At 68.0% G+C, this 54,582-nt stretch carries 58 protein-coding genes and 1 pseudogene (2 of these 59 cut by a window edge); 35 read left to right on the top strand and 24 right to left on the bottom strand.

Going from position 1 to position 54,582, the window contains the following annotated elements:
• The 3 genes from ACZ6WN_RS28190 to ACZ6WN_RS28180 form a co-directional block, all read left to right on the top strand.
• Positions 1 to 240: the end of a DUF58 domain-containing protein gene (locus tag ACZ6WN_RS28190; RefSeq protein ID WP_465869497.1), read on the top strand. 708 nt of this gene lie to the left of the window's left edge; only the last 240 of its 948 coding nucleotides appear in the window; the start codon falls outside the window, past its left edge; the stop codon is at positions 238 to 240.
• A gap of 14 nt (positions 241 to 254) precedes the next feature.
• Positions 255 to 1,262 carry a VWA domain-containing protein gene (locus tag ACZ6WN_RS28185; protein ID WP_465869496.1) on the top strand — a complete coding sequence of 336 codons (1,008 nt, stop codon included), beginning with the start codon at positions 255 to 257 and terminating at the stop codon, positions 1,260 to 1,262.
• A gap of 237 nt (positions 1,263 to 1,499) precedes the next feature.
• Entirely contained in the window at positions 1,500 to 2,351 is an 852-nt protein-coding gene (locus tag ACZ6WN_RS28180; protein ID WP_465869495.1) for a S1C family serine protease, read from the top strand.
• A gap of 18 nt (positions 2,352 to 2,369) precedes the next feature.
• On the opposite strand, the gene ACZ6WN_RS28175 is transcribed toward ACZ6WN_RS28180, so the two are convergent.
• Positions 2,370 to 3,284, bottom strand: a complete 915-nt coding sequence (locus ACZ6WN_RS28175; protein WP_465869493.1) for an EamA family transporter — start codon at positions 3,282 to 3,284, stop codon at positions 2,370 to 2,372.
• A 75-nt stretch (positions 3,285 to 3,359) separates the two neighbouring features.
• Here ACZ6WN_RS28175 and ACZ6WN_RS28170 point away from each other — a divergent pair, with 75 nt between their 5' ends.
• Positions 3,360 to 4,232 (top strand): LysR family transcriptional regulator, encoded by an 873-nt coding sequence (locus ACZ6WN_RS28170; protein ID WP_465869491.1) that lies wholly within the window; start codon positions 3,360 to 3,362, stop codon positions 4,230 to 4,232.
• A gap of 25 nt (positions 4,233 to 4,257) precedes the next feature.
• On the opposite strand, the gene ACZ6WN_RS28165 is transcribed toward ACZ6WN_RS28170, so the two are convergent.
• Both ACZ6WN_RS28165 and ACZ6WN_RS28160 read right to left on the bottom strand, forming a co-directional pair.
• Positions 4,258 to 5,895, bottom strand: a complete 1,638-nt coding sequence (locus tag ACZ6WN_RS28165; RefSeq protein ID WP_465869489.1) for an alpha/beta hydrolase — start codon at positions 5,893 to 5,895, stop codon at positions 4,258 to 4,260.
• Positions 5,896 to 5,905: 10 nt separating this feature from the next.
• Positions 5,906 to 6,460 (bottom strand): LURP-one-related/scramblase family protein, encoded by a 555-nt coding sequence (locus tag ACZ6WN_RS28160; RefSeq protein WP_465869488.1) that lies wholly within the window; start codon positions 6,458 to 6,460, stop codon positions 5,906 to 5,908.
• 190 nt (positions 6,461 to 6,650) lie between these two features.
• Here ACZ6WN_RS28160 and ACZ6WN_RS28155 point away from each other — a divergent pair, with 190 nt between their 5' ends.
• The 3 genes from ACZ6WN_RS28155 to ACZ6WN_RS28145 are packed head-to-tail and all read left to right on the top strand — an operon-like array spanning position 6,651 to position 10,444.
• Positions 6,651 to 8,105, top strand: a complete 1,455-nt coding sequence (locus ACZ6WN_RS28155; RefSeq protein ID WP_465869487.1) for a basic amino acid/polyamine antiporter — start codon at positions 6,651 to 6,653, stop codon at positions 8,103 to 8,105.
• A 27-nt stretch (positions 8,106 to 8,132) separates the two neighbouring features.
• Positions 8,133 to 9,383: an arginine deiminase gene (locus ACZ6WN_RS28150; protein ID WP_465869486.1), complete on the top strand. Its 1,251-nt coding sequence runs from the start codon at positions 8,133 to 8,135 to the stop codon at positions 9,381 to 9,383.
• Between the two features lie 11 nt (positions 9,384 to 9,394).
• Positions 9,395 to 10,444, top strand: coding sequence for a lysylphosphatidylglycerol synthase domain-containing protein (locus ACZ6WN_RS28145; protein ID WP_465869485.1), 1,050 nt, complete (start codon positions 9,395 to 9,397; stop codon positions 10,442 to 10,444).
• 108 nt (positions 10,445 to 10,552) lie between these two features.
• Here ACZ6WN_RS28145 and ACZ6WN_RS28140 read toward each other — a convergent pair whose 3' ends face one another.
• The 6 genes from ACZ6WN_RS28140 to ACZ6WN_RS28115 are packed head-to-tail and all read right to left on the bottom strand — an operon-like array spanning position 10,553 to position 13,092.
• Positions 10,553 to 11,137 carry an Asp23/Gls24 family envelope stress response protein gene (locus tag ACZ6WN_RS28140; RefSeq protein WP_465869483.1) on the bottom strand — a complete coding sequence of 195 codons (585 nt, stop codon included), beginning with the start codon at positions 11,135 to 11,137 and terminating at the stop codon, positions 10,553 to 10,555.
• A complete protein-coding gene (locus tag ACZ6WN_RS28135) occupies positions 11,134 to 11,730 on the bottom strand; it encodes a DUF6286 domain-containing protein (RefSeq protein WP_465869482.1) in 597 nt (198 codons plus the stop codon). Before ACZ6WN_RS28135 ends, ACZ6WN_RS28140 begins: the two co-directional genes overlap by 4 nt.
• Positions 11,727 to 12,134, bottom strand: a complete 408-nt coding sequence (locus ACZ6WN_RS28130; protein ID WP_465869481.1) for an Asp23/Gls24 family envelope stress response protein — start codon at positions 12,132 to 12,134, stop codon at positions 11,727 to 11,729. Before ACZ6WN_RS28130 ends, ACZ6WN_RS28135 begins: the two co-directional genes overlap by 4 nt.
• Complete coding sequence (locus ACZ6WN_RS28125) at positions 12,127 to 12,303, bottom strand: DUF2273 domain-containing protein (RefSeq protein ID WP_141805347.1); 177 nt, start codon at positions 12,301 to 12,303, stop codon at positions 12,127 to 12,129. Before ACZ6WN_RS28125 ends, ACZ6WN_RS28130 begins: the two co-directional genes overlap by 8 nt.
• 13 nt (positions 12,304 to 12,316) lie before the next feature.
• The gene (locus tag ACZ6WN_RS28120; RefSeq protein ID WP_465869479.1) at positions 12,317 to 12,631 is read right to left on the bottom strand and encodes a hypothetical protein; all 315 of its coding nucleotides are present in this window, start codon (positions 12,629 to 12,631) and stop codon (positions 12,317 to 12,319) included.
• Between the two features lie 2 nt (positions 12,632 to 12,633).
• The gene (locus tag ACZ6WN_RS28115) at positions 12,634 to 13,092 is read right to left on the bottom strand and encodes an Asp23/Gls24 family envelope stress response protein (RefSeq protein ID WP_465869478.1); all 459 of its coding nucleotides are present in this window, start codon (positions 13,090 to 13,092) and stop codon (positions 12,634 to 12,636) included.
• Between the two features lie 176 nt (positions 13,093 to 13,268).
• On the opposite strand from ACZ6WN_RS28115, the gene ACZ6WN_RS28110 reads away from it, so the two are divergent.
• From ACZ6WN_RS28110 to ACZ6WN_RS28100, 3 genes are all read left to right on the top strand, one after another.
• Positions 13,269 to 13,838, top strand: a complete 570-nt coding sequence (locus tag ACZ6WN_RS28110) for an RNA polymerase sigma factor (RefSeq protein ID WP_465869477.1) — start codon at positions 13,269 to 13,271, stop codon at positions 13,836 to 13,838.
• Positions 13,829 to 14,302: a hypothetical protein gene (locus tag ACZ6WN_RS28105; protein WP_465869476.1), complete on the top strand. Its 474-nt coding sequence runs from the start codon at positions 13,829 to 13,831 to the stop codon at positions 14,300 to 14,302. Before ACZ6WN_RS28110 ends, ACZ6WN_RS28105 begins: the two co-directional genes overlap by 10 nt.
• A 163-nt stretch (positions 14,303 to 14,465) precedes the next feature.
• Positions 14,466 to 15,464, top strand: a complete 999-nt coding sequence (locus ACZ6WN_RS28100) for a trypsin-like peptidase domain-containing protein (RefSeq protein WP_465869475.1) — start codon at positions 14,466 to 14,468, stop codon at positions 15,462 to 15,464.
• 26 nt (positions 15,465 to 15,490) lie between these two features.
• Here the strand turns inward: ACZ6WN_RS28100 and ACZ6WN_RS28095 are convergent, their stop codons facing one another.
• Entirely contained in the window at positions 15,491 to 15,745 is a 255-nt protein-coding gene (locus tag ACZ6WN_RS28095) for a hypothetical protein (protein WP_465869474.1), read from the bottom strand.
• 53 nt (positions 15,746 to 15,798) lie between these two features.
• On the bottom strand, positions 15,799 to 18,681 hold the full coding sequence (locus tag ACZ6WN_RS28090) for a helix-turn-helix transcriptional regulator (RefSeq protein ID WP_465869473.1): 2,883 nt from the start codon (positions 18,679 to 18,681) through the stop codon (positions 15,799 to 15,801).
• Positions 18,682 to 18,808: 127 nt separating this feature from the next.
• Here ACZ6WN_RS28090 and ACZ6WN_RS28085 point away from each other — a divergent pair, with 127 nt between their 5' ends.
• Entirely contained in the window at positions 18,809 to 22,687 is a 3,879-nt protein-coding gene (locus tag ACZ6WN_RS28085; protein WP_465869472.1) for a S8 family serine peptidase, read from the top strand.
• 64 nt (positions 22,688 to 22,751) lie between these two features.
• Here ACZ6WN_RS28085 and ACZ6WN_RS28080 read toward each other — a convergent pair whose 3' ends face one another.
• From ACZ6WN_RS28080 to ACZ6WN_RS28070, 3 genes are all read right to left on the bottom strand, one after another.
• Positions 22,752 to 23,213, bottom strand: a complete 462-nt coding sequence (locus tag ACZ6WN_RS28080; protein WP_465869470.1) for a lecithin retinol acyltransferase family protein — start codon at positions 23,211 to 23,213, stop codon at positions 22,752 to 22,754.
• A 24-nt stretch (positions 23,214 to 23,237) separates the two neighbouring features.
• Positions 23,238 to 23,723, bottom strand: coding sequence for a GtrA family protein (locus ACZ6WN_RS28075; protein WP_465869468.1), 486 nt, complete (start codon positions 23,721 to 23,723; stop codon positions 23,238 to 23,240).
• Between the two features lie 131 nt (positions 23,724 to 23,854).
• Positions 23,855 to 24,592, bottom strand: coding sequence for a helix-turn-helix domain-containing protein (locus tag ACZ6WN_RS28070; protein WP_465869466.1), 738 nt, complete (start codon positions 24,590 to 24,592; stop codon positions 23,855 to 23,857).
• 206 nt (positions 24,593 to 24,798) lie between these two features.
• On the opposite strand from ACZ6WN_RS28070, the gene ACZ6WN_RS28065 reads away from it, so the two are divergent.
• The 3 genes from ACZ6WN_RS28065 (at position 24,799) to ACZ6WN_RS28055 (ending at position 28,060) form a co-directional block, all read left to right on the top strand.
• Positions 24,799 to 25,653, top strand: a complete 855-nt coding sequence (locus ACZ6WN_RS28065; RefSeq protein ID WP_465869464.1) for a formate/nitrite transporter family protein — start codon at positions 24,799 to 24,801, stop codon at positions 25,651 to 25,653.
• A 4-nt stretch (positions 25,654 to 25,657) separates the two neighbouring features.
• Complete coding sequence (gene cynS, locus ACZ6WN_RS28060; protein WP_465869462.1) at positions 25,658 to 26,110, top strand: cyanase; 453 nt, start codon at positions 25,658 to 25,660, stop codon at positions 26,108 to 26,110.
• A gap of 423 nt (positions 26,111 to 26,533) precedes the next feature.
• The gene (locus tag ACZ6WN_RS28055) at positions 26,534 to 28,060 is read left to right on the top strand and encodes an LPXTG cell wall anchor domain-containing protein (RefSeq protein ID WP_465869460.1); all 1,527 of its coding nucleotides are present in this window, start codon (positions 26,534 to 26,536) and stop codon (positions 28,058 to 28,060) included.
• A gap of 120 nt (positions 28,061 to 28,180) precedes the next feature.
• Here ACZ6WN_RS28055 and ACZ6WN_RS28050 read toward each other — a convergent pair whose 3' ends face one another.
• Both ACZ6WN_RS28050 and ACZ6WN_RS28045 read right to left on the bottom strand, forming a co-directional pair.
• Positions 28,181 to 29,650, bottom strand: a complete 1,470-nt coding sequence (locus ACZ6WN_RS28050) for a peptide MFS transporter (RefSeq protein ID WP_465869459.1) — start codon at positions 29,648 to 29,650, stop codon at positions 28,181 to 28,183.
• Positions 29,651 to 29,720: 70 nt separating this feature from the next.
• Positions 29,721 to 30,416: an SDR family NAD(P)-dependent oxidoreductase gene (locus ACZ6WN_RS28045; RefSeq protein ID WP_465869457.1), complete on the bottom strand. Its 696-nt coding sequence runs from the start codon at positions 30,414 to 30,416 to the stop codon at positions 29,721 to 29,723.
• A gap of 144 nt (positions 30,417 to 30,560) precedes the next feature.
• On the opposite strand from ACZ6WN_RS28045, the gene ACZ6WN_RS28040 reads away from it, so the two are divergent.
• Positions 30,561 to 31,412 (top strand): helix-turn-helix transcriptional regulator, encoded by an 852-nt coding sequence (locus tag ACZ6WN_RS28040; protein ID WP_465869455.1) that lies wholly within the window; start codon positions 30,561 to 30,563, stop codon positions 31,410 to 31,412.
• Between the two features lie 10 nt (positions 31,413 to 31,422).
• Here ACZ6WN_RS28040 and ACZ6WN_RS28035 read toward each other — a convergent pair whose 3' ends face one another.
• Positions 31,423 to 31,800, bottom strand: a complete 378-nt coding sequence (locus ACZ6WN_RS28035) for a winged helix-turn-helix transcriptional regulator (protein ID WP_465869454.1) — start codon at positions 31,798 to 31,800, stop codon at positions 31,423 to 31,425.
• Between the two features lie 86 nt (positions 31,801 to 31,886).
• Between ACZ6WN_RS28035 and ACZ6WN_RS28030 the strand changes: the two genes are divergently transcribed.
• Complete coding sequence (locus tag ACZ6WN_RS28030) at positions 31,887 to 32,771, top strand: NAD(P)-dependent oxidoreductase (RefSeq protein WP_465869453.1); 885 nt, start codon at positions 31,887 to 31,889, stop codon at positions 32,769 to 32,771.
• A gap of 23 nt (positions 32,772 to 32,794) precedes the next feature.
• On the opposite strand, the gene ACZ6WN_RS28025 is transcribed toward ACZ6WN_RS28030, so the two are convergent.
• Positions 32,795 to 33,205 (bottom strand): hypothetical protein, encoded by a 411-nt coding sequence (locus tag ACZ6WN_RS28025; RefSeq protein WP_465869452.1) that lies wholly within the window; start codon positions 33,203 to 33,205, stop codon positions 32,795 to 32,797.
• Between the two features lie 614 nt (positions 33,206 to 33,819).
• Here ACZ6WN_RS28025 and ACZ6WN_RS28020 point away from each other — a divergent pair.
• From ACZ6WN_RS28020 to ACZ6WN_RS28010, 3 genes and pseudogenes are all read left to right on the top strand, one after another.
• Positions 33,820 to 34,713 (top strand): DUF4062 domain-containing protein, encoded by an 894-nt coding sequence (locus ACZ6WN_RS28020; RefSeq protein WP_465869451.1) that lies wholly within the window; start codon positions 33,820 to 33,822, stop codon positions 34,711 to 34,713.
• A gap of 205 nt (positions 34,714 to 34,918) precedes the next feature.
• On the top strand, positions 34,919 to 36,253 hold the full coding sequence (locus ACZ6WN_RS28015) for a pentapeptide repeat-containing protein (protein WP_465869450.1): 1,335 nt from the start codon (positions 34,919 to 34,921) through the stop codon (positions 36,251 to 36,253).
• 398 nt (positions 36,254 to 36,651) lie between these two features.
• Positions 36,652 to 36,786 (top strand): annotated as a pseudogene (locus ACZ6WN_RS28010) (imine reductase family protein); the annotation flags it as partial.
• Between the two features lie 64 nt (positions 36,787 to 36,850).
• On the opposite strand, the gene ACZ6WN_RS28005 reads toward ACZ6WN_RS28010, so the two are convergent.
• Both ACZ6WN_RS28005 and ACZ6WN_RS28000 read right to left on the bottom strand, forming a co-directional pair.
• Positions 36,851 to 37,711: an alpha/beta fold hydrolase gene (locus ACZ6WN_RS28005; RefSeq protein ID WP_465869449.1), complete on the bottom strand. Its 861-nt coding sequence runs from the start codon at positions 37,709 to 37,711 to the stop codon at positions 36,851 to 36,853.
• Positions 37,712 to 37,769: 58 nt separating this feature from the next.
• A complete protein-coding gene (locus ACZ6WN_RS28000; RefSeq protein WP_465869447.1) occupies positions 37,770 to 38,459 on the bottom strand; it encodes a hypothetical protein in 690 nt (229 codons plus the stop codon).
• Between the two features lie 191 nt (positions 38,460 to 38,650).
• On the opposite strand from ACZ6WN_RS28000, the gene ACZ6WN_RS27995 reads away from it, so the two are divergent.
• From ACZ6WN_RS27995 to ACZ6WN_RS27985, 3 genes are read left to right on the top strand one after another with little or no spacing between them, the layout of a single operon-like run.
• The gene (locus tag ACZ6WN_RS27995; protein WP_465869446.1) at positions 38,651 to 39,796 is read left to right on the top strand and encodes a hypothetical protein; all 1,146 of its coding nucleotides are present in this window, start codon (positions 38,651 to 38,653) and stop codon (positions 39,794 to 39,796) included.
• A complete protein-coding gene (locus ACZ6WN_RS27990; protein ID WP_465869444.1) occupies positions 39,691 to 40,464 on the top strand; it encodes a DUF4291 domain-containing protein in 774 nt (257 codons plus the stop codon). Before ACZ6WN_RS27995 ends, ACZ6WN_RS27990 begins: the two co-directional genes overlap by 106 nt.
• Positions 40,461 to 40,991, top strand: a complete 531-nt coding sequence (locus ACZ6WN_RS27985; RefSeq protein ID WP_465869443.1) for a hypothetical protein — start codon at positions 40,461 to 40,463, stop codon at positions 40,989 to 40,991. The genes ACZ6WN_RS27990 and ACZ6WN_RS27985 overlap by 4 nt, the downstream gene beginning before the upstream one ends.
• A 17-nt stretch (positions 40,992 to 41,008) precedes the next feature.
• Here ACZ6WN_RS27985 and ACZ6WN_RS27980 read toward each other — a convergent pair whose 3' ends face one another.
• Complete coding sequence (locus ACZ6WN_RS27980) at positions 41,009 to 41,713, bottom strand: TetR/AcrR family transcriptional regulator (protein WP_465869441.1); 705 nt, start codon at positions 41,711 to 41,713, stop codon at positions 41,009 to 41,011.
• A 207-nt stretch (positions 41,714 to 41,920) separates the two neighbouring features.
• On the opposite strand from ACZ6WN_RS27980, the gene ACZ6WN_RS27975 reads away from it, so the two are divergent.
• From ACZ6WN_RS27975 to ACZ6WN_RS27935, 9 genes are all read left to right on the top strand, one after another.
• Positions 41,921 to 42,142 (top strand): hypothetical protein, encoded by a 222-nt coding sequence (locus ACZ6WN_RS27975; RefSeq protein ID WP_465869440.1) that lies wholly within the window; start codon positions 41,921 to 41,923, stop codon positions 42,140 to 42,142.
• 5 nt (positions 42,143 to 42,147) lie between these two features.
• Complete coding sequence (locus ACZ6WN_RS27970; protein ID WP_465869438.1) at positions 42,148 to 42,699, top strand: DUF6879 family protein; 552 nt, start codon at positions 42,148 to 42,150, stop codon at positions 42,697 to 42,699.
• Between the two features lie 48 nt (positions 42,700 to 42,747).
• The gene (locus ACZ6WN_RS27965) at positions 42,748 to 43,623 is read left to right on the top strand and encodes a helix-turn-helix domain-containing protein (protein ID WP_465869437.1); all 876 of its coding nucleotides are present in this window, start codon (positions 42,748 to 42,750) and stop codon (positions 43,621 to 43,623) included.
• A gap of 82 nt (positions 43,624 to 43,705) precedes the next feature.
• On the top strand, positions 43,706 to 44,284 hold the full coding sequence (locus tag ACZ6WN_RS27960) for a carboxymuconolactone decarboxylase family protein (protein WP_465869436.1): 579 nt from the start codon (positions 43,706 to 43,708) through the stop codon (positions 44,282 to 44,284).
• A gap of 121 nt (positions 44,285 to 44,405) precedes the next feature.
• A complete protein-coding gene (locus ACZ6WN_RS27955) occupies positions 44,406 to 44,555 on the top strand; it encodes a hypothetical protein (RefSeq protein WP_465869435.1) in 150 nt (49 codons plus the stop codon).
• Between the two features lie 179 nt (positions 44,556 to 44,734).
• Positions 44,735 to 45,622, top strand: coding sequence for a nucleotidyltransferase domain-containing protein (locus ACZ6WN_RS27950; RefSeq protein ID WP_465869434.1), 888 nt, complete (start codon positions 44,735 to 44,737; stop codon positions 45,620 to 45,622).
• Between the two features lie 2 nt (positions 45,623 to 45,624).
• Positions 45,625 to 46,254 carry a Cap15 family cyclic dinucleotide receptor domain-containing protein gene (locus ACZ6WN_RS27945; protein WP_465869432.1) on the top strand — a complete coding sequence of 210 codons (630 nt, stop codon included), beginning with the start codon at positions 45,625 to 45,627 and terminating at the stop codon, positions 46,252 to 46,254.
• Between the two features lie 74 nt (positions 46,255 to 46,328).
• Complete coding sequence (locus ACZ6WN_RS27940) at positions 46,329 to 48,062, top strand: DNA integrity scanning protein DisA nucleotide-binding domain protein (RefSeq protein WP_465869430.1); 1,734 nt, start codon at positions 46,329 to 46,331, stop codon at positions 48,060 to 48,062.
• 165 nt (positions 48,063 to 48,227) lie between these two features.
• Positions 48,228 to 48,884 (top strand): HAD family hydrolase, encoded by a 657-nt coding sequence (locus tag ACZ6WN_RS27935; protein ID WP_465869428.1) that lies wholly within the window; start codon positions 48,228 to 48,230, stop codon positions 48,882 to 48,884.
• A gap of 72 nt (positions 48,885 to 48,956) precedes the next feature.
• Here ACZ6WN_RS27935 and ACZ6WN_RS27930 read toward each other — a convergent pair whose 3' ends face one another.
• Positions 48,957 to 50,027, bottom strand: a complete 1,071-nt coding sequence (locus ACZ6WN_RS27930) for a saccharopine dehydrogenase family protein (protein ID WP_465869427.1) — start codon at positions 50,025 to 50,027, stop codon at positions 48,957 to 48,959.
• Between the two features lie 70 nt (positions 50,028 to 50,097).
• Here ACZ6WN_RS27930 and ACZ6WN_RS27925 point away from each other — a divergent pair, with 70 nt between their 5' ends.
• A complete protein-coding gene (locus ACZ6WN_RS27925) occupies positions 50,098 to 51,045 on the top strand; it encodes a GlxA family transcriptional regulator (RefSeq protein WP_465869426.1) in 948 nt (315 codons plus the stop codon).
• Positions 51,046 to 51,054: 9 nt separating this feature from the next.
• Here ACZ6WN_RS27925 and ACZ6WN_RS27920 read toward each other — a convergent pair whose 3' ends face one another.
• Positions 51,055 to 51,666: a TetR-like C-terminal domain-containing protein gene (locus ACZ6WN_RS27920; RefSeq protein ID WP_465869425.1), complete on the bottom strand. Its 612-nt coding sequence runs from the start codon at positions 51,664 to 51,666 to the stop codon at positions 51,055 to 51,057.
• Between the two features lie 59 nt (positions 51,667 to 51,725).
• On the opposite strand from ACZ6WN_RS27920, the gene ACZ6WN_RS27915 reads away from it, so the two are divergent.
• The 3 genes from ACZ6WN_RS27915 to ACZ6WN_RS27905 are packed head-to-tail and all read left to right on the top strand — an operon-like array spanning position 51,726 to position 53,756.
• Positions 51,726 to 52,211 (top strand): FBP domain-containing protein, encoded by a 486-nt coding sequence (locus ACZ6WN_RS27915; protein WP_465869424.1) that lies wholly within the window; start codon positions 51,726 to 51,728, stop codon positions 52,209 to 52,211.
• Positions 52,212 to 52,267: 56 nt separating this feature from the next.
• The gene (locus ACZ6WN_RS27910) at positions 52,268 to 52,954 is read left to right on the top strand and encodes a hypothetical protein (RefSeq protein WP_465869423.1); all 687 of its coding nucleotides are present in this window, start codon (positions 52,268 to 52,270) and stop codon (positions 52,952 to 52,954) included.
• Positions 52,941 to 53,756, top strand: a complete 816-nt coding sequence (locus ACZ6WN_RS27905) for a hypothetical protein (RefSeq protein WP_465869421.1) — start codon at positions 52,941 to 52,943, stop codon at positions 53,754 to 53,756. The genes ACZ6WN_RS27910 and ACZ6WN_RS27905 overlap by 14 nt, the downstream gene beginning before the upstream one ends.
• Before the next feature lie 39 nt (positions 53,757 to 53,795).
• On the opposite strand, the gene ACZ6WN_RS27900 is transcribed toward ACZ6WN_RS27905, so the two are convergent.
• Positions 53,796 to 54,582 carry the 3' portion of an L-serine ammonia-lyase gene (locus ACZ6WN_RS27900; RefSeq protein ID WP_465869420.1) on the bottom strand. 656 nt of this gene lie beyond the right edge of the window, so 787 of the gene's 1,443 nt are visible here — the last part of the coding sequence; the start codon falls outside the window, past its right edge; the stop codon is at positions 53,796 to 53,798.

Here is a 54,582-nt window from a genome sequence, read left to right as displayed (position 1 = left end):
ATCCTCGACCCGGAGAGCAACCGACAGCACGAGGCCGACACCTCCGACCCGCGCCTGCGTGCCGCGTACGCCCAGGCGATGAGATCGCTGCGCGAGCACAACGCCGAGGCCGTCCGGGTCGCCGGCGCGGACCACCTGCGGGTCTCGACCGACGACGACTGGGCACGCCTGCTCATCCGCATGCTGCGCCGCCGGGCACGCCACCCCCGGCCGCCCCGCTCACGCTCGGCCACCCACTGATCGGAAGGAGCTCGATGAGACTCACCCAGCCCCTGTTCCTGCTCGCGCTGATCCCCATCGCCCTGCTCGCCGTCGGCTATCTGGTGATGCAACGCCGCCGGATCAAGTACGCCCTCAGGTTCGCCACCGCGCCCATGCTCGAGCGCCTCGTCCCCCACCGCCCCCGCTGGCGCCGCCACCTGGCCGCCGGGCTGGTCGTCGGTGCGTTGGCGCTGCTGGCGGTGGCCACCACCCAGCCCCAGGTCCGGGCGCAGGTGCCGTACGAACGCGCCACGATCCTGGTCGCCATCGACACCTCCGCCTCGATGACGGCCGAGGACATGCCGCCCAACCGCCTCGAGGCAGCCAAGGCAGCCGCCGTCAGCTTCATCGACCAGCTGCCGGCCCGCTACAACGTGGGGCTCGTCAGCTTCTCCAGCAGCGCGCGCGTGGTCACCAGCCCGACCACCGACCACGCCCTGGTCGCCCGCAGCATCGAGGGTCTCGGACCGCCCGACGGCGGCACCGCCATCGGGGAGGCCGTCTACTCCTCGATCAACGACCTGCGCCAGATCCTGGAGGAAGCCGGGCTCGGTCCGTCCGCCTCGCCCTCACCCAACAGCTCCGACGGCTCCGAGGAGTCCGACACCCAGGAAGGGTCGCCGGCCCACCTCGTACTGCTCTCCGACGGTGGCAACTCCGCCGGACGGAGCCCGCTCGCCGCGGCCGAGGCCGCCCGCGAAGCCGGACTGCCCACCTCGACCATCGCCTACGGAACCGAAGGAGCCAGCGCCGCCCTGCCCGGCGGACAGTCGGTCGAGGTCCGCGAGGACACGCTGCGCGAGCTCGCCGACACCACCGGCGGCCAGTTCTACCGCGCCTCCAGCGCCGACGAGCTGCGCGAGGTCTACGACGACATCGGCACCCTCGTCGGCTACCACGTCGAATTCCGCGAGATCACCGTCTGGGTCGTCATCGGCGCCATGGTCCTCGCCTTCGTCGCCGCTGCGCTCTCCCTGCGCTGGTTCGCCCGGCTCATCTAGGCACCCCGAAGTCCAGGACAGGAAGGCACTCTCATGAACGACACCGCAGCGCCCGGGTCCGGTCTCGGCCGCCCCACCGGTCCCCAACGGTGGACGATCTCCGCGCCGCCCGCCCGTGCCCTCCGCCCGCTCCAGCCCGCACCACCACCCCCGATCCGACCAGTCGCACCCGCGCCGGCACCACCGGCCGCGCCGAGCCCGATTCCCCTGTCGGCGCCCCCTCCGGCGCGACGTGTGGTGCGTGACCGCTACGGCAGGGTGCGGCTGGTCGCCCCACCACGTGCCTCCGACGTGGCCTCTCCGCCGGGACGGCCGAACGGCACTGCCCCGGAACCGCCCGCCGCCCTGACCAGGCGACCCCGACGTACGCGCACGATCACCCTCACCCTGGCGGCGGCCGTCGTCGCGGGTGCGGCGACCAGCGGCGCGATCACCCTCCTCGCCCCCGACCGCGAGCCCACCGCAGGCACCATCGCCGCGCCGGCCCCGGTGCCACCGGGAGGCGCGCCGGCCAACGCCACCGAGGCCGCCGCCCAGCGCATCCTGCCCAGCGTCGTACAGGTCCGCGCCGGCCGCGGCACGGGCTCCGGAGTCGCGATCGACGGCGTCGGCCACGTGGTCACCAACGCCCACGTCGTCCAGGGTTCCGACTCGGTGAGCCTGGTGCTGGCCGACGGAAGCACCGCCTCGGGCCGCGTCATCGGCAGCGACGAGCGCAACGACATCGCGGTGATCGCGACCGACCCCGGTGCCGTACGCGCCGCCACCATCGGCCAGAGCGGCAACCTCCGGATCGGGCAGCCCGTGATCGCCGTCGGCTCGCCCCTCGGCCTCAACGGCACCGTGACCTCCGGCATCGTCAGCTCGCCACACCGCTCGTCCGGATCGAGGCCCGAGATGATCCAGACCGACGCCGCCATCAACCCCGGCAACTCCGGCGGCCCCCTGGTCGACCTCCAGGGCCGCGTCGTCGGGATCAACACCTCGATCGCCACCCTCGGCGGCCCCAGCGGCAACATCGGCATCGGCTTCGCCGTCCCCATCGACCGCGTACGCACCGTCGCCCAGGCCCTGATCAGCCAGGGCTGAGTGCGACGACGGAGCGGCTCACCCCAGCGGCACTGGAGCGACGTCCTCGTGTCTCCGCGTGAGAGTCTCGTCCGTCGGGCCGGACGGACCGCGGCCTCCCGCACGTTCTGCTCCTACGCCGGCTGCCACCACGAGCCCGATCCCGAGGACGGCGATGAGGTCGGGCACCTGATGGAGGGCGACCAACCCGATCACCAGTGCGAGCGCCGGCTCGAGCGCCATGAGGGTGCCGAAGGCACCGGCGGCGAGGCGACGTAGCGCCATCATCTCGAGGGCGAAGGGCACCACCGGCACCAGCAGGGCCAGCCCCAGACCGGTGAGCACCAGCTCCGGCGTGAGCTGTCCCACGATGCCGGGACCGACCACGACGGAGGCGACCACCGCCGCGACCGGCATGGAGATCGCGAGGCCACCGATGCCGCTCACCGCATCGCCGATCTTCTGGGTCAACAAGATGTAGGACGCCCAGCACACGGCCGCGCTCAGGGCGAAGGCGACACCCACCACGTCTACGGTGCCCTCCCATGGTTGGGTCAGGCAGAGCACCCCGCCGGCTGCCACGATCGCCCACGCCCGGGCGACGCCGCGGCTGCGGACGACGGCCACCCCGAGCGGTCCCAGGAACTCGAGCGCGGCGGCCGTGCCGAGCGGGAGCCGGGTCAGAGCCGCCATGAACAGCAGGGTCATGCCGGAGGTGACCACGCCGAGAGCGACACCGGCCAGCAGCGTCTCGCGTCCGAACACCGAGGGACGCGGCCGGACCAGGACGAGAAGCAGCAGCGCCGCCCAGAACAGGCGCAGCCAGGCGACGCCCGCCGCACCGAGCTGGTCGATCAGGCCCACCGAGGCCGCGAGACCCAGCTGTACGCAGAGCATGGCCGCCATCGCCATGGAGGCGCCGGCGCGGGCGGAGTGGGGAGCTGTGGTGGTCATGCACTCAGTCGAACCGATGAGATCCGTTCGTGTCCACGTGACATTGCTGGACATTATGTTCGTAGATCCGAAACGATGAGGCCTGTGGACGTACGTCGGCTCCGGATGTTGCTCGAGCTCTCTCGCCTCGGCTCGATGCATGAGGTCGCCGCCGAGATCGGCACCAGCACCTCCAGCGTGTCCCAGGCCATCGCGGCGCTCGCACGGGACGTCGGAACGGACCTCGTCGAGCCCGATGGGCGGCGCGTACGCCTCACTCCAGCGGGCCACCGTCTCGCCGAGCACGCCGTCACGATCCTGGCGGCGGTCGATGCCGCTCGTCTCGATCTCGCCCCGGACGCGGAGCCGGTCGGCGTGCTCAAGGTGGCTGGCTTCGCCACCGCGATCCGGCGCTCCCTCATGCCCGCGATCGACGGTCTCCGGCGCGCTCACCCCAGCCTCGAGGTGCGGGTGCACGAGCACGAACCGCCCGAGGCGCTGGCCCTGCTCGCGCGCGACGACATCGATCTCGCCCTGGTCTACGACTACAACGTCGCCCCCGCCTCCTGGCGCGGCGACCACGACACCGTGGCGCTGTGGGAGGTCGAATGGGGCCTCGGCGTGCCGACGAAGGAGCCGCGCGCTCCGTTCGCGACCTACGCCGACCGGGACTGGATCGTGAACTCGCGCCACACCGCCGACGAAGAGGTGCTGCGCATGCTGGCGTCGATGGCCGGATTCACGCCCCGGGTCGTCCACCGCGTCGACGCCCTGGAGCTCGTGGACGATCTCATCCTCGCCGGTCACGGGCTCGCGTTGCTGCCGCGCGGACGCACCTCTCGGCGAGGCGTCACCGTGCGGCCGCTGACCGACCCCAGAGTGCGACTGCGCGCTTATGCCGTGACCCGCCGAGGTCGCGACCGGTGGCCACCTCTCCGTGCGGTCCTGAGCCGGCTGCCCCACGTCTGACCAGGCGATCCGACAACGCCAGGCCTCAGCTCAGCCAGGTTCGCCGGCCGATCACCGCGGCCAGCTCGTCGGTGCGCTCATCGGACCAACCCGGGGGCGGCAGGATCGCCGCCCAGGCATTCACCGGCGCGGTGCCGAACTGGTGGCCCTGCCCCGGGGGCACCGAGTTGGCGGAGAACTGGTCGACACCCAGCTGCAGCATCGTCACCCCGGGGATCCAGCGTACGTTCGGGGAGACGCCGCGGCCGGGCTCCTCCTCCAGCCAGTCGGGGCGCTCCAGCGCCACCGCCGGCGACCACCAGGTGATCGGGTCGTTGGCGTGCTGGAGATACCCGATCCGGGTGCCGTTCCAGGCCTCGGGCAGCTCCCACTCCTCGGGCCGGTCGGCGAATCGGACGATCTCGCCCTCGTCCAGGACCGGCAGCACCTGGGAGGTCCCCCGGTCGCGTTCCCCGGTGAACCGGTCCCAGAGCCGGTTGTCGGCGGTCGGCCCCACGAACAGGGCGCCGTCGGTGCGGGTCGCGAGATCCTGAGCGCCGCTGAAGGCGGCCTCGGCGCCGAAGCTGCCCAGGCTCTCCCCGCTCACCACCAGCAGCGGACGCTCGGCCTCCGGGATCTCCAGCCAGCGTCCGTACACGGCGTCGAAGAGTGCCAGGCCCGCATCCTGCGCACGCTGGCGGTCCAGGACGAAGGACATCCAGCTCGGGAGGTAGGAGTACTGCAGGCTGACCGTCGCCGTGTCGCCACCCCACATGAACTCCAGCGCCTGGGCCTGGTTCTCGTTGACCCAGCCTCTGCCCGTGCCCGTGACCACGTTGATCACCGCGCGGTCGAAGCCGCCGAGCGCGTCGAGCTCGGCCACCGCGGCCGTCGCCTCGTCGCGGATGTCGACGCCTTCGTGGCCGGCCCCGACGTAGGCGCGCACCGGCTGCCGGGCGGGCTCCCCGGTGAACTCCCCGATGTCCGCGGCGGTCGGTGCGCTGGCTATGAACACCCGTCCCTGGCGGCCCAGGTCCTCCCACTCCTGCGACGAGGCCGGACCGGCCGTGAGCTCCGGCGCCGTGGGCGTCGGTACGTCGGTCCTGAACTCCTCGTTGATCGCGGCGAAGCTCGCGTCGAGCGCGCCCAGCAGCCGGTCGCCGCCCACCCCGATGGCCAGCTCGTAGAGCAGGACCGCGGCGATCAGGCCGCCGATCACGGTCGATGCGGCCGCGGGAAGGAAGCGGCCGAGGAACCGGCCGATCGAGCGCCCCAGCGCCCTGATCCCCCGCGACAGCGCGATCAGCAGCGCGAACAGCACCGCGGTGACGAGCACGGCGAGCACCAGGTGCAGGGGGCCCACCCGGTCGACACCAACCAGGTCGCGTACCTGGTTCTCCCACCGCAGGGACAGCCCCAGCACGATCAGGGTGCCGGGGCCGGCGGCGACGGCCAGGACCCGCCACGCGACCACCCGCGCCCGGCCGGTCAACCGGCCACCGCAGCTGCGGACCAGCCACCCGGCCAAGGCGCCCACGCCGTAGCCGGCCAGCATGCACAGCGCGCTGAGCAGCGCCTGGAAGAGCGCGGTCCGCGGCATCAGCGACGGGGTCAGCGACGCCCAGAGAAGCACCACCACGCCGGCTGTCGGCGCGAACGGCGCCCGCAGCTGCCCTCGCAGCACGTCGACCGCGTCACTTCGTGGGGTGGACCATCGCGTCGACCGCCACGGTCACCGCCAGGACGAGCGCCGCTTCCTCGCCGGGTGCGACCTCGACACCATAGGTGTCCCGGAGGCGGAACCACTTCTTGGACACCTCGGCGATCTTGCGTCCGTCGGCCTCGATGTCGTACTCGTGGTCGACGATGTTGCCCTGGACCGTCCAGTCCTCGCCGTGCTCGCGGTCGACCTTCCAGCGCTCGCGCAGGGGTGAGATGAGCGCCTTGTGCACGAGGGCGACCTGTTCGCCGTCGGCGTCCTCGATCGCCATCGAGTCGCGGATGTGCAGGACCCTGGTCTGGATGCGGCAGATCCTGGTGCCATCGAGATCCTCGAGGTCGAAGGTGTCCCGCAGCCGCAGCGCCTTGCCGTCGACGCGGAAAACACGCTCGCCGTCCTCGTTCTCGATCCAGTAGTCGTCACCGATCGAGATCATCTTCTGACGCATCTGGAAGCGGTGGGCGCTCCCGCCGCGCCCGAAGGCCTCACGTTCTTCCTGGCGCTTCTCGCGTCGGTCTCGAAAACCCATCGTCGTCTCCCTTCGCCGGACCATCCCAGGGTTGCGCCGGAGAATCCGCGGCGGATCACACGTTCCGGGTGAGGTGGACGGATCGGATCCGACGTCGGATCGAGGGGGATGGTCCCGTCCGGGACTGTGAGGCAGCCCGCGGTTGCCGCCCACAGCTGGTCTCACCCCGCCGAGGAAACCAGGAGCCAGAATGAGTTCTGACGCTGCCACCACCGAAGCACCCGCCGCAGCGAAGATGAGTCTTCCCACCCTGACCGCGATGGTCGTGGGTGGCATGGTCGGCGCCGGGGTCTTCTCCCTGCCGGCCCGGTTCGGCGTCGCCACCGGCATCCTCGGCTCGCTGATCGCCTGGGCGATCGCGGGCGCCGGGATGCTCATGCTGGCCTTCGTCTTCCAGAGCCTCGCGATCCGCAAGCCCGAGCTCGACTCCGGGGTCTTCATCTATGCCAAGGCCGGCTTCGGCGACTACGCGGGCTTCAACTCCGCGATCGGCTTCTGGGCCAGCTCGGTGGCCGGCAACACCTTCTACTGGGTGTTCATCGGCGCCACCATCGGGGCGTTCTTCGACGGCTTCGGTGATGGCGACACCGTGCTCGCGGTCGCACTCTCGACCGTCGGGGTGTGGCTCTTCCACTATCTGATCGCGCGCGGCGTCCGCGACGCCGCGGTGATCAACCGGATCGTCACGGTCTTCAAGGTCTTGCCGATCCTGGTGTTCATCGTGGTGCTCTTCATCTCCTTCGACGCCGGCGTCTTCGCCGACAACTGGGTCGCCACCGGCTACGGCGATCTCGGCAGCCTCGACGAGCAGATCCGCAACACCATGCTGATCACCACCTTCGTCTTCATCGGCATCGAGGGCGCCAGCGTCTACTCCCGCTACGCCAAGAGGCGCGAGGACGTCGGGAAGGCGACCGTGCTGGGCTTCCTCAGCGTGCTGTCGATCTTCGCGCTCGTCACCCTCTCCAGCTACTCCGTCGTCCCCCAGCCCGAGCTGGCCGACACCCGGCAGCCGTCGATGGTCGGGGTCTTCGAGTCGGTGGTTGGCGACTGGGGCGAGGTGTTCATCAGTGTCGCGGTGATCGTCTCGGTCCTGGGTGCCTACCTCGCCTGGACGCTGATGGCCGCGGAGGTGATGTACATCCCGGCCCGCTCCGACGACATGCCCGCCTTCCTGGGTCAGGAGAACCGCAACGGCACCCCGATCGCCGCGCTCGTGGTGACGTCGCTGGGCGTCCAGGGACTCCTCGCCCTCACCCTGTTCGTCAACGACGCGCTCAACTTCATGCTCGATCTCGCCACGAGCCTGGCGATCCTGCCCTACCTGCTGGCCGCGGCGTACGCGCTCAAGCTCGGCATCACCGGCGAGGCGTACGAAGGAGTGCCGGCAGGCGTACGTCGCAAGGAGACGATCGTGGCCGGCATCGCGACGGCCTACACGATGTTCCTCTTCGACGCCGCCGGGCTGAAGTTCGTGCTGCTGATGACGCTGATCCTCGCGCCGGCGTCGCTGCTCTACATCAAGGCCCGCAGCGAACGTGGCCGCAGGATCTTCAGCCCCACCGAGATCGCGCTGTTCGGCGCGATCCTCGTCGGAGCGGCGCTCGGCGTCTTCGGCCTGTCAACGGGCTGGATCTCCCTCTGATCTCCATCCTCAACCGAAAGGCATCTCATGTCAGAGCAGAAGTCCGCGTACGGCGTCCACTCCGAGGTCGGCAGGCTCCGGAAGGTGCTCGTCTGCGCACCCGGCCTCGCCCACCGCCGGCTCACCCCCAGCAACAACGACGAGCTCCTCTTCGACGACGTGATGTGGGTCGAGAACGCCCAGCGCGACCACGCCGACTTCGTGAACAAGCTGACCCAGCGTGGTGTCGAGGTCGTCGAGCTGCACGACCTGCTGGCCCAGACGCTCGCGGTCGCCGGCGCCAAGGACTGGATCCTCGACCGCAAGATCGTGCCGAACCAGGTCGGTCTCGGGCTGGTCGACGACACCCGCACCTACCTCGAGTCGGTCTCGGACCGGCAGCTGGCGGAGTTCCTCATCGGCGGCCTCGCGACCAACGACCTTCCCGACGACTTCCGCTCCGACTACCTCAGCCTCGCGCGGGAGTCGACCGGTGCCCGGGAGTATCTGATGCCGCCGCTGCCGAACACGCTCTACACCCGGGACACGACCTGCTGGCTCTACGGCGGGCTCACCATGAACCCGCTCTACTGGCCGGCCCGCAAGGACGAGACGCTCCTCTACAAGGCGATCTACCAGCACCACCCCGACTACGTCGGCTCGACCGTGTGGTGGGGCGACCCCGAGCAGGAGTGGGGGCAGGCCAGCTTCGAGGGTGGCGACGTGATGCCGGTCGGCAACGGGGTCGTGCTCGTCGGCATGAGCGAGCGCACCTCTCGCCAGGCGATCACCCAGGTCGCCAAGGCCCTCTTCGAGCAGGGAGCCGCGGAGAAGGTGATCGTCGCCGGGATGCCGAAGCTGCGCGCCGCCATGCACCTGGACACGGTCTTCACCTTCGTCGACCGCGACATCGTCACGCTCTATCCGACGATCATGGACGCGGTGCACACCTTCACCCTGGTGCCCTCCGACACGGCACCCGGGGTCGAGGTGATCGACCACGGCGACACGGCCTTCGTCGACGTCGTCGCGCGGGCGCTCGGGCTGCCCGAGATCCGCGTGATCGACACCGGCGGTGACGTCTACCAGTCCGAGCGACAGCAGTGGGACAGCGGCAACAACGCCGTCGCGCTCGAGCCCGGTGTGGTCTTCACCTACGACCGCAACACGCTCACCAACACGCTGCTGCGCAAGGCGGGGGTCGAGGTGATCACCATCGTGGGCGCCGAGCTCGGCCGCGGTCGCGGGGGCGGGCACTGCATGACCTGCCCGATCAGCCGTGATCCCGTGGACTTCTGAGCCGCCGATCAGTGAGCACCCCGGAAAGCTCCGACGTCAGCACCGCCCACCCCGGACGCGGCGCCTGGATCACGCGCATCGTCCTGCTGGTCGTGGCGGTGCTCAGCTCCGTCACGATCGTACGTCTGGTCGGGCAGGTCGACTGGGCGGCGGCCTGGGATGCGCTGACCCATCTCAGCTGGTGGCACCCCGTGGTGCTGCTCGTCGTCGTGCTGGTTCGCCAGATCCTGCTGGCGATGCCGCTGAGGTTCTTCATCCGCGGCGTGACGTTCTACCGGGCCACCATCAACGACCTCGGCGCGACGCTGATGTCACTCATCGCCCCGCCACCGAGTGACATCGCGCTCCGGGTCTCGATGTTCAAGTCGTGGGGCGTCAGCCCCGCCGCGGGCCTCGCCGGCACAGTGATGAACTCGGTGACCTTCTACATCGCGAGATTCTCCGCCCCGCTCCTCGGGTTCGTCATGCTGCTGGCCCTCGGCGAGTCCCCGTCGTTGCGGTGGCTCGAGCTGCTCAGCATCGCGGTCGCGATCGCCATCCTCGTGACCGTCCTGATGGTCGTACGCAGCGACCGGCTCGCGCGCACCGTCGGGACCCGCGCCGGACTGATCGTGCGCCGCTTCCGCAGAGCGGTCGACCCCGAGCGCTGGGCCGATGCCTGCCAGCGCTTCCGTGCCGACATCGCCGAGCGGTTCCACAGCGGGTTCCCCCTGGCCGTGCTCTCCCAGGTCGGCATGATGGTCGTCGACCTCGTCACCCTCACGCTGTGCCTGCGCTTCGTCGGCGTCTCGACGAACGAGGTCGGCTTCGTGTGGATCGCGGTGGCCTATCTGTTCGCGTTCCCGTTCACGGTCTTCCCGCTCTGGGGGATCGGGATCGTCGACGCTCTGATCCTCGCCACCCTGGTCGAGGCAGGCGGGCGCGAGATCGAGGCCGCGGCCGTCGCCGGGCTGATCGTGTGGCGGGTCTTCACCGTGGGCCTGCCGGTGCTGCTCGGCGCCGTGGCGGTCGCGGTGTGGCGCCGTGAGGTCGTGGTGTCCGACGCCTCCCGGCCCTCCTGAGCGCTGCCGACGCCCGGTATCCACGTCGATGTCCCTGGCGACGGCTCGACCCCACCCCCCGCGGGGTCGCGCCGCCCTCAGGGACATCGAGCGGACTTCTTCCGAACGTCAGCGCACGCGCATCTGGGACTGCTGCCGGCCCTTGCCGCGCCGTGGCGAGTCGACCAGCACCCGGCAGCTGATCGACTGGTCGGGGAACGCCGCCGCGACGTCCTGGGCGCAGAGCTCGGCGGCCTCGGTGAGCGACGCGACCGAGGCGACCGGGTCGATCCGCCCACGCAGCAGGATCACCGGACGCGACCGGATCGTGGCGACCGTCCCCGTGACGCCGGTGAGGGCGGCCATGCTCTGGAGCCGGGCGGCGGCGGCATCGGCGATCGAGCGGAGGTCGGCCTGGACGCGACCGGTCTCATCGCTCGCCTGCAGCCGCAGCGTCGAGGGGCCCCGCCGCCGCAGGTGCGCCAGCAGCCACACCAGGCCGAGGAACCCCACGACGATGCCCGCCGCGGCGAGCACCCAGGGGAACCAGCTCGCGGTCGCGACCTCTCGCGCCGGCTGGGTGGACAGCTCGGTCGGGTAGCTGCTGAGGACCCATCGGTAGTGCCAGTCCACGGCCAGCAGACCCAGGGCGAGCAGAAGCAGCGCCACGAGCAGGGTCAGTGCGCGGTCGGTCCTGATCATGCGGGGAGTCATCGGGGAACCTCCGTGGCTCGTACCTTGATGCCGGCTCCGGTCGGCCGGCCGATCTCGTCGTCGAGGACGGCACGCACGTGCTCGGCCACTGCGGCCGCGTCCTGGGGACCGTCAGGGCCGGTCCGCGCGGCGACGACGATGTCGACGACGACGCGGCGCCGGGACCTGAGCGACGACTCGGCCGAGACGACGCCGGGGAGCCGGTCGGCGGTCTCCTGGGCGACGGCGGCGACCGCGCCGGGCGAGAGCCACAGTTCGGCATCGCCGGCGACGCGCACATGCGTACGCCGGCCGGGCCTCAGCCCCAGCCAGACCAGCACCAGCCCGACGAGCGCGACGACCCCGCCGCCGATCGCCAGCCCCACGGACGCGCGTACGCCGTCGAGCCCCTCGACCAGGTCGGGGACCAGCGGCGCGCCGGCCGCCCATCCCTGGCTGAGCGCGAGGTCCCGGACCGCGACCACGGCGAGCGCGACCAGCACGAGGGCCAGCACGGTGGCCGTCGGGACGGCCAGGGGTGCGCGGCGTGGCGGCGTGCGTGGCGGCGCGGGACGGGCGACGCGCTCGCTCTGTTCGACGGTGTTCGTGCTCATTCCACCCTCCTGACGGTGTCGTCGGCGGCCGCCGGGTCGACCGCGTGCACGGTGACGTCCACGCTGCGGATCTGGATGCCCGAGAGGCGGAACGCCTCCTGGCGTACGGTGTCCCGCACGGCCGTGGCGACCTGCGAGATGTTGCCGGGCCAGGCCATCGCGATGTCGACCTTCACCCGGGCGGCGCGGCCCTCGGTCATGATGTCGGCCTTGGGCAGCGCCATGCCGGTGATGCGGCCGAGCGTGCTGCGGTGCGTCACCGTCCCCGGGACCTGCAGCACGAGGTGCTCGACGATCCGCTGGAGGGCCCGGTTGCGCACGTCCAGGGTGCCCCGGTCCGCGACGAGGTCGGGGTCGTGCCTGCCGTCATCGGTCGGCAGCGGGCGCGTCGGGGTCTCAATCACGGCGTCCCCGCAGCAGGCTGCCCAGGTCGAGCTCGCCGTCGACATGGCCACCGATGAGGTAGCCGGCGCCGCCGAGCACCACGGCCAGCAGCAGGCCGATGAGGCCGCCGGTGACGATCGCGATCGTGAGCAACAGTCCGGCGACCAGGCCGAGTGTCGAGTTGGTCATGACGTGTTCTCCTTCAGAGTGTGCTGCCGGGCGGGAGGATGTCCTCCACCGTGATGTCGACCGGGCCCGAGACGTACGGCCGGACCGCGGCACGCACCGCGTCGGTGGTGCCGAGGACGGGTGCTCCCCAGTCCAGGACCACGTGGACCGAGCAGCCGGGCTCGCGCATCCTGATCCCGTTGACCCTGCGTCCGGGGAGGTAGGTGGCCACCTCGCCGGCGACACCGGCATGCAGGTCGTGGACACCGGGCACCGCGAGCACGGCCGCCGCCACCACGTCCACCGCTTCGGGCTCGGCGCCGTCGAGTGGATCGGGGTCGGCGTCCATGGTCACTCCACCCGCCGGCCGGCGTCCGGGTCCGAGTCGCGTGCCTCGTCCTCGAGGAAGACGTCGTGCACGGTGATGTTGACCTCGGTGACCTCGAGCCCGGTCATGCGCTCGACCGACGCCTTCACGTTGCGGCGGATCGCGGTCGCGAGGTCGGGGATCGAGGTGCCGTACTCGGCGACGATGTCGAGGTCGGCGGCCGCCTGCCGCTCCCCCACCTCCACGGCCACACCCTGGCCCAGGTTCGTGCGGGAGCCGGGGATCCGCTCGCGGATCGCGCCGGCCGCACGCGCCGCCCCGCCGCCGAGGTCGTGCACGCCGCTGATCTCTCGAGCAGCGATCCCCGCGATCTTCGAGACCACGGTGTCGGAGATCGACGTACGCCCGTACTCGCTCACCAGAGCACCCGAGTCTGTCCCCGTGGTCGACAAGCTCGTGGTCTCCGACTTCGTCTGCGCCATGAGAAGCACCTTCCTGATCGTGTTGGGTCGTTCTGACGTCGGTTGGTCGCAGCCTCGGGCCGATATGTCACAGAAATTGTGGTGTGTTCTAAGTCACATCTCTTTGCGCCGGGATGGTAGAACTCTCCTATCCGGACGCTGCTCTCGTGGGGCAGCAGAGGAGGAACTCGGGGGCAATGTCGAAACAGCAGGCGTCATCTGAGCCATCGGCGACGGATGAGGCGCTGGTGCGCGCGGCCCGCCTGGGCGATCACGACGCCTTCCGGGAGATCGTGGATCGTCACGGCCCGGCCATGTATCGGTACGCCCTGCACCTGGTCGGCGACGCCAGCGACGCCGCCGAAGCGACCCAGGAGGCGTTCGTCTCGGCGTGGCGGAGCCTGTCGGGCTTCGCGGGGCGCTCCTCGCTCCGCACCTGGTTGATCCGTCTCGTCCACCGTCGCGCGGCCGATCTGCAGCGCAACCGGCGCGCGACGCCCATCGACGACGGGCTGATGTCCCGGCTGGCCCCGGCCGCGAGGGACAACCCTCTGCAGTCTGTTCTGGACGCCGAGCTTCTGGAGGCGTTGCAGCTAGCATTGAACGAGCTGCCGTGGCACCAACGGGCGACGTGGCTGTTGCGGGAGGTCGAAGAGATGAGCTACGAGGAGATCTCCATCGCTCTGGCCATGCCGATCGGCGCCGTCCGTGGACACCTGTACCGCGGACGACGCACACTCGCGGAGAGGATGGCCCGATGGCGCTAGATCCCAGCCCACTCGGCCGCGCCATCCGCGCCGCCCGTGCCGAGGAGCCCGCCGGCTGGGTCGAGCTGGCCGGCTCGATCATGTCGCGCGTCCGCGCCATCGTCGTCCCGTCCGAGCCGATCCTCACCTTCACCGAGCAGGGCACGCCCGCGCGCGACGAGCAGGGCTCGGAGACCTTCGTCTCCGCCCGCGTCGTCACCGCGGCGCTGCGCCGGCTGCTCCAGGAGCACCCCACCCACGCGCCGGAGACGATCGACCTGCACGTCGACGAGGGCCGCCTGAGCGGCATCGGCATCCGCCTCGTCGCCAGGTACGGCGTCGAGCTCCATCCGCTCGCCGACACCCTGCGCCCGCAGATCCTCGAGATCGTCCGGGGCCTGCTCGGCCCGGCTCCCGGCCTCGACCTCTCGGCGATCGACATCGAGTACGTCGACGTCACCCGAGGCGACCCGAACCGCACCTGAGCCGCTCCCCCGTCACGGCCTCCTGCGTCGCGGCCTTCTGCGTCGTGGCCGCGCACCGAATACCGCCCCGCGTATCAGAGCCTGCGGTCGACCCTCCTCGAAGGTAGGGCTTCGGTTGTCGTTCTGGATGGTCCGGAACCTGAAGTCCGCAGGGGGAATGAACATGGACAACGAAGATCTGTTCATGGCGCAGTCAGAGACGGTGCCCGAGGAGCTCACGGCCGTGGCCGCCTCGAAGGCATCGGCCGAGGAGGGCCTGCTCGGCAGGGAGAACGTGGTCGGCGTCGGGGTCGGCCTCAAGATCAAGGGCGGCGAGCAGACCGAGACGCCGAGCGTGATGGTGCTGGTCAGCCAGAAGATGCCGACCGACCTGGTCAGCCGGGCCGACACCATCCCGAAGACGGTCGACGGCAAGCCCACCGACGTCCTCGAGGTGGGGCACCTGTTCGCCGGCGGCAGCGACCAGCTGATGGAGACCCAGGAGGTCGACGCCCAGACCCTGGCGCTCCGGATCCGTCCGGCTCGGCCGGGCTTCAGCGTCGGACACTTCAAGATCACCGCGGGAACCATCGGTGCGGGGGCGTACGACCTGAGTCCCGTCCCGGGGATCCCGCCGCGCTACTACATCCTGAGCAACAACCACGTGCTCGCCAACTCCAACAACGCCAACGTCGGCGACCCGATCCTGCAGCCCGGCCCGTTCGACGGCGGAACGGCACCGGCGGACGTGATCGGCCGGCTGGCCCGGTTCGTGCCGATCAGGTTCGACGGCACGTGCAACTCCGTGGATGCGGCGGTCGCGGAGGTGCCGTTCCACATGATCGACCGTGACGTCTACTGGAACGGCTACCCGGCGACCGCTGCCAAGGCCGCGACCGTCGGGATGCTCCTCAAGAAGACCGGCCGTACGACCAACTTCACCACCGGCCGGGTCACCGCGATCGCGGCGACGGTGAACGTCAACTACGGCGGCGGGAGGGTCGCGAAGTTCTGCAACCAGATCATCACGACCAACATGTCGGCCGGAGGCGACTCCGGCTCGATGGTGCTCGACCTGCAGAACAACCCGGTCGGGCTGCTCTTCGCGGGATCGAGCGTGGCGACGATCCTCAACCCGATCGCGCTGGTCCAGCTCGCCCTTCAGGTGCGCGTCTGGCCGTGATCGGCCGCCAGGGTCCGGAGATGCCCTCAGTCCTCGGTGCCGAAGGCGTCTCCGGTCTCCACGCGCACCGGTAGGCCCTCGCACTCCTGGGGCAGGGCCCGCACCGTCGCCGAGGCCGGGTCGAGGGCGTAGACCACGACCGCCGGTCCCCCATCCTCGGCGGCACCGATCGCGACGCCCTCGATGCCGTCGCCGATCCACTTCTCGGCGACCGTGAGCGCTCGCCGGGACCGCTCATCGAGGGATGGGATCTCGGCGTACAGGTCGTCGTCCGCGCTCATGCTCCCAGGCTACGCCGGATGTCCACAGACCACGGTCGCGTTCGCGATCCGGCTCAGGGGCCGGCCACCTCGCCGTCCTGGCGGAGCATGCTGCTGTCTCGTCGCAGCTCCTCGCGCGAGCGGAGGCCGAGCTTGCGCAGTGCGTGAGAGATGTGCGTCTCGACGGTGCGGGGCGAGAGGAACAGCTCGGCGGCGATCTCACGGTTCGTACGCCCCTCGGCGGCGAGCAGCGCGATCTCCCGCTCCCGATCGGAGAGATCCGTGCCGAGCGCTCGGCGCCCACCTCGCCAGGGGTAGGGAACAGCCACCCCGTGGCGGCGCATGAGCTGGGTGACCCGGGCGATGTCACGCCGGGCGTCCAGTCCGCCATAGGTGCGCAACGCACCCTCGAGGAGCTCCGGGCCGGCGTCGGCCCCGAGCGCACATCGCCAGTCACCGAGCCGCTCCTCGACCTGTGCCGCGACGTAGACGAGTCCGGCGGCCGCCGCCGTGTGGCGCGCGGAGGCCAGCAGCCGCTCGACGGCCGCCGCGTCGCCGTCGGCCTGGGCCACCATCGCCTCGCAGACCCGTACCGCCGCGAGTGCGGCCGGTGCGTCGACATCGCCGAGGTGGCCGGCCAGGTCGGCCACCTCGGCGCGTACCTCGGCCACCGTCCCCATCGCCACGGCCGCATCGACGAGGCAGAGCATCGGGGCGGCCGCCCAGACGTGGAGGCCCTTGCGACCGGCCTGGTCGACCGCGGCCCGCGCCTGGGCGAGGCTGCCGTGCGCATCGCCGGTGGAGAGCAGGAGCCGGGACAACGCGGCCTGGGCGGGGATGAGCGGCCACACCGAGCCGACCCGCTCGCAGTCGGCGATCACACCGGCCAGCTGCTCGCGCGCGTCGGTCCCGGTCGCAGTCGCGGCCAGCACGAGTCCGTGCAGCAGGCGCGCGTCGAGCGAGGCCGCTCCGAAGCCGAGTCCCGGCACGGCGAGGTCTCGTACGCGTTCGGCCAGACCGTCCCAGCGACCGTTCTCGTAGTCGGCCATCGCGCCGACGAGGACATAGACCTCCGCGACACGCTCGAACCCGGCCGCCTCCGCGACGGCGCGCCCCTCGGCGAGAAGCTCGTCGGCGCGTCGCAGGTGACCGCCGTGCAGGGCGCCCTGGGCCCAGTTCACCGCGGCGCGGGCGTGCTCGCGTGGGTGGGCGAGCAGCACGGGATCGCGGCGTACGGCGTCGATCAGGTCCCAGGCCTGCGGTCGTCCCTGCTCCAGGAGCAGCGACCCGCGGGTGATCCGCACCGAGAGGCCGACATCGGCCGCTTCCGCCCGCTCGGCCGCTGCCTCGGCCTGCTCGCAGCGGTCGAGATGGGTGGTGATCGAGACGTCGACCACGGTCTCGGGCACCGCCAGCACGGCGAGGGCCCGCGCCTGGAGGTCGGGGCGTCCGTCGAGGTCGGCGACGGCACGCTCGATCGTGCGGAAGCCGTCGCGCGCGTGCCCCTGCTGTCGCTGGAGCCTGCCCAACGCCCACCGGAGCTCACCCCGGGCGAGCGCGGGAAGGTCACCTCCGTCCTCGAGCAGCCTGGCCAGGATCGGCATCGCCTCGGCTTGGGCGAGACCGTCGACCGCGGCCCGGCCGAGCTTGGTCGCCAGGCGTACCCGGGCCTCGGGCGACAGGCTCGCCATGTCGGCCGTGGCCTGGCGCAGGAGGTCCGCGGCGGCGGCATCGTTTCCCCGCCCGACCGCCTCGTCGGCGGCGGCCTCGGCATGACGTACGAACTCGGCGGGACGACCGGCCCGCTGGTAGTGGTGAGCGATCCTCGCCGACCGGGACGCGCCCTCGGACTCCTCCAGGACCTGGGCGATGCGCAGGTGCAGCCAGCGACGCGTCGGCGACGGCACCTCGTCATAGATCACCTGCTGGGCGAGGACGTGGCGGAACCTGCTCCGCCCCTCGTGGTCGTGGAGCAGACCGATCGCGTACGCAGCGTCGAGGGCTCGCGCGACCTTGCGCAGGTTGTAGCCGGTGACCTCGGCGAGCAGGCCGGCGTCGACCGTGAGATCCGCGACTGCGGCGGCGCCGAGCACCTCGGCGGCCAGGGCGTCGAGGGCGGCCAGGCGCTCACGTACGACATCGCGCAGAGCGGTCGAGACCGACAGCGCGGCGATCGCGTCCGGATGCCTCGGGATCTCCGCGGCGGGCTGTCGCTCGAGCATGGTGCGGAGCACCTCCTCCACGACGAACGGGACGCCACCGGTCACCTCCCAGAGCGCCTCTGCGGTCTCCTCGGGCACGTCCGCGTCGAGGATCGACCGCGCGAGCGCGCCGACCGATGCCGGCCCGAGCTCGCCGAGGGTCACCGTCAGCGCGGGTCCCGCCACCGCCCGGGCGAAGGCCTCACCCACCGGCAGGGCTCCCGCCTCGGGGCGGGTGGTGACGACGATCGAGAGGTCCGGCGGCTGATGCGCGGCGAGGTAGGCGAGGAAGTCGAGGGTGACGCGATCGGCCCAGTGCAGGTCCTCGAGGACGAGCACGCCCGGGGCCAGATGCCCGAGCAGCTCGGTCACCGCCCGGAAGGTCCGATGCCTCGCCTCGTGCTGGTCGGTCAGCGGCTCCGGTGGAGGCGGGAGGCGGTCGGCGATCTCCGGGACCAGGGCGCCCAGGCTCCCGACGACCGGGCTCAGCCGCGCCGTCTCGATCCTGTCGCCCCGACCGCGCAGCGCGTCGACCACCGGTCCCAGCGGAAAGGGGTCCAGGAGATGCTGGCAGTGCCCGACCAGGAACAGCGCGTCACCGGCGTCGGAGGCGAGGAGCTCGTGGACGAGGCGGCTCTTGCCGATCCCGGCCTCGCCTTCGATGACCACGATGGCCGGCGCCGCCGCGATCGCCGTCCTGACCTGGGACAACTCGGCATCCCGGCCGACCAGGACCGGGGATGTGGGAGTGCTCATCAAGCGTCCTTCCCACTGTTCGAAGCAATCCTCAGTGTAGGTCACGGATGTGTCCGTACGGTTTCCGCCCATAGCCTCCATCGCACCCCTTCCACCTGTCGTGGAAGCAGGACGCGAGGAGCAGATGATGCAGCACAAACCCCCGATCCGACGGTGGGCCCGTCACTCGCTGGCGATGGCCGCCGCGACGGTCCTCGTCACGACGATGGCACCGGATGCACGAGCCGACGAGCCGGCCGAGACGACCGAGCCCGCCGACAGCGCCGGCCCCACCAGCGGCGCGCTGAGCCGCGGCGACGGCGGTGTCGAGGTCACGAAGGCGGCCGACGTCGCCGCGGCCAAGGCGAAGGGCGACGAGCGCGGGACGTACATCGTCCAGATGGCGCTCGACCCGGTCGCCACCTACGACGGTGACGTCAAGGGCCTCTCGGCGACACGACCTGGCAAGGGCGCCAAGGTCGACCCGGATTCCAGCGCGTCTGTCGACTACGCCGACCACCTGCGCGGGCGGCAGCGCTCGGCACTGACCAAGGTCAAGGGCGGCAAGCCGACCCAGGAGTACGTCTACTCCTTCAACGGCTTCACCGCGGACCTCACCGGCAACCAGGCCGCGGAGCTCGCCGCGCAGCCCGACGTCGTGGCCGTCCACGAGGACACCGAGGTCGAGGCCGACACTTCCTCGACGGCCAGCTTCCTCGGCCTCGACGCCCGCGACGGCCTGTGGGCCAAGCTCGGCGGACCCGACGGCGGCAAGCACTCCGACGGCGCGGGCGAGGACGTCGTCATCGGCGTGATCGACAGCGGGATCTGGCCGGAGTCGAAGAGCTTCTCGGACCGCAACAAGGCGGGCAAGAAGGTCTACCTCGGCAAGCCGAGGGGGTTCCGTGGCACCTGCGCGTCGGCCGAGACCGTCGGCGACGACTCCTGGGACGCCAACGACTGCAACAGCAAGCTGGTCACGGCTCGCTACTTCAACGAGGGCTGGGGAGGCGACGCGGGCATCGCCGAGCAGCTTCCCTGGGAGTTCAGCTCACCGCGCGACTACAACGGGCACGGCACCCACACCGCGTCGACCTCCGGCGGCAACCACGGCGTCAAGGTGACCGGAGCCGCGTCGGCGTTCGGCGAGATCACCGGCATCGCGCCCCGGGCACGGATCGCGGCGTACAAGGCCCTGTGGTCGGCCGAGGACGGCAGCACAGCGAACGGCTACACCTCCGACATGGTCGCCGCCATCGACCAGGCCGTGGCGGATGGCGTGGACGTCATCAACTACTCGGTCTCCGGGTCGAGCACCGACTTCCTCGAGCCGACCGAGGTCGCGTTCCTCAACGCCGCGGCGGCAGGGATCTTCGTGTCGGCCTCGGCCGGAAACTCCGGCCCGACGGACTCCACCGTCGCCCACCCGGGGCCGTGGCTGACCACGGTCGCCGCGGGGACCCACGACCGCACCACCACCGGCGCGACCACGCTGGGCAACGGCAGCCGCTACGCCGGCGCCTCGGTCGCGACCGAGAGCGTCGGTCCGGCCCCGCTCATCACCGGCGCCGCGGCCCGGCTCTCAGGGGTCTCGATCGCCGCCGGCGCACGCTGCTACCCGGCCAGCGACAACAACGGCAAGCCGGCGCTCGACCCGGCCAAGGTGGCGGGGAAGATCGTCCTGTGCCAGCGCGGCGGTGACATCGCGCGCATCAACTCCAGCCGCGCGGTCGCCGAGGCCGGCGGGGTCGGGATGATCTTCGTCAACGCCTACGAGAACTCGCTCAACTCCGACTTCCACTCGGTCCCCACGGTGCACCTGGCCGACACCGAGTGGAGTGCGATCAGCGCGTACGCCGCCACCTCGGGTGCCACGGCGACGATCGAGGCCGCCACCATCCAGCGAGGCGGAGAGGCGCCCTACACCGCCGAGTTCTCCTCCCGCGGCCCGCTCGTGGCGGGCAACGGCGACCTCCTCAAGCCGGACGTGATCGCCCCCGGGCAGGACATCCTGGCCGCGGTCGCTCCCCCGGGACAGGGCGGCATGGACTTCAACCTGATGAGCGGCACCTCCATGTCCGCGCCGCACGTCGCCGGTATCGCTGCGCTGCTGCGCGACCTGCATCCCTCCTGGTCGCCGATGGCGATCAAGTCGGCGCTGATGACCACCGGGTCCGACGTACGCGACGGCGCGGCCACCGACGCCGGGGTGATCTTCAAGCAGGGCGCGGGACACGTTCAGCCCAACTCCGCGGCCGATCCCGGTCTCGTCTACGACAGCGGCACGAACGACTGGCTGGCCTTCCTGTGCGGATCCACCAGCGGCGTGCTCGACAGCACCTGTGACGACCTGGAGGCTGCCGGCCGCTCGCTCGACCCGAGCGACCTGAACACGCCGTCCATCGGGATCGGCCTGCTCGACGAGGCCGAGACCGTGACCCGCACCGTGACCAACGTGGGGCGCAAGAAGGCGACGTACAAGGCATCGGTGACCGGGCTCGACGGGGTCGATGTCGAGATCGAGCCGAGCACGCTCACGATCGAGCCCGGCGAGAGCGCGACCTTCACCGCGACCTTCACCCTCGAGGACGCCGAGCTGTTCCGCTACCTCGGCGGCCAGCTGTCCTGGACCGACGGGTCGCACACGGTCCGCTCCCCCATCGTGCTGCGCGCCAAGCGTCCGGGCGAGGAGGACTGGGCGACCCGGTACGACGGCGCCCGCGGCGCCTTCGGCACGGCCGCCGACTCCGGCAACGACCTGCTCCTGCACCCCGACGGGACGCGGCTCTACATGAGCGGCCTGAGCTCCCCGCCGGTGGCAGGCACGCTGGTGACCGACTTCCTCACCGCGGCCTACGACCCCGAGTCCGGCGACCCGCTCTGGGAGGTCCAGTGGGACGGCTCGAACGGCGGGTCGGACGAGCCGGGCGGCTTCGGCATGAGCCCTGACGGCGACACGGTCTACGTGGCCGGGACGAGCGGCGGCGACTTCGTCACCATCGCCTACGACGGTGCCACCGGCGCCGAGAGGTGGAACACCAGGCTCGACGGTCCCGGCCAGGCCGGGGACACGGTCAACGACCTGGTGGTCAGCCCCGACGGCACGCGGATCTACGTCACCGGCTACCAGACCGTCGCGGAGACCGAGCTGGACTACGCCACGGTCGCCTATGACGCCGCCACCGGCGAGCAGCTGTGGATCTCTCGGTACGACGACCCGGTGCACGGCACCGACGACGCCCGGGCCATCGCTGTCAGCGAGGACGGCAGCACGATCGTCGTCACCGGTCAGAGCCGGGGCGAGGGCACCGGTCTCACCGACTGGGGCACCGTGGCGTACGACGCGGCGACCGGCGACCAGCTGTGGGACGTCCTGCGCAACGGAACCGATGGGCTCATCGACATCTCCGACGAGATCCAGATCGTCGGTGACACGGCGATCGTGTCCGGTGTGGTCAGCAACACCGACCGCCAGACCGACTGGAGCACGGTCGCCTACGACCTCGCCACCGGCGAGGAGCGATGGTCGGCCGAGCACGGTGGGGCCGGCACGGACACGCCCCAGTCCACGGCGCTCTCCCCCGACGGGAGCACCATCGTGGTGACCGGCAACGTCGACGGCGCCAACGCCATGGACTACGCCACCGTCGCCTATGACGTCGCGACCGGCGGCGAGGTCTGGGCAGCCAGCCATGACGGCTCGGCCCACGGCACCGACATCGCCTGGGGGGTCACGATCTCCGAGGACGGCACCCACGCGGTCGTCACCGGCGAGACGACGGACTCGGAGACCAAGAACGACTACACCACCATCGCCTACGACATGGCCGACGGCGAGCAGGCGTGGTCGGCGGCCTACGACGCGACGGCCGCGCCGGACGGCGCGAACGGCGTGGCGATCGACCGCGGGCCCGATGGCAAGCGACGCGTGTACGTCACCGGGGTGAGCACCGTCTCGTTCGACCCCGCCGGTCTCGACAGCAATCTCGACGCGACCACGGTCGCCTACTTCGACCCGTTCGAGTAGGCCTCGGGCCGGACAGCCGGCCGGCGGACGATCTCGATCGTTCGCCGGCCGGCACCGTCGTCTGCTAGCGGCTGCGGCGGTGCCACAGGCTACGCAGAGCGTAGGCGCACATGCTCACGGTTCCCAGGAGGGCCATGTGGACTCCGATGGTCTGGGCCATGGCGAGCGAAGCGACCGCGCCCGGCGCCGCCACGGCCCAGCTGCGCACCTGCCGGCTTGCGGCCGAGCCGGTCGAGGCCCAGGTCGCGAAGTGCTCACAGTTGTTCCTGACCAAGTGATAGCCGCTCATCCCGAGGCGAGACTCTGCTCGGCTGATGATCTCCTCGGTCGGCAGTCGGCTGCGGTAGGAGCGGAGGAATACCTCCTCGCCATCGGCGAAGGATTCGAGCGAGCTCCTCTCGACGCGGCGGCCGGTGGCCGCCGTGCCCGTGTAATGGATGACGGTCCCGTCGCCGACGTCGATGCCGTGGTGGGTGTAGTAGCGACCGCGGCCCCGGCGGACGAAGATGTGGTCACCACGTGCCACGGGAGCACCTGCCGTCTCGGGTCGTCACGCCGCTGGTCCCCACGGCTCGCGGGCCACGGGCTGGTCGAACACGAACCGGCGAAACACCCAGAACCGCGTCACCGTGCTGATCCCCAGCCCGATCACGTTGGCCGACACGTTGTCCGCGATCGGGCTGGACAGCCCCAGGCCGTAGCGGCTGATCCACAGGCACACGACGGGGATGGCCATCGTGAGCGCACCGAGGACGAAGAACCTGACCACACCGGTCACGTGATCGCTCGCCTCACGTTCCCGGAAGGCCCACAGCCGCATCCCGACGTACGCCACGACTCCGGCGACGACGTTGGCCAGCACGTACGCGACGATCGGATAGCCCCGCAGCGGAGCCGTACCGACGAGCATGCCGTGGGCCAGCGCGTTGAAGCCGACGAACGACACCGCGGTCGCCAGACCGCCCACCGCAACGAACCGGACCACCTCGCCGAGCAGCCGCAATGCCTGGCTTCTCCAGCTCGATGCGGCGGTCACCTTTACGATGCTACCGACGCGACATGCCTTTCTGCCTGCACTTTTATCGAAAGGCGTGGTCGGTCAACCGGAGGGCGAGCTGCGGGCACGCCGCGACCGTACGTCGGGCGTGGCGCACGAGCGCTGCGTGACTACCCGGCGGCGCGCGCCCAGGAGCTCGGCGCCTGGCCGTACTGGCGGCGGAAGGCGCGGCCGAACGTACCGACCTCGCTGAACCCGCTGGCACGGCAGGCGTCGGAGACCGCGGCGCCGCGGGCGAGCAGCGCGCCGGCGAACTCGAGGCGGGCCCGTCGGATCTCGGCCGCGGGCGAGCGACCGTCCTCGGCCAGCAGAGCCTGGACCGAACGTACGGACAGATGCAGCTCCGCGGCGAGGGCGGCCGCGGTGAACTCCGGGTCCCGGAACCGCTCGCGGACCCGCCGGTCCACCGCCGCGCGGAGGGCGTCGCGGGTGGTGATGTCGACCTCCTCGACCTCGTCGAGCGCGAAGCCGGCGTAATCGCGGGCATCGGGGGCGAGGGCGAAGGAGAGCAGCCTGGCCCCGGCCATACCGACGGCGCGGGTGGACCAGGCGACCGGCAACGGTCGGCCCTGACGGGTGAAGAACCACTCCGGCGCCGCGTGGGTGGACGATCCCGGGCGGCCGAGGATCGGGCAGGCCTCGGAGGGGTACGCGGTCCCGTCGGGGCGGTGGTCGTGGAGCGTCTCGTGGCTGGGAGCGCCGATGATCTCCTCGGCCGAGCTGTAGCCGAGCAGGGACAGCGCGGCCTGGTTGGCCAGCTGGACGGTGCCGTCGGCACCGATCACCCACAGCGCGGTGGGGGTCACGTTGACCACCGCGGCCAGCAGGTCGTCGTCGAGCGGTTCCATCCGATCCAGGTTGGCCTCACCCGGTTTCGGCCTTGTTCGCCTGCCTGTATCGCTTCGGTTAACCCGGTCCCGTGTCGCGCAGATCGCCGCGGATCGTGCGCGGATGGCCTACTCCTGCGGTCGCCTCCGGTGATGGCATGGGCGTGGGTCAACGGCGACCCGAGGTTCCAGTCGTACGTGCCCACCTCGTCCCCAGGAGGCGACCCATGTCCTACGTGAGCCCGAAGGAGCTCGCCGGCCGCATCATCAGCTCTGGCGAGTCCAAGGTCTTCATGTCGACCAGAGACACGTTGATACGTGCCTACATGGCCGGAGCCATCTTGGCGCTGGCGGCCGCGTTCGCGGTCACCATCGGCGCCAGGACCGGCGAGCCGCTCATCGGCGCCGTGCTCTTCCCGGTTGGCTTCTGCATGCTCTACCTGCTCGGCTTCGACCTGCTGACCGGCGTCTTCACCCTGGTCCCGCTGGCCTGGCTGGACCGGCGCCCCGGCGTCACCTTCGGCGCGATGATGCGCAACTGGGGCCTGGTCTTCGTCGGCAACTTCGCCGGCGCGCTGACCACGGCGGTGATGATGGCGATCTACTTCACCTACGGGTTCTCCGTCGAGCCCGATGCCGTCGGCCAGGCGATCGGCGCCATCGGCGAGGGCCGGACGCTGGGGTACGCCGACCACGGCGCCGCGGGGATGCTGACCCTGTTCGTACGCGGCGTGATGTGCAACTGGATGGTCTCGACCGGCGTGGTCGGGGCGATGATGTCCGACAGCCTGCCCGGCAAGGTGATCGCGATGTGGATGCCGATCATGGTCTTCTTCTACCTCGGCTTCGAGCACTCGGTCGTCAACATGTTCCTCTTCCCCTCGGGGCTGATGCTCGGCGGCGACTTCACCGTCGGCGACTACCTGATCTGGAACGAGATCCCGACCGTCCTCGGGAACCTGGTCGGTGGCCTTACCTTCGTCGGTCTGGTCATCTATGCCACCCACCACCGAACCGGCTCGGAGCGTGCGCGTCCCGAGCCGGTGACGCCTACCAAGTCGACCGTCGTGAGCGAGGCCTGAGCAGATGACCCAGCCCATCCTGAGCAAGTCCGAGGCCGCCGCGGCGGTCACCTCCGCCCGGCTGCGCGCCGGGATCACCTGGGCCGAGATCGCCGAGCGGGTCGGCCGAGCCCCGGTGTGGACCACCGCCGCCCTCCTCGGCCAGCACCCGATGAGCGCCGCCGAGGCCGAAGCGGCCGGCGATCTGCTCGGCCTCGAGCCCGAGGTCGTCGAGGCGCTGCAGGTCCAGCCCTACCGTGGCGCGGCCACCGGGGTGGCGTCCGACCCGACGATCTACCGCTTCCACGAGGCCCTGGCCGTCTACGGCCCTGCCCTCAAGGAGCTGATCCACGAGGAGTTCGGCGACGGCATCATGAGCGCGATCAACTTCAAGGTCGACATCGCCCGCCGCGCCGATCCCGGCGGCGACCGGGTGGTGGTCACCTTCGACGGGAAGTTCCTCGACTACAACTGGTGAGGATCCTCCCGACCGAGTGGCCGCTGTCCCGGGCGAACGAATTTTCGTTCGCCCGGGACAGCGGTGCGTGGCCACTCCGCCGCGCTCGCCGAACGACCGTCGGCGGCGAACCCGTCAGGGACTAGGTCCCATTCCTGGGCGGGAAAGTCAGGGGCGAAGGTCCCGTCGACCCCAATATTGGGGAGGCAAAGACAACTCTCTCAACCCGCTGAGCCAGCGCCGGGAGACCCTCCTCTCACAGGCCTGACCGAGGCGGCCCACGCGCCGCACCTGCTCCACGGTTTCAAGAGGTCTCCACGATCAACCCGAGCTCGACCCAGGCCGACCGTGACAGGCCCCCTGTCCGCCCGCCCGGTCTCGGGTAGCTCAGCCCTGCCTGCTCACACGGGCACGGACCACAACACGCCATGAAGGAACCGACCCATGAACATGCACAGCTCCACCAAGATCGGCCTCGCGGCCGTAGCCGTTGCCGGAGTCGCCACGGTCGTGGCAGCCCCTGGGGCTCAGGCCGCACAGGACTGCACGACGACCACCGTGACCTCCCAGGTCAAGGTCGCCGACGAGAAGAAGGCCACCGAGGTCACGCCTGCGGTCACGCACGTGGAGCACACCGACGCGGTGTCCCACGAGGAGTCCCGCTTCTCGACGGTGGTCACGGGTGCGAGCCACGAGGCTGTCACCGAGGATCAGTTCCGCAACTCGGTCTACACCCGGACCTACACGCCCGGCACCGACGCGGTGACCGACACCATCGAGCACCCGGCCGAGACCCGTACGGTCGACCACCCGGCCCAGACCCACACGGTCGAGCACCCCGCCGAGACACACACGGTCGAGCACCCGGCCGAAACCCACACGGTCGACCACCCGGCCCAGACCCACACGGTCGAGCACCCCGCCGAGACACACGTCGTCCACCACGAGGCCGTCACCCACGAGGAGACTCGCATCAAGGACAGCGGCTACGCCTACAGGCAGAAGCAGACCGGCAAGGTCCGCTACCTGACCACGCCGGACTGGAACGGCGAGGACGAGCACGGCGACAAGGGCTGGGTCCGCTTCGCCGAGGGCGACCTGACCGAGACCGTCACCGTCGTGGACAAGGAGGCGTGGGACGAGACCGTCGTGGACAAGGAGGCCTGGACCGAGACCGTCGTGGACAGGGACGCCTGGACCGAGACGATCGTGGACAAGGAGGCCTGGACCGAGACCATCGTCGACAGGGAAGCCTGGACCGAGACGATCGTGGACAAGGAGGCCTGGACCGAGACCATCGTCGACAAGGAAGCCTGGACCGAGACCATCGTTCTCGCAGAGGCCACCCCTGCCGTCTTCGGCCCGTGGCAGTGGGACCACTTCACCACCTGGACCACCACGTCGGACACCCCGGCCGATGAGGACGGCCAGGACGGCGACGACAACCCGCTGAACCTGTCCCAGATCGGCGAACAGTACGAGCAGACCGTGATCACGAAGGAGGCCTACACCGACCCCGACGTCACGCTCTACTTCGTCACAGACGGTGAGCCGACCACGAACCTGGCCGACGCATCCTGGACCGCCGACGAGCCTGAGGGTTGGGACCGGGTCGACACCCGCACGGTGGAGGACAGCCCGGCATCGGACGTCACGGTGGTGGACTCGCCTGCCTCGTCGGTCACGGTCGTCATCCCGGCTGTCTACGAGACCAAGACCGACACCTCCGAGAAGTGCGCGACGGTCGTCAAGGACGCCAGCACCAAGACCGGCACCAAGACCGGCACCAAGGCCAGCACCAAGGCCAGCACCAAGGCAGACGCCGAGGTCCCGACCCGGATCGATGCCGGTCTGGCTGGGAACCTGCCGAACACGGGCGGTCCGAACGGAGCGCTCCTCGCCGTCGGCGGGCTGCTCGCCGGCATCGGGGGCGCCGGGGCCTTCCTCACCCGTCGCCGGAAGAACGCCTGACCCACACCCCTAGGTGGGCATGGGTCCGGTGAGGCCCACCACGGCCGGGTGGCCGCTGTCCCGGGCGAACGAACGTTCGTTCGCCCGGGACACGGGGGTGGGCCGCGTACGTCGTGGAGGTCAGTGCACCCCGGCCATCAGCCGGCGGATGGGCCGGTTGCCGATGAGCAGCAGGACACCGACGATGACCGAGGCGAGGCCGACCCACCAGAAGAAACCGCTGTCGTCGCTGACGTCGTAGAACTCGGCCAGGCGACCGGACATCGCGGTGCCGAGGGCGACGGAGAGGAAGAAGAGCGCCATCATCTGGGTGCGGAACCGCTCGGGGGCGAGCTTGGTGGCCAGCGAGAGACCGACCGGGGAGAGCAGCAGCTCGGCGAGGGTGAAGAGCAGCAGGATGAACGCGAGGCCGATCAGCGGCACCGTGTGCTCACCGCTCGGCATCAGCAGGAAGACCCAGAAGGCGACGCCCATCAGGATCGTGCCGATCGCGAACTTCACCGGCGTGGACGGCTGACGGGAGCCGAGCTTGGTCCACAGGGCCGCGAAGACGCCGGAGAGCAGGATGATGAAGACCGGGTTGATCGAGTTGACCCACGAGACCGGCATCTCCCAGCCGAAGATGTCTCGGTCCAGGCGCTGGTCGGAGTAGACCACCATGACGGTGAACTGCTGCTGGTAGAGGGACCAGAAGACCGCCGAGGCGATGAAGAGCGGCACCATCGCCCACACCCGGCTCCGCTCGACGGAGGAGATCAGGCGGCTGGAGAGGATGACGGCGAAGAGGGCCACCGCGGCGACCGCGCTGATGCCGATCACGATGTTGGCCAGTCGCGGTGCGGTGATCACGCCGGTCACGCAGAGCACCACGATCGCCGCCACAGCGGCGACGGCGATGGCGATCCAGCGGCCACGCTCGGAGGCGGGCAGCGGGTTGGGGACGACGCGGCTCGTCTCCGGGAGCGCCTTGCGGCCCAGGGCGTACTGGATCAGACCGAAGATCATGCCGATCGCGGCCAGCCCGAAGCCGACGTGGAAGCCCCACTGCTTCTGCAGCAGGCCGGTCAACAGCGGACCGACCAGGGCGCCGAGGTTGATGCCCAGGTAGAAGAGGGAGAACCCGGCGTCGCGGCGCTCGTCATCCGCGGCGTACAGGGTGCCGACGAGGGAGGAGGCGTTCGCCTTCACCCCGCCCGAGCCGAGCGCGATCAGCACCAGCCCGACCCCGACTCCGGGGATGCCGGGGATCAGGGCGAGGCCGAGGTGGCCGAAGACCACCAGCCAGGCAGAGGCGAAGAGCGTACGCTCCGCGCCGAGCAGACGGTCGGCGATCCAGGCCGCGATGATGGTCGAGAGGTAGACCGCGCCGCCGTAGGCGCCGACGATGCCGAGCGCCACCGTCTCGCTGATCCCGAGGCCGCCTTCGGCAGCGGAGTAGTAGAGGTAGATCGCCAGGATGCCCTGCATGCCGTAGAAGCTGAACCGCTCCCACAGCTCCACGCCGAACAGGTTGGCCAGTACGCGCGGCTGGACGAGGAAAGACCGATCGCCGGGATCGCCGGCGATGGCCTCACTTTTCAGTTCACTCATTACCTCAGGTTCACAAGGCTCTGCTCTCCCGCCCAAATCGCGAACGGCCGATAACCGACGCATGTGACCACTACCACGCGAGCCGGCCGTCCTTGTCCTGGAGTGTCCCGGTGGGGCCGTCGAGGTCGAGGGTGGCGAGGCGTACGACGGTGCGGGCGCTCTCCGCGGGCGGCCTGGCGATGTCCTCGATGCCGAAGCCGGCGGTCATGTCGGTGGCCGTGGGACCGGGCTCGACGGCGTTGAACTTGATGGTGTCGTACGCCTTGGCGTACTGGACGGTCAGCATGGTGGCGGCGGCCTTGGACGCGGCGTAGAGCGGCAGGAACATCCCCTGCTCGACCCGGCCGGGGGTGGTGTTGGCCCAGAACGAGCCGAGGCTGCTGGACACGTTGACCACGCGCGGGTTCTCCGAGCGGCGCAGCAGCGGCAGGGCGGCCTCGGTGACCCGGACGATCCCGACCGCGTTGATGTCGAAGACCCGCAACGCGGTGGGACCGTCGAGGGGGTCGGCGACGAGGACGCCGGCGTTGTTCACGAGTACGTCGAGGCGACCCTCGGCGGCCTCGATGGTCGCCAGCGCGGCGGTGACGGAGGCGTCGTCGGTGACGTCGAGCTGTACGAAGCGCGCACCGAGCTCGGCGGCCGCCTTCTCCCCTCGTTCGGCGTCGCGTGCGCCGAGGTAGACGTCGTAGCCGGCCTCGGTGAGCTGGCGGGCGGTCTCGAAGCCGATGCCCTTGTTGGCGCCGGTGATGAGTGCGACGGTCATTGCGTTGTCTTCCCTTTCGTCGGACGGCCCGATCGGGCCGTCTTCGACGCTAGGTGGGCTGGGCGCAACCACCCAGAGCCCTGGTCAGACCGGGGCCTGACAGGACCCCCGCTGTCTGCTCAGCGCCGACCTAGGCTGGAGGGTATGAGCGAGGCGACGAACCCGTTGGGCGCATTCCTCCAGGCCAGGCGGGCGCTGGTGACCCCGGAGGCGGCAGGCATCCCGGCGGTCGGCGTACGTCGCGTCCCGGGGCTGCGCCGCGAGGAGGTCGCGATGCTGGCCGGGATCAGCGCGGACTACTACCTGCGCCTGGAGCGCGGCCGCGACCGCAACCCGTCGGCGCAGGTGCTCGAGTCGATCGCCCGCGTGCTCCAGCTCGACGACGACCACACCGCCCACATGATGTCGCTCGTCACCGAGGGGCCTCGCCGCCGTCGGCGGCGCCGCAAGGAGACGGTCCCGCCCGGGGCGCTCAAGCTGCTCGACGCGATGGTGCAGCCCGCGTTCATCGAGGGGCGCTACTTCGACATCCTGGCCGCCAACGCTCTTGCGCGTGCGCTCTCGCCACGGCTCGCGCCGGGTGGAAACCAGCTGCGCGACCAGTTCCTCGACCCGGGCCAGCAGGCCTTCCACCCGGAGTGGGAGTCGATGACCGAGTGCTTCGTCGGCAACCTGCGCCAGGCGGTCGGCACCGACATCGACGACCCCCGGTTCATCGAGCTCATCGGCGAGCTCTCCCTGGCCAGCCCACGTTTTCGGCAGCTCTGGGCACGCCATGACGTACGCGCCCAGACCGGCGGCCCGATCAGGATGAACCACCCTCAGGTCGGCGAGATCACCCTCAACCGGGAGCGGCTGACGATCAACGGCACCGACGACCTGATGCTCGTCGTCTACCACCCCGACGCCGGCTCGGCCGACGCGGACAAGCTGGCCCTGCTGGCCTCCGCGGGCCTGCCGACGCGGGCGGCCGGGTCGGAGGTCCGGTCGGCCTGACGGCCTGTTGCTAGGGGCGGGGCAGCAGTCCCGCGTCGCGGTGCTCGACCAGCTCGGTCCGCTCGCGGGCGATCCGGTCCATGCCCCAGCGACCGAGCGGCCCGAGCGCGGCGTTGAGACTGCGGCCGTGATCGGTCAGCGAGTACTCCACCCGCGGCGGCACCTCGGCATACACCTCCCGGTGCACCAGCCCGTCGTGCTCCATCTCGCGCAGGTGCTGGGTCAGCATCTTCTCGCTGACCCCGGGCAGGCCACGGCGGAGCTCGGCGAAGCGGCGTACGCCGTAGTTGTCGAGCTCCCACAGGATCAGCCCCTTCCACTTGCCGCTGACCACGTCGAGCGCGGCGTCGATGCCGCAGATGTAGGGGCCGCTTCGGGGCTTCGCCATCGGGTTTCCTCACTCACCTTTGGGTAAGTACCCCAGTAAATAGTGGGTACTCCCGCCATCGTACGTAAAGGCCGAGGATTGCCTTCATGAATCAACCTCTCACCGCCGTCACCGTCATCGGCCTCGGCCCCATGGGTCAGGCGATGGTCCACAGCCTGCTCGCCGCCGGACATCCGGTGACCGTATGGAACCGCACCGCCTCGCGCGCCTCGGAGGTGGTGGCCGCCGGCGCCCAGCTGGCCGATTCCCCCGCGAAGGCCGTCGCGGCCAGCGACCTGGTCATCCTCAGCCTGACCGACTACCAGGCCATGTACGACGTGCTCGGCTCCGCGACCTTCGAGCTCGAGGGTCGCACGATCGTCAACCTCAGCTCCGAGTCGCCGGACGGGACGCGCCGGGGTGCGGAATGGGCGGCCTCGCACGGCGCGCACTTCCTGACCGGCGGCGTGATGGTCCCGGCCCCGATGGTCGGCACCCCCGATGCGTACGTCTACATCAGCGGTCCCGCTTCCGTGTTGTCCCGGCACGAGGACGCGCTCGCCCGCATCGGGTCGGTCCGCTACCTCGGCGAGGACCCCGGGCTCGCCCAGTTGATGTACCAGGCCAACCTGGACATCTTCCTGACCTCCCTCTCCTCGCTCCTCCACGCCGTCGCGCTGCTCGAGACCGGCGGCATCAAGCCCTCTGCTGCTCTGCCCGAGCTGATGCAGACCCTCGCCGGCATCCCCCCGATGCTCGCCGCCGGCGAAGACCTCGGCACCCAGCTCGACGCCGGCCACCACCCCGGCCACCTCAGCACCGTCACGATGATGGGCGCCACCGCCGACCACCTCGTCGCCGCCAGCGAGGCCGCCGGCATCGACACCGACCTCCCCCGCGCCGTCCAGGCCCACTACACCTGGGCCCGCTCGCGTGGGTACGGCGCCGAGAACTGGTCCCGCATCATCGACGCCATCCGGCCGTACGTCTGAGGTGATCGCCGGCGCCTGGATCCTCAGGCGCCGGTGATCAACCATTCAGGCAGATCTCGAATCTTCGGAACCCGGGCATGGCGCTCCTCGCCCCACGCGAACGTCGTCTCACAGACCCAGTCCTCAAAGTCCGAGCCAAGTTGCCAGAGCGCATTCACCAGCGCGGCTGGATCGTGAAGGTCCTCCGAGCGCCCCAACCGCCAGCCAGAACGCTCGCTCGTGGGCAGATACGTGACGTACGCCCAGACGTACTCGTGCCCGTCCTCGGGATACCTCCAAGGCTGTTCCCAATGCTCTCGGAGAGAGTTGTTGAACTCGGTACCGACCACGACCGCGACTGTGACGTGGGGGATCTCCTGCTCCACCAGCGCGCTGTGAATCAGCGGCCGGATGACCTGGTCTCGAAGCTTGCTCACGAACGAGGTCCGACTCATCTCACGCCCCTTCAGTCAGGTGAACCGGGAACAGTCATCGTCACGTACGCCTCCGAGCACGTGCTAGCGGAATTCGAGCATCGCGCTCGAACTCTTCCGACCTGCCTAGCACTCGCGCAAGCCATCCTCCAGCCCAAGAGCACCCGCGCCTCAGTCACAGCTTCCATCCCCAACACGGGGACGTGCAGCACCAATGCACCACATGGTAAGCAAACCGCCGATGTGCTCAGCGCGTGACATCTTGGAGAAACCTGCACCCAGCGCCGAGCAGGAGAGGCTGTGCGCCGCGAACGTCGCTGAACTTGGCTACGTCTGGACCTCACCCGCCGCAGCACGCCGCAGCACGCCGCAGCACGCCGCAAGACGTTCAAGGCCTGCGCGACACAGGGTTCAAGGCTGCGTCCGAGCGTGATTCCGCAACCGTATTGCCTGGTCCGGCGCCAATCGGAACGCACTCGCGGACTGACAAGCGATCACCATGAGCGGACATGTGATCCAGGAGGCGATTGGTGCAAGACTCGGCGCATGGCCCCGTACCACGTTCGGATACCGGTATCCTCCATACGACCACCGCGTGGTCAATTTCAAGAGATCGCCGACAAAGTGGAGGCACCATGCCGGAGCTCATGAATGGCATTCTTGCGCTAATCGCGTCACCAAGCGACGCCGTGGAGGAGCGAGCAGTCGTGCGCGATGCTCTGGTCGATTGGACGGTCACTCGCGGACGCCGAGACAGGGTCGCAGTGCTTCCCTGGATGTGGGAGCGACACGCAGTCGCCAAAGTCGGCGACAGACCACAAGCCCTGCTAAATGGTCAGGCCGTTGACCGCGCCGACATTGTCTTAGCCTTCTTTGACAGTCGTCTTGGAACGGAAACCGGCGTTGATGTCTCAGGCACCGCAGAAGAGATAAATCGGGCAGTCGATGCAGGCAAGCCTGTTCACGTGTATTTCTCCGAAGAACTACTACCACGCGACGTTGACCCGAATCAGATTCAGGCACTTCGTGCTTTCCAAGCGGAGATGGAGGGCCGGGGTGTAATGGGAAGGTATGCCGACCTCACCGATCTAGCGACTCAGGTGGTAAGGGCAGTCGAAGCGGACATCGAGGATTTTCGATGGTCCGAACTTCCCGCACAACAACCAAACCTGGCGACTGGCGCGGAACTCAGGTTCTCTCACGTGCACGAGCGTGAGCCGAGAGGTTTCGACAAGCACGGCAAGATGCTTTATCGAGCGGTCTCGAACGATCTAGTCGTGGCAAACGCTGGATCAATCGCCGCCGAAGACCTTACATTCCGGGTAGAGCCGGTTGGAGACACCCGGTTCGCATTTCCAGAACCGCCGACCGAGCCTTTCAATCTTCCGCCTCACTCCGAGATGAGTTGGCTGCTTATCCCGACTCCAAGTTTCGGCAACTCTGGGAGTACCGTCCGTGTTGTAGCAAGATGGCGGGAGGGGCAGGTATCCCGCGAAGCGGTCAGAACAGTGCATCTACGTGGGAATTGAATAGATCATGCCTTTTCGCCAAGTGATCGGCGGACTCCTTTTCGCCGCTGGAGCAGCTACGACATGGTATAGTTTTCAGCGATCTAGCGGGTCACTGGGACCGTATATGCCGTGGAATGCACTCGGTCTGGCGATCGCTGCAGCACTGACCTTGCTCGGCGTTATCTGTGTGCTACCGCGGCGTCCATTGGACCCGGACGCGCCCATGCCTATCATCGCTTGGTGGTGGGTTCCGATAGCGCTCATTGGTATTGCGGGTTCGGCTTGGGCGACGGCTAGTCTTCTCACAGCCGTCGCGGAGACTGCCCCAAACGCAGGCGACCGAGCAGCGATGCGACTGGAGGCTCTGAAGACAGCCCTCACCGTAGGCGCCGGCGCCGCCGGTGCCGCGGCAGTTCTTCTCGGTCTACGGAGGCAGTGGCTTAGCGAGCATGCACAGAGGCACTTGGTTTTCGACTCGACCGAGCGACGAGTCACTGACCTATATACGAAAGCCGCAGACCAACTGGGACATGACAGCGCGGCTGTCCGCTTGGCCGGTCTCTACGCCCTCGAAAGGGTCGCTCAGACACACAAGCAACACCGTCAGACCATCCTGGACGTTCTTTGTGCGTACTTGCGAATGAACAACGAGGACCAACCACAAGAACGCGAGGTGCGCAGAACTGCACAGCAAATAATCACTGAACACCTAATCTGGCCGACGTGGATAAGCGAGCAGCCGACATCGTTCTGGGAATCTGCAGATCTGGACCTAAGAGGAGCAGACCTCCGGAGTTTCTCACTCGAGAATTGCCGACTTCGACTCGCTGATTTCAGCAATGCAACCCTCCACAACTGCTTTATCGTTCGATGCGATTTCGTCGGAATTCCCTGGGGAACAAGAGGTCCAACCGGTGTAGGAGGAGTTTACTTTCGAGGCACAACCTTTGACGGACCCGCAGTTTTTGAGGACGTTCAGTTCGAAGGCGACGTCTCGTTCGCGGACGCCGTATTCAAGGGAACCGCGTATCTAGGAGGGCTCAAGTGCAGCGGGGAGTCCTCCTTCCAGCGAACGACCTTCTTCGATCAGTCGTCCTTCGAAGGCAGCGAATTCCGGCGTGGGCCAGATTTTGTGGCCTGTCGATTCGTAGACGATGTTTCCTTCGCCGCCGGGGCAATTTTCGCTAAGGCAACCATTCTTGGGGCGCCTGATTTCACAGGCTGCGAATTTTACGGCGCGGCTGACTTCCGAGGCGTTTCCATTCGACCCGACGAGTCCTCATCGGGAGAGTCCGTCGGTGACGAGTCGACAGACAGCCTTACTGAGGTTCGCATAATTCCAAACCCTGACAAGGAGCGAAGCTGGCCGATCGGTTGGGCGGAGTCGGAATCGACCGAGGAGCGTGGATTCATGTCACTCCGGAGGGTCGATGACGCGCATGCGAGCGCGCCCGGGATTGACGGTTCTAGTCATGATCAAGCTTTGACGTTGCAGTCGGAACCACTCCCCGCAAGGCCGGCGGTCGGAGAGGCGCCGCGCCGGATACCACCAGCATGAACCGACAGTCGAAGAAGAGGACATCGTGGGAGGGACAACAAGGCTTCGCCGCATACCCCTTCTGACCCGATGGACGCCACTCTCCGACGGCGTACGGATTGGTATGTGAATTTGGCTAGACGTCGCACGGCGTGCTCGGGCAACATGCAGCCGCATTTCAGCAGACCGGCAACCTTGCCTCCGGCTTCTTAGAGTTCTATGAGTCGATCGAGCGCGATACATTTCCGTTCATCGACAGGAGCCCCCAAGACGTCGCAGTAGCTGTTCTGGAGAGCGTCTCCTCTCCACCGTCAAAGTGGCGCGCCTCGTACACGCCCGCTATGCACGAGCGACGAGGAAGGCCGTCATTGGGCGGCAGACGGTGGCGCGTTGGCGGTCTCTAACCTGACCACCTCGTCGAGGCCAGCGAGACCGCCGGCACCGACGCCGCCCTCCCCCGAGCCGCCCAGGCCCACTACGCCTCGGCCCGCTCCCGCGGCCATGGCGCCGAGAACTGGTCCCGCATCGTCGACGCCATGCGGCCGTACGTCTGAGGTGAGCTGTGACGGGACAGATGGTTTCGCTTTCGCGAAGCAATCTGTCCCTACCGTGCGGCAGTCAGGAGTGAGCCGTAAGCCAGTCGATCACGTCAGCGGTGATCGCATCGCGGTTGGTCTCGTTGAAGATCTCGTGGCGCGCCTCGGTGTAGAGTCTCACTGTCACATCCTTCAACCCGGCCTCGCGGTAACGCTGCCCAAGCAGCTCGACCAGGGCGCCACCTCCCGCAAGCGGGTCGGCGTCGCCGGAGACGACGAGAATCGGCAGATCGGCGCGGATCGCGCCGAGGGCCGCGGGGTCGGCCAGGCGCTCGGCGCCGGCGAACAGCTGAGGCACCGCGGTGTCGGGCAGATCGAACCCGGACAACGGGTCCGCGACGTACGCGTCGACCTCGGCCTCGTCGCGCGAGAGCCACTCGTACCCGGTCCGGTGCTCGAACCCGGCGTTGAACGCCTCCAGCCCGACCGGACCCTCGGCGCTCGAGAGCGCACCAGCGAGTACGTCGAGGGCGGTCGAGCCGGACAGCACCACGCCGTCGTACAGGTCGGAGCGGTCCACGATCACCGTCTGCGCCGCAAAGGATCCCATCGAGTGCGCAACCAGGAACACCGGGATCCCGGAGAACTCCTCGCGCAGCGAGGCACCCATGGCCGCGACGTCGGCCACCAGTGCCTCGAAGTCGAAGTGACCGAGCTGGTCGGCCGACGCGACGGACCCGCCGTGACCGCGGTGGTCGACCGCCCGCACTACGTACCCAGCCTCGACGAGAGCCTGAGCGAGCCGGTCGTACCGCTGCCCGTGCTCGGCGATGCCGTGGGCGATCTGGACAACGCCCCGCGGCGCGGACAGTTCCTCCCCCCACGTCCGGATCGCGAGCGCAGTGCCGTCGGTCGGCGAGACGAATGTGGCGGTGGTGGGCATCGGGCCTCCTGGTGACGGGATGCCTATGCTGCCATTCCTAGGTCCGGCTGATACGGGATCAGCGCGATCCCTTCAGGAACACACCCGGCCTGTTCAAAGGGCGCGATTCGACGTCGTACCGAGCCCACGGACCACCGGCCTGCTCGCGCATCGCGCTCTCGCCCGGCTCGAGGTCCAGGACAGCCACGAGCGTCGGGTCCGTGTCCACGAGATCGGTGAGGTGTCCCACCCGGCTGCTGTCCATCGTGGCTTTCGACGCCCCGATCAGCTGCCACAAGCCGTCGTCGGCATCGCGCGAGACGAAGAGGGCGGGCTCCTCGCCCGTCAGGACCGATGCCGTCGTGATGATCTTCGTTCGACGCAGCCAGTGGCGCAGCCACACCGCGCGCCTGTCGAGCTCCATGACGGCATCAACCACCGTCCACATGAATCCGATGTCCCGGTGTGCACGGGCTGCGGCGGCGGTCAGATGCGGCCCTCCTTGTGGCACGTCTTCGAACGGCTCATCGATCAGCGCATACCCGATGCGACCGTCACGCTCGAGGACAGCCGCATGAAAAGTGCCGCCGCCTTCGCTCCCGGCCCCGACACCGATCGAGATCCGCCCCTCATCCGCTTCCGATGTCCACCCGAAGGCGTACGAAGCCAGCTCACCGCTCGACCCGACGAACTCCCCGAACATCCGTCGGTCCGTACCGTGCTCGGTCTCCCGCTCGACGAACCGGCCCTCTTCTACTCTCGCCTTCACGCCGCAAGCCTAGTGATCGCATCAGTGCGTGGTTCCTGTGGACGATGTGTCGCTGCAGCTGGGCGACCACGCCATGCCAGGAAAACGCGTCCTTCCAGTACGCATGGCCCTCGCCGGCTTCGATTCTGCCCTGAGCCACCCGCTTGCTCGACTGCGCCACCCACCCATGTAACCCGGCTATCCTCCCCGACGTGAAAGAACTCTGGCAGTACGCCGACCGCGCCCGGACGCAGCTCGGGACCGCGGACGCGCCGGTGATCTCGTACACCGGGCTCTGGCTCCTGCTTGCCCTGGTCGCTCCCGCTGCCGAAGGCAGGGCCATCACCGAAGCACTCGGGCTGCCGCCTGAGGAGGCTCGCGAGACCGCCGAGAAGCTCATCGCCGAGGCGCACCCGACCGTCGCCGCGGCGCTCGGGGCGTGGCTGGCCGACTGGGTCGAGCCGACGACGGCACTGCCGGTCGCTGTCGAGCCGTTGCCGGACCAGGACACGCTGAACGCCTGGGCGGCAGAGAACACCCGCGGGCTCATCCAGTCGATGCCCGTCACGATCGGCGCCGACACCATGTTGCTGCTCGCCACTGCTCTGGTCACCACGCCGGAGTGGACGGAGCCGCTCACGATCAAGGACGGTCGCCTGGTACTTCGAAAGGGCCTCCAGGCCATCGTCGAGACCTCAGTCGGACCGGTCGCCGTGGCCCGTCCTGGCAGCCGCGACGACGTCGATGTCTTCTCGGTCATCGCAGCCCCAGAGGTGCCTGCCGAGGACGTCTGGGTAGCGGTATCCGAGGTCGTCGAGCAGTACGACGCAGGCGACGTGAGTCATATGACTCACCCGGAGCACCTCACCGACGGACACGCATGGACGGTCAAGCGCGAGCGGCGCGATTATGTTGCGTACGACGCCCCCGAGCCGAACTCGGTCGTCTTCACCACCCGGCTCCCGGCCTGGAACGCCGACGCCTCCCACGAGCTGGACTCGGCACCAGGTGTCGCGGCGGTAGCCGCCGGCATCGCCGCTCGTCTGCCCGAGCAGGACGGCGGCATCGAGTTCAGCTGCGCCCAGAACGCGACCGCCGCGTACGACCAGAACGGCTTCAAGGCGGCAGCGGTGACAGCGATGGCATGGATGGCCGGCTCCGCGATGCCCGAGTACGTCGAGCGCAAGATCCACCACGTCCAGGTCTCCTTCGACCGACCACACGCGGTCATCGCGATCGCCCGCGGCGGCGCATGGGACGGCGTACCTCTCTTCGAAGCCTGGGTCACGCCCGAAATGTTCACCACCGCCACTCCCGACTGGGCACTCGGTATGCCGATTGCCGTGCCCGGCAACTGACACGGACGGTTGACCTCGCCGGCCCGACGGAGCCCACTTCGATAGCCCATAACCTGTTGTGCGTCGATGCCGCGTACCGCAAGACTCAGGACAGTATGAGTATCCCGATACACCAGATCAGAGCCACGTACGACGCCGAGAGCATCACCGTCTACCAAGCCTACTCGCCCGAGATCGCTGACCCAGCCGTCGCCGCCGGCACCTTCCTACCACCGTTCAGCGTCACCAGGATGACCTGGATCAAGCCGTCGTTCCTGTGGATGATGTACCGATGCGGCTGGGCGACCAAGCCGGGCCAGGAACGCGTCCTCGCCATACGCATCACGCGCGCCGGATTTGAGTCGGCCTTGAGCCAGGCGTGCCCCTCCCACTTCGACCGCGACCATCACACAGACCGCGACGCCTGGCGCGAAGCGCTGCGCCGCAGCCCGGTTCGCATCCAATGGGACCCCGAGCGCACTCCGTCAGGGGCACCGCTCCCCCACCGTTCGCTGCAGATCGGCCTCGGCCCCGAGGTCGTCCCGGCGTACGTCGACGACTGGATCGTCGGCATCGGCGACATCACAGCCGAACTGTCCGCTATCCGCGCGGGCGAGCAGCCGTGTCCCACCGAGAAGCCCTACCCGTTGTCGACCGAGTTGGCGATACGCATCGGAGTCTCAGTTTGAGCCAGTCGGATCCGGGCCAAGCGGACTACTTCGGCATCGCCAATTACCAGCCATCGTGGCAATCCGGCCTCAGGGCCATCAACTTTACGAACGGGAGCCGCCTCGGACGCATTCGCGGTCGATCTCTGACTCGAGCTTGGCTCTTGTGGGATCGGAAGGGCGAGGAGTGGTTCGTCGACGCCCCCGTTGTGCTCGACTTTGCCGGCGAGCGACTCGAGATACAGCATCAAAAGTTCGATGACCTGTCGATCACCTGGAATACCATCGATCCGTTCCGCGTGGTCTCAGACCCATACTTCGACCTCACTTGGCGCGACGATGCCGTTCCCGAACTCGCGCGACTGCAATCACGAATGGTTACTGCCGTGGACCTGCTGGAGTACCGAGGACATGACATGGCGAACGGCATGGTCGCCGTGGGCATCGGCTTCGGCGACGATTACTTGGTCATCCAGAACAACCTGGATGAGAACGGGCTCGCGTTCGGCTCACCGCAGCGGGAGTATCACGTCCATCCGCTCATGTGAATGACTGTGGTCAGCGCTTATCCGCCTCCGCCATCGACCTGAGCCAGAAGCCTCTCGGCGGCCTTCACAGCCAGCTCAATGCGAGCATTGTCGACGCCGCACAGACGCAGGCACGACGAAGCGATCCAGACGGCATCGGCGGTCTCTATCCGGTGACCCGCATTCCGGAGCCCAATCACTTCTTCCACCGTGTGGACCAGCTTCTCACCCAACCTGATTGGCGCGACGGGAGCCAACGCTTCGACCGAGGTGGTCCGCTCGGCTAGACGTGCGTACGTGGCCGCTAGCTCCTCGCGGGCAGCGGTGAACTCCTCGAACCCTTCAACCTGGGCTACATCGGGCGCCAGGTAGAGCCAGCCGATGTTGTAGGGCACGCTCGCTAGGGTGCGTACATCAGCGAGAGCCACCAGGTACAGGACGGTGTCCGGATCCTCGGTCAGCGACTCGATCCGAGCGACGCTCCCCATCGTGGGCCGAATCGTCCGGCCGAGCAGCTCGGTGACAATCTCGCCCTTGCCGGCGAAGTGGTAGTAGAGGCTCGCCTGTCGGATCCCGACAGCTTCGGCGATCTCTCGGGTCGAGGTGGCGGCGTAGCCCTTGCTGGTGAACAGCCGAGCTGCCGCGTCGAGGACCTGCTCCCGCGGAGTGCCCGCGAGCAGAGGAGGTGTGAGGCGCGGGCGGCCCGGTCGAGGGCGCGGGTTGGCGCTGGCTGCGGAACTCATGTTGCTCCGTCCCGAGTGATTGGAGTGATGGGTCCCGGGGCGACCGATTGGCTGGACCAGCCGCCGCCCCGGGCGACATCAGTGAATCATATTATCAATCGAAATGTAAGAAACATGCTTGCGCGATCATCGCCTGCAAGAGCATGATTGCTGCCAGCAGGCTGACTCAGAACAGGCTGAATCAGCGTGAACACGGAGGCACTCGGCATGGCCCTCACACGTATCGCGGTAGTCGAGCATTGCGACGACACCAACTGCCCGTCGGTGCACACGACCGACAACCCAGGAGTCCTGGTCGTCCAAGGCAACAAGCTCGACGCCGCCACCCGGGCCGAGCTCGGCGGAACACTCCCCGATCACGAGGACGCCGTCTCCATCCCTGCCGATGTCATCCTCCGCGCAGCGCGAATCATCGAAGGCCAGGGCTGACCGGCGTGGGGGCAGACAAGACGGCGCCCAAACCGTCGTGGGCCGATTCGTTCCAGACTTTGAACGAGTCGTGGTTCCGCCTCGAGACACTGCAGGTCTACAGCATCGAATCCGAACGCGATGAGTACGAGGAATTCCTTCGCACCGGGCAGCTCGACCCACGTCGCAAGGAGGACTGGCGCGCGCTGATCGCTCGGCACGCGAGCGCGGGCCACTCATTACGACGCGTGCACATCATCGAGGAACCGGTCACCGACTACCTGCGCTACGAGATCGCAGCATACGTAGGCAACCACGCCGCGGGCGAGGACATCCGCCTGATCCCGGTGCCTCGCGGTCAGTGGCCTGAAGGACTGCCGCGGGATACCGACTTCTGGCTCATCGATGACGGGCTGCCCAGCGGCACCGCATGGGCGATGGACTATGACGAGGACGGTGCTTTCCATGGAGCCGCGCAGATCCTGGACTCCGCGTCGATCGAGACATACCGGCGATGGCGAGACACTGCGCTCGCAGCCGCCGTGCCTTTGAACGACTATCTTGGTCGCGACGCCTGAGCTGACGGCGCGACGACGACCGAACGATGATCGAGGAGACGATGCGGCGTGGGCGGCCCGACCCGACGAGCACGAGAGGCGCTCGGGGAGGCGCTTCGGACAGCGCGACGCGAGGCGGGACTGACCGGCATTGCACTCGCTGAGCAGCTGAACCAGCCCGGCAAGCCGTGGTCGCAGCCGAAGATCTCCAAGATCGAAGCCGGCCGCCAGGTGCCCACCACCGGCGAGGTCCGAGCCTGGGCTAAAGCAGTCGGTGCCGACGCTGACCGGCTGCTCGCCATCCAGGAGCGCGCATCGTGGGAGTACTCGGTCTTCAGAGACGCATTCCAAGATGAGGACGGCGCGGCCGCGTTGCAGCGGGCCGCCGCGGCAGCCGAGAACGCCGCGTCAACGATCTTCACCTACCACCCCACCAGCGTGCCCGGGCTGTGCCAGACCGCCGACTACGCCACCGCACTGCTCAAGCTGATCGGTGGCCCCGTCGAGCACGGCGCGAGCGAGGACGACGTGGCCAGAATGATCGCGACCCGAATGCGTCGTTCGGCGATCCTCTACGAGCCCGGACGCGAGGTCACCGTCCTCGTCGCCGAGGCTGCGCTCCACCCCCTCGTCGGCGGGCCGACAGTTATGCGCGCACAGTTGGAGCACCTGGCCGGGTTGGCTACCAATGCTCGGGCGACCGTTGGGATCATCCCGCTCGATCAGTACCCAGTACTCCTCGGTCACGGGTGGGTGCAGCGCGACCGGGTGGTCACCATCGAGACCCAGGCCGGCAGCCTGGAGATTGCGGACCCCACCGAGGTCTCCCAGTACGAACGGTGGGCGGAAGCGCTCACATCGGTTGCCCTCACCAGGGAGGCTGCTGCGCACCGCTGCCTAACCCTTGCGCAAGCCATCGCCCAGCCCAACAGCACCCGCGCCTGACATACAGGCTTCCATCCCCAACAAAGGGGACGCTCAGCACCAATGCAGCACAAGGTAAACAAGCCGCCGATGTGCTAAGCGCGTGACTTTCTTGGAGGAACCTGCGTCGAGCGCCGGGCAGGGAAGACTGTACGCCGCCGACATCGCTGATCACGGCTATGTCTGGGACCTCACCCGGGTATGGGCACACCAGCCGGAGGCGGAGGAACAACTCGCGAAGTTGTTCGACGCCGCGGCCGATGCCGCGGGACTGACCCCGCGCGACAAGGCTGTGATCGTGCTCGCGCAAGCGGCGACAATCGGTGACTCCTATTGTGCGATCGCGTGGGGCAAGCGCCTATCCGACTGGGCCGGCCCGCCGACCGCGATCGCCGCACTTACCGGCGACGACCAACAGTTCAGCGACCGCGAACAAGCCCTGGCCGCCTGGGCACGCACCGTCGCCCGCTCCCCCGGCAGCAGTACGCCTCAAGACATCCAGCGTCTGCGTGACACAGGGTTCAGCGAGCCACAGATCGTGGCTCTGACCATCTACTCAGGACTGCGCACGGCCTTCTCCAGCATCAACGGCGCCCTCGGCGCCCGCCCAGATATCACCCTCGCCGAGACCCTCGACCCCGCCGTACGTAAAGCCATCACCTGGGGACGTGCGCCCGACTGACGGGGATGACTCACCTGCCCCACATCGCCCAGATTGACGCGTGCTCAAACACGGATCCGCCGATTACGAGGCGGAACAGAGGTGGACGACGGTCCAGCCGCGCGGCTGCCACAATGCTCAGATGACGGATGATCTGAAACGAGCCGTCGAGGCGGCGCGCGATATGCTCAACGCCTCGGACTACACCGACCAGGAAACTTGGAAGCGCTTCAATAAGCGGAACGAAAGCTCGCAGCGGCGAGAGGCGAGCCCCGGGGTCAGAGCCCATTGACCTCGGAGTCGGTTGGGATGCAGGAGCTCCGCTTCCAAACCTCGTCTCGAACAGACGCAATGGCGTATTATTAGTCGGGCATTCGCAATCCTCGATCCCATGCCGCGCGATGTGTGATATTGACTCTTGGCGGAAAAGGCGATAAGTCCTACAATTTTAGTATCTAACGGAGAGAATGCGTGACGCTAGAAGAAAAGCTGAGCGGCTGGACTGGACCGTCTAGCACGACGGAGCAAGATAAACAAGACCGCACTGAGCGGATGATTCGCGAGGCCATTAAGGCGCACGCTGCGTTCGATGGCTGCGACCTCAGCGTTTACGCCAAAGGCTCCTACGCAAACAACACCAACGTCAAGGCTGATAGCGACGTTGATATCTCCGTGCAGTGCGGTGAGGCCGTGTACTGGGACGAGGGAACTAAGGGCGCGCGACCGCCGAGCGGGTCCTACACAGGGATCTGGACCCCGGCGAAACTACGCTTGGAGCTTGAGGCAGCGCTGAGAGCGAAGTTTCCCGGTCAAGTCGACTCCTCGGGATCGACGGCACTCCGCATCCACTCCGGCAGCGCGAGGGTGGACGCCGATGTCGTGCCTTGCTTCGACTACCGGTACTACTTCTCGGCCACTAGTTACCGGGAGGGCGCAAAAGTCTTCAAGAAGAACGGCAACTCTCTAGTGAACTATCCAAAGCAACAACTAGAGAATGGTCGGGCGAAGAACACGCGCACCAAACAGTACTACAAACGGGCAGTCCGAATCATGAAGCGCGTCGAGAATGTAATGGTAGCGTCAGGCGACCACCGTGAGGTTCCATCTTTCTTTGTTGAATGTCTTGTGTACAACTGTCCAGACAGTGTCTTCCTCGAGTCGAGTTGGACGAAGACCGTCGAAGAGATCATCCTGCACATCTGGCAAAATCTTGACGGCGATGAGCCCACTGTCGAATCCGAGCGTTGGCGAGAAGTGAGCGGACTCAAGTACCTCTTTCACAGTGCTCAGGACTGGAACCGTCAAGACGGGCGTGATTTCGCGAAAGCTGCTTGGAACTATCTGGGATATGCTTCGTGAAAATGACGATTGTCATTCGCGCCATCGTCGGTGTGGTCGTCGGTGTTTTCACGATTACTGCTTGGATGCATGACGGAAGGCCCGACTGGGGCACGCTCAAGCTGTTCTCGACTACCGTCTTTGTATGCACGATCATGTTCAACGTATGGGATTTCTGGCTATGGCGACTTGCTTGGATTCAGCGAATCCCAGGAGTAGGAATCCCGCGTAATCTCCGCGGGACCTGGAAAGGCACGCTCACGTCCTTCTGGGTTGATCCAGTTACAAGCAACAACCCACCTCCTAAGACCGTCTACCTAGTGGTGCAACAGACGGCCTCCCTAGTTTCCGTAAAGTTGTTGACGAATGAGTCGAAGTCGACATCTGCTTTGGCTAAGGTGTCGGAGGTTGATGGTTCTTTTCTGCTGACCTATTTGTATCTCAACAAGCCTGATATGCGTGTCGAGCATCGCAGTCGAATCCACCATGGTTCAACCGTTCTTGACGTGTCAGGCAACCCAGCGAGACGCCTAAAAGGCCACTACTGGACTGATCGCGACAGCAAGGGCGAGTTGGACTTTGAAGTGCGAAACAAGAAGATGCTAGCCGATGACTTCGCCGAGGCGGGAGAACTCTTTGGAGGGGCTGCGTGAGACCTCTCATTGCGAAGTTGCGGGGGGCCTCGGCTATAAGAGGTGGCCATGATTTGTTGAGGAGCGAATAGGCAATGAGAGAAGGGCGCGCCATCAGGCAGTTTATGTGGGCCTATCAACCCCACTTCAGAATCTCGGTAAAGGTTCGAGCCGAGATGGCCCTTGAAGCAATCGGATTCGCTGGGAATCCTGATGTGGTGCTCGTTGGTTTTAAAGCCGCTGGCGAACATGAATTTGATGTATGCATTGAACCTGAAGATGGCCCTTACTCGCCCGATGGCCTAGGTCAAGTAAGGCAGCGAGCGGTTGAGCTTTATAACAACCACCCTGACCGAGATATGATCCACAGCGTTGCTCATGTGCATGAACTGCGTCATCAAGAACTGCGCGACAGGATGCGCGCAAGAGCACTCGAAGAGGCCTTTGAAGCGATGCCACGAGAGCAAGGAAGAAGGTTCTTTGCGAGTGGATCAGTCCGAGTGGGCGACTACGAAGTACACACGGCCATAAGCGTCGATAAGGCAGCTCTCAGCAGCGTTCCTCAGATTAGGACCGAGGAACGCGATCGCTTCCAGGTGTATCAGTCGCTGGTGCATTCTGTAATTCGGGAGATCCTTATCCGTTCTACTCGAACCTTATATGTTCCCGGTGCTGGTTCGGGTTATTTTCCGGACAGCGTGGATGAGCTCATACGCAGCGCGACTGAAGCGATGGTTCGCTCCATGTTGTATTGCGCTGGTTTCTGGTTTGGTGGCGAGAACCATTTGCTCATGAGCGGTCTCTCTGCTCTGCCGTATGAGGGGCGGCCAGGAGCGGGACGATTGGTCATCGCGCAGCAGGACGATCCGGCTATTGAAGTGTTCCTTAGGCTGAAGCACCCAGTGAAGATGCGTAACGTGCTGGCCGTACGAAAGCTTCTGGAGGCCAGCGGATCTCAATCGGACCTACTGTCGGATGGCGAAAGAGTCTATGGGCTTGGGGTAGTGAAGCCAGACTATGACGTTGATAGCGAAACGGTGTTCTCTGTCAGCTTCACAGCACGAGGCGTCTGGGAATTTTCGCATGCGGGCGAAGCACTACTGATTGTGCAGGACGGAATTCCGCGCTTGCCGACGCCTGTACTTGATGAAGAATACTTGGAAGACCTCGCGAGTCGCTTCTTCCTTGATGTCGACCATGACGCTCTTCGCGAAGCCGCACGTGCCACCGGTAATCATAGGCATGGGGCGATGCTTGTAATCTCGGGCGATGCTGCTGGGGAAGCCGAGCGTCTATCGCCGCAGTCGTGGTCTATTGAGCCGACGCGGCTTACGATCGAGTTGTTGACACAATTGACGGACATGGATGGCGCAATCCTTGTTGACCCACAGGGCCTATGTCATGCAATCGGTGTTATTCTCGATGGCACCGCCCATGGCCGAGGAGATCCATCTCGTGGCAGTCGCTTCAATAATGCCATCCGATACCTCGATAGTGAGCGGCCCCCAGCGATCGTAATCGTCTACAGCTCGGATGGTGCGATCAATATTCTGCCGCAGCTGCATCCGCGCATCGAAAAGCAGATCGCTACGGATGCTGTTGAATGCTATCTCGTGGTTTCTTCGACGGAGCCACTCAATTTCAAGGACTGCGACGAAGCTTGGGACACAGTGGAGTCGTTTCGCTTCTACTTGTCAGGTGCTCAATGCGAAGCGTTGAATCGCGCCCGATCCCAAGTGGATAAGCGGGAAGAACAGACCCGGAACCTGCGAATTATCAAGTCAGACTTGAATCCAGATTCCGACATGGACGATTCCTATTGGCTATGACCTTGACCGGCCGAGCTTTCGATCACTCATGGCGAATCGGGCGTTTCTTCCTCCGCTGGCCCTTGGTCAGTTGGGTCTGCTGCACGAGCCGTTGGCAGCCACCTGTGTCTATCCGCCGCAACTTACGCAGGTCGTGTGGAAAGATCCCGACCCATGATTCGGGCGGTGGTGTTCGATGTCGGCGAGTGTCTGGTTGACGAGACCCGCGAGTACGGGACATGGGCCGACTGGCTGGGGGTTCCGCGGCATACGTTCTCGGCGGTTTTCGGAGCGGTGATCGCTCGCGGGATGGACTATCGCGAGGCATTCCAGGTGTTCCAGCCAGGCTTCGATCTGACCGAGGAGCGGCGAAAGCGCGAGCAGGCCGGGGAGGCGGAGCGGTTTGGGGAGGATGACGTCTATCCCGACGTACGTCCTGCTCTGAAGGCTCTGCGCGAGGACGGGTTGTGGTTGGGGTTGGCCGGGAACCAGACGGTGAGCGCGGGACGGATCCTGCGGGAGCTGGGCTTTCCGGTGGACATGGTCGCGACCTCCGACGACTGGGGTGTGAGCAAGCCGGATCCGGGGTTCTTCGAGCACGTCATCGAGGCGGCTCCGTGCGCGGCGGAGGAGATCCTCTACGTCGGGGACCGGCTCGACAACGACATCCGGCCGGCCGCCGAGTCCGGGATGGCGACGGCGCTGATCCGCCGGGGTCCGTGGGGCGTGATCCAGGAACATGACCCGGCTGCCGACGAGATCGCGACACTCCGGATCTCCTCACTCACCGAGCTTCCCAAGTGGATCAGAGCCCTCAACGAGAGTGGACCGGACGGCCGCTGAGTTGATCACCAGCTACCCGACGTCGTTTCGGTGACCAACCTCGGACAATGCACGCCTCGGCCAACCCGGTTCTCAACCGCGGAGACTCGCGACCATGGCCGGGAGCGGGGTGCCGAACGTCTCGACGATGATGGCCTGACCGTCACGCTCGAGCGCGTCGAGCACATCGGCGGCGTCGAAGATCTCCCCCGGCGCCCCGGCGCCAGAACGACGGCGGCGGCCGTCGAGGAGCCGGACGGCGCCCTCGACCACGATCGGCGCGGTGACGGCGTAGATGTCGCGGCCGGTCGCGGTGATCCGCTTGACGTCGGCGCCCTGACGTACGCGGACGTCCACGGCGAACCGCTGGGCCGAGCGTCCGGACTCGTCGCTGGCGGTCGGCTCCGGTGTCGCCTCGTCGCGGAGCTCGGCGAGCGGCGCGCTGTTGAGGTAGGAGCGGAGCTCACGGACGTCGAGGTGGTTGTTGATGGTGATCACCTCGGAGAACGGCAGCTCGACCACTGACTGCTCGCCCAGCGGCTCCGGGTAGGACCAAGCACCGGTCGGCGCGGGGCTGGGCAGCGGGACCAGGGAGCCCTCGCGGATGACCAGGCGGGTCGCGGTGTTGCGGGCTCCGGTGATCCGGGTGCCTGCGGTCGGCCACCAGCGGTCCAGCCCGATGGCGACCTCGACCTCGTCGGCCGGCGACCCGCCGAGGACGGCGGTCACGAGCAGGTCGGCGAGGCCACCGTAGAACGCCATCGCCGGGACCACGGAGACGTCCATGTCTCGGGCTCGAGCGTCCAGATCTCGATAGAGCGCCTGTACGACCGGCTGCTCGGCGGTGACGTCGAGATAGTGGGCACCGGACTCGACCGCGGCCCGGGCCAGTGGGAGCGCGGTGTCGAGGAAGGGCCCGGCGCAGTTGATGACGGCGGCAACACCCGCGATCGCGTGCCGCAGCCGGTCGGGGTCGTCGAGGCCGACGACTCGGCTCTCCAGGGCGGCATGGCGGGGCGCGACGTCGGCGAGACGCTCCGCGCTGCGGCCGGCGAGGACGGGGGTCAGCCCGCGGCGCATCAGCTCATCGACGACGAAACGCCCGGTGTGACCGGTGGCGCCATAGACCAGGACCTGCTCATCTGTGCTCATGTCTGTGCTCATGGCTCCATCCTCGGGCGGGGTGTCCCACCACACGAGTGTCTGAAACGACGTACTACGTACACTTTGCGACATGCCCCGGCTTGCCCTCGTCCTGCATGGCTCCTCGATGCTCTACGAGGTCGCGATCGCCGCCGAGATCTTCGGCGGCGACCATTCCGACCTCGCTCCAGGCGGTGAGTGGTACGACCTCGTCGTCTGCACCCCCGACGGCGCATCGCACCCCTGGCTGGCAGAGCTGCCGACGGCGTCGTACGACGCGATCGCTGAGGTCGACACCGTCGTGGTCCCGTCCTCGAACGATCTCGACGACAATCCCGACCTCGCGCTCCTCGACGCGTTGCGTGGCGCGCATGAGCGTGGCGCGCGGATCGCGTCCCTGTGCACCGGTTCGTTCGTGCTGGCCGCGGCCGGGCTGCTCGACGGCCGGGTCGCCACGACCCATTGGCTGCACGCCGACGAGCTCGCCCGGCGTTATCCGCAGGTCGACGTCCGCCCGGACGTGCTCTACGTCGACGAGGGCGACGTGCTCACCTCGGCCGGCAAGACCGCTGCGCTCGACCTCTGCGTCCACCTCGTACGCAGCGACCTCGGCGCCGCCGCGGCCAACGGGATCGCCCGCAACCTGGTCGTCCCGGCCCACCGCACGGGTGGGCAGGCGCAGTTCATCACCCCACCCGCGCAGCCCCGCGTTCCCGAGGGCCTCGCGGCCACGCTGGAGTGGGCGCGCGCCCGACTCGACCAGCCCCTGACGGTCCGCGAGCTGGCCGACCACGCGGGCCTCAGCACCCGCCAGCTCGCCCGACGGATGCAGGCCGAGTTGCAGACCGGGCCATTGGACTGGCTGCACCACCAGCGCATCTCGCGCGCCCAGGAGCTCCTCGAGCGTACCGACGCCTCGATCGACCAGATCGCGGGCAGCTGCGGAATGGGCACAGCGGCCACGCTGCGCCGTCACTTCCACCGCGCTCTGGGCGTGACTCCGACGACCTACCGGACGACCTTCCGGCTCGCCGACTGATCAGGCTGATCAGTGGGGCCGACCGAGCGCCATCCGTCCGAGGGTGCCATCCAGCTCGGCGAGGAGTTCGGGCCAGGTGGTCTCGCTCGGAGGCTCGCTGTGGGCGAAGCTGCCGGCTAGCTCGAGGGTGATGTAACCGTGGATGAGGCTGGACATCAGGCGGACGGCGTACGTCTCTTCGGTCTCGGGGATGTCGTAGCCGCGGACAACGGTGAGGGCGAGGCCGGCGTTGCGGCGGCCGGCGGCGATCGCGGCTTCCAGGGAGGGCGAGGCCGGATCCGCATCCGGGGCGGGTGGGATGCGCTGGCGGGTGGTGGCGTCGTAGCGGCCGGGTGAGCGGCGGGCGAAGTCGCGGATGGTGTTCGCGTAGGCGACGAGGAGGTCGCGGCCCTCGCCTGCGGACAGGGCGGCGCTCGTGGCGTCGGCGAGCTCGTCGAGGACGTACGCGGTGACGGCGGTGCGGAGGTCGGTGGCTCCGGTGATGTGGGAGTAGAGGGTCGGCGACCTGATGCCGAGGTGGCGGGCGAGGACCGAGATCGTGACGGCGTCGAAGCCGAGCTCATCGGCGAGGTCGGCGGCGGCCGCGATCACGGCGGTCCGGTTCAGCCCGGGACGACCCATCTGCACTCTCCTCGAATAACGAATTGCCTAATAGTTGTAGGAAACCTAGCATGATTGGCATGAAGCCGCTGACCGAGACCGACGTACGCTCCAGCTTCGTCAACCTCACCAAGGGTGCGACCAAGCGCCTCAACATGCCCGCTGACCTGGCCGAACGGCCGTGGGACGACCTCGACTACCTCGGCTGGCAGGACCCCAAGGCGCCGCAGAACCACTACCTCGTCACCGAGCACGACCGCAGGCTCTGCGGGGTCGCCCTGCGGGCCTCACGCGAGACGCGAGGGCCGCGGAAGACGATGTGTGCGCTGTGTACGTCGGTCGGTGACGTCGCGCTGCTGGTCGCCTCGCGTGCCGGGCGCTCCGGGCAGGACGGCAACTCGGTCGGCACCTACATCTGCGCCGACCTCGACTGCTCCCTCAAGGCGCGCAACAAGCGCAAGCTCGATTCCCCCGTCGTCCACGAGACCCTCAGCGTCGAGCAGAAGGTCGACCGGCTCCTCGGCAACCTCGACTCGTTCGTCGCGCGAGTGCTCCGGCCCGCCTGAGATCCCGACCACGCTCCCGGTTTACAGATAACAACCGGAAGAGGCAGTATTCTGTTATGGCACTCAGGGGTGACATCCTGACGACCCAAGAGGTATCCAACCTCTTGGGCGTCGAAGCGCGCCAGGTCCGCGTCCTCGCCGAAACGGGGTCCATCACCCGCGTCGCCCGCGGCATCTTCGACCGCACATCGGTAGAGCGCTATCGCGCCGAGCGCGGCTCGGGCCGGACACGGACCTGGGCCGAGCGCACTGCCTGGGGAGCGATCGCAATGCTCTCCGGCGCGGCGCCGAGGGACCTCGGGGATGTTCAGAAGTACCGGCTCCGCGCCACCCTGCGGGAGATCACCGACCCGACCGAACTGGCGATCCGGTTGCGCGACCGCGCGACGGTCACCACGTGGTCCGGCCACCGCTCCGTCATCGGGCGCGTCCGCGAGGAGCTCGTCATCCCCGGCCGCCAGCGGCTGGGGCTCGTCGAGGACGACACCGTCGTCGACGGCTACATCCATGCAGACCGGCTCTCCGACCTCGTGAGCCGCCATCGGCTGAGCGAGGACACCACCGGGTCCATCACCCTGCGCTACACCACGATGGACATCGACTTCATCACCTACCTGGCACGCCTCAACAGAACGCTCGCCGCCGTCGACGCCGCCACCTCCCTCGACCCGCGCGAGCGGGGCGTGGGAGAGCAAGTTCTGATCCGCCGGTTGGAGTTGTTCCGCGAGAATGTCGGACAGTAAGCACCCGGGCATCGAGCGCCCAACCGTCGATATCGCCACCGCCGTCGGTGGATGGACCGACCCGTGGCCGAACGTCGCCGAGATCGCCACGGTGCTGCCGACCGACAAGTGGACCCTGGTCGGCGGCCTGATGACCCAGTTGCACTCAATCCACCACGGCCTGGGCATCGTACGCCCGACCAACGATGTCGACATCGTGCTGCACATCGAGACCTCCCGCGGCGTCGCCTCCGAGACCGCGACCGCACTGCGTTCCCTCGGCTACGACCTGCGTTCGGCCGTCGATCCGCGTGACAACACCGCACACCGCTTCTACCGCGGTACCAGCAAGATCGATCTGGTCGCCAGCCGTCACGATCAGGAACCGGAGGACCTAGTCGACGTCCTGGTCTCCGACCACCACGCTCCGAAGGTCACCGAGCGGCTCGCGGGACGTGACATGGTCCGCATCGAGGGTGGCACGCAAGCACTGCGGCGCACTATCAACGCACGTGTGGAGATCGAGCCCGGCACCGTCACCACAGTCTCGGTGCCCAGCGCGTTCGGCGCACTCATCTTGAAGGCCGCCGCCTACAAGACCGACTCCCGCGAGCGTGACCGGCACCTGCGCGACGCCGTGGCCCTCCTTGCCTGCATCGAGGACCCGTTCGCCGAGCGCGAGGGCTTCACCGGCTCCGACCGATCCCGGCTCCAGACACTGCGCACCCGGCTCACCCCGGACGACATCTCCTGGACCGCACTGACCGGCCGGGACCGGATCGACGCCGCGACAGCCCTGGAGATCCTCACGGCCGAGGACTGACCCGGACCGAGCTGACCTCGTAGGTCATGCCGTCACGGCTCAGCACTCGATGACGTTGACCGCGAGGCCGCCGCGGGAGGTCTCCTTGTACTTGACCTTCATGTCGGCGCCGGTCTCGCGCATGGTCTTCAGGGCCTTGTCGAGGCTGACCTTGTGGGAGCCGTCGCCGTTGAGGGCGAGGCGGGCGGCGTTGATGGCCTTCACGCTGGCGATGGCGTTGCGCTCGATGCAGGGGATCTGCACCAGGCCGCCGACGGGGTCGCAGGTGAGGCCGAGGTTGTGCTCGATGCCGACCTCGGCGGCGTTCTCGACCTGCTCGGGTGTGCCGCCGAGGACTTCACACAGGGCGCCGGCGGCCATCGCGCAGGCCGAGCCGACCTCGCCCTGGCAGCCGACCTCGGCGCCGGAGATGGAGGCGTTCGTCTTGCACAGGATGCCGATCGCGGCCGCGGTGAGCAGGAACCGGACGATGCCGTCCTCGATCGCGGCCTCGTCCAGGCCGGCCGGCGGCGCCACGAAACGTACCCAGTAGTGCAGGACGGCGGGCACGATGCCGGCCGCGCCGTTGGTGGGCGCGGTGACGACCCGACCGCCCGAGGCGTTCTCCTCGTTGACCGCCAGGGCGAACAGGTTGACCCAGTCCATGACCCGGAAGGGATCCTGGGCACCGGCGCCGGAGGCCAGGTCGCGGTGGAGCAGCGGCGCCCGGCGCGGGACCCGCAGACCACCGGGAAGTACGCCGTCGGTGACCGGATCACGGTCGCAGCCGGCCTGCACGCAGGCCGCCATCACGTGCCAGATCTCGAGGAGACCGGCGCGGATCTCG

It is taken from the genome of Nocardioides sp. NPDC054178 (assembly GCF_055585005.1).
This window is presented reverse-complemented; position numbering and strand designations above follow the sequence as displayed.

What these genes read in the sequence shown, in the direction of transcription:
- ACZ6WN_RS28185 (WP_465869496.1), top strand. Translation starts at nt 255, where the DNA reads ATGAGACTCACCCAGCCCCTGTTCCTGCTCGCGCTGATCCCCATCGCC.
- ACZ6WN_RS28175 (WP_465869493.1), bottom strand. Translation starts at nt 3,284, where the DNA reads ATGACCACCACAGCTCCCCACTCCGCCCGCGCCGGCGCCTCCATGGCG.
- ACZ6WN_RS28170 (WP_465869491.1), top strand. Translation starts at nt 3,360, where the DNA reads ATGAGGCCTGTGGACGTACGTCGGCTCCGGATGTTGCTCGAGCTCTCT.
- ACZ6WN_RS28160 (WP_465869488.1), bottom strand. Translation starts at nt 6,460, where the DNA reads ATGGGTTTTCGAGACCGACGCGAGAAGCGCCAGGAAGAACGTGAGGCC.
- ACZ6WN_RS28155 (WP_465869487.1), top strand. Translation starts at nt 6,651, where the DNA reads ATGAGTTCTGACGCTGCCACCACCGAAGCACCCGCCGCAGCGAAGATG.
- ACZ6WN_RS28150 (WP_465869486.1), top strand. Translation starts at nt 8,133, where the DNA reads ATGTCAGAGCAGAAGTCCGCGTACGGCGTCCACTCCGAGGTCGGCAGG.
- ACZ6WN_RS28140 (WP_465869483.1), bottom strand. Translation starts at nt 11,137, where the DNA reads ATGACTCCCCGCATGATCAGGACCGACCGCGCACTGACCCTGCTCGTG.
- ACZ6WN_RS28135 (WP_465869482.1), bottom strand. Translation starts at nt 11,730, where the DNA reads ATGAGCACGAACACCGTCGAACAGAGCGAGCGCGTCGCCCGTCCCGCG.
- ACZ6WN_RS28125 (WP_141805347.1), bottom strand. Translation starts at nt 12,303, where the DNA reads ATGACCAACTCGACACTCGGCCTGGTCGCCGGACTGTTGCTCACGATC.
- ACZ6WN_RS28120 (WP_465869479.1), bottom strand. Translation starts at nt 12,631, where the DNA reads ATGGACGCCGACCCCGATCCACTCGACGGCGCCGAGCCCGAAGCGGTG.
- ACZ6WN_RS28115 (WP_465869478.1), bottom strand. Translation starts at nt 13,092, where the DNA reads ATGGCGCAGACGAAGTCGGAGACCACGAGCTTGTCGACCACGGGGACA.
- ACZ6WN_RS28110 (WP_465869477.1), top strand. Translation starts at nt 13,269, where the DNA reads ATGTCGAAACAGCAGGCGTCATCTGAGCCATCGGCGACGGATGAGGCG.
- ACZ6WN_RS28105 (WP_465869476.1), top strand. Translation starts at nt 13,829, where the DNA reads ATGGCGCTAGATCCCAGCCCACTCGGCCGCGCCATCCGCGCCGCCCGT.
- ACZ6WN_RS28100 (WP_465869475.1), top strand. Translation starts at nt 14,466, where the DNA reads ATGGACAACGAAGATCTGTTCATGGCGCAGTCAGAGACGGTGCCCGAG.
- ACZ6WN_RS28095 (WP_465869474.1), bottom strand. Translation starts at nt 15,745, where the DNA reads ATGAGCGCGGACGACGACCTGTACGCCGAGATCCCATCCCTCGATGAG.
- ACZ6WN_RS28090 (WP_465869473.1), bottom strand. Translation starts at nt 18,681, where the DNA reads ATGAGCACTCCCACATCCCCGGTCCTGGTCGGCCGGGATGCCGAGTTG.
- ACZ6WN_RS28085 (WP_465869472.1), top strand. Translation starts at nt 18,809, where the DNA reads ATGCAGCACAAACCCCCGATCCGACGGTGGGCCCGTCACTCGCTGGCG.
- ACZ6WN_RS28070 (WP_465869466.1), bottom strand. Translation starts at nt 24,592, where the DNA reads ATGGAACCGCTCGACGACGACCTGCTGGCCGCGGTGGTCAACGTGACC.
- ACZ6WN_RS28065 (WP_465869464.1), top strand. Translation starts at nt 24,799, where the DNA reads ATGTCCTACGTGAGCCCGAAGGAGCTCGCCGGCCGCATCATCAGCTCT.
- cynS (WP_465869462.1), top strand. Translation starts at nt 25,658, where the DNA reads ATGACCCAGCCCATCCTGAGCAAGTCCGAGGCCGCCGCGGCGGTCACC.
- ACZ6WN_RS28055 (WP_465869460.1), top strand. Translation starts at nt 26,534, where the DNA reads ATGAACATGCACAGCTCCACCAAGATCGGCCTCGCGGCCGTAGCCGTT.
- ACZ6WN_RS28050 (WP_465869459.1), bottom strand. Translation starts at nt 29,650, where the DNA reads ATGAGTGAACTGAAAAGTGAGGCCATCGCCGGCGATCCCGGCGATCGG.
- ACZ6WN_RS28045 (WP_465869457.1), bottom strand. Translation starts at nt 30,416, where the DNA reads ATGACCGTCGCACTCATCACCGGCGCCAACAAGGGCATCGGCTTCGAG.
- ACZ6WN_RS28040 (WP_465869455.1), top strand. Translation starts at nt 30,561, where the DNA reads ATGAGCGAGGCGACGAACCCGTTGGGCGCATTCCTCCAGGCCAGGCGG.
- ACZ6WN_RS28035 (WP_465869454.1), bottom strand. Translation starts at nt 31,800, where the DNA reads ATGGCGAAGCCCCGAAGCGGCCCCTACATCTGCGGCATCGACGCCGCG.
- ACZ6WN_RS28030 (WP_465869453.1), top strand. Translation starts at nt 31,887, where the DNA reads ATGAATCAACCTCTCACCGCCGTCACCGTCATCGGCCTCGGCCCCATG.
- ACZ6WN_RS28025 (WP_465869452.1), bottom strand. Translation starts at nt 33,205, where the DNA reads ATGAGTCGGACCTCGTTCGTGAGCAAGCTTCGAGACCAGGTCATCCGG.
- ACZ6WN_RS28020 (WP_465869451.1), top strand. Translation starts at nt 33,820, where the DNA reads ATGCCGGAGCTCATGAATGGCATTCTTGCGCTAATCGCGTCACCAAGC.
- ACZ6WN_RS28015 (WP_465869450.1), top strand. Translation starts at nt 34,919, where the DNA reads ATGCCTATCATCGCTTGGTGGTGGGTTCCGATAGCGCTCATTGGTATT.
- ACZ6WN_RS28005 (WP_465869449.1), bottom strand. Translation starts at nt 37,711, where the DNA reads ATGCCCACCACCGCCACATTCGTCTCGCCGACCGACGGCACTGCGCTC.
- ACZ6WN_RS27990 (WP_465869444.1), top strand. Translation starts at nt 39,691, where the DNA reads ATGGGACGGCGTACCTCTCTTCGAAGCCTGGGTCACGCCCGAAATGTT.
- ACZ6WN_RS27980 (WP_465869441.1), bottom strand. Translation starts at nt 41,713, where the DNA reads ATGAGTTCCGCAGCCAGCGCCAACCCGCGCCCTCGACCGGGCCGCCCG.
- ACZ6WN_RS27975 (WP_465869440.1), top strand. Translation starts at nt 41,921, where the DNA reads ATGGCCCTCACACGTATCGCGGTAGTCGAGCATTGCGACGACACCAAC.
- ACZ6WN_RS27955 (WP_465869435.1), top strand. Translation starts at nt 44,406, where the DNA reads ATGACGGATGATCTGAAACGAGCCGTCGAGGCGGCGCGCGATATGCTC.
- ACZ6WN_RS27945 (WP_465869432.1), top strand. Translation starts at nt 45,625, where the DNA reads ATGACGATTGTCATTCGCGCCATCGTCGGTGTGGTCGTCGGTGTTTTC.
- ACZ6WN_RS27940 (WP_465869430.1), top strand. Translation starts at nt 46,329, where the DNA reads ATGAGAGAAGGGCGCGCCATCAGGCAGTTTATGTGGGCCTATCAACCC.
- ACZ6WN_RS27930 (WP_465869427.1), bottom strand. Translation starts at nt 50,027, where the DNA reads ATGAGCACAGACATGAGCACAGATGAGCAGGTCCTGGTCTATGGCGCC.
- ACZ6WN_RS27925 (WP_465869426.1), top strand. Translation starts at nt 50,098, where the DNA reads ATGCCCCGGCTTGCCCTCGTCCTGCATGGCTCCTCGATGCTCTACGAG.
- ACZ6WN_RS27920 (WP_465869425.1), bottom strand. Translation starts at nt 51,666, where the DNA reads ATGGGTCGTCCCGGGCTGAACCGGACCGCCGTGATCGCGGCCGCCGCC.
- ACZ6WN_RS27915 (WP_465869424.1), top strand. Translation starts at nt 51,726, where the DNA reads ATGAAGCCGCTGACCGAGACCGACGTACGCTCCAGCTTCGTCAACCTC.
- ACZ6WN_RS27910 (WP_465869423.1), top strand. Translation starts at nt 52,268, where the DNA reads ATGGCACTCAGGGGTGACATCCTGACGACCCAAGAGGTATCCAACCTC.
- ACZ6WN_RS27905 (WP_465869421.1), top strand. Translation starts at nt 52,941, where the DNA reads ATGTCGGACAGTAAGCACCCGGGCATCGAGCGCCCAACCGTCGATATC.